The sequence below is a fragment of the Vibrio sp. 1CM24A genome, assembly GCF_023161725.1.
Classification (GTDB): domain Bacteria; phylum Pseudomonadota; class Gammaproteobacteria; order Enterobacterales; family Vibrionaceae; genus Vibrio; species Vibrio coralliirubri.
Genome location: NZ_JALNTS010000009.1, coordinates 115344 through 170564, shown reverse-complemented (window position 1 = coordinate 170564; position 55221 = coordinate 115344). Strand labels below are relative to the sequence as shown.

Genomic DNA, 55221 nt, shown 5'->3' with positions numbered 1-55221 from the left:
TGACGCAATCGCTGCTGGTATCGCAACAGCTCTAGTTGGCGACATGCCAGCTATCGAAGTTGACGAAATCAACAACGCACTACAAGAGCTACACACTCGTGGTGAAGCTGCACGTCAAGAACTAGCTAAAGCTGCTGCTGCTGACGGCGAAGCTTTCCTAGCTGACAACGCTCTTCGTTCAGAAGTAACGGTTCTTGAGTCTGGTCTTCAGTACGAAGTACTAACTGAAGGTACTGGCGAAATCCCAACTGCAGACAAGCAAGTACGTGTTCACTACCACGGCGAACTAACTGACGGTACTGTTTTCGACAGCTCTGTATCTCGCGGTCAACCTGCTGAATTCCCAGTAACTGGCGTAATTCAAGGTTGGGTACAAGCTCTACAAATGATGCCTGTTGGCTCTAAGTGGAAGCTATACATCCCTCAAGATCTAGCATACGGTGAGCGTGGCGCAGGTGCTGCAATCCCACCATTTGCTGCTCTAGTATTTGAAGTTGAACTTCTAGCTATTCTTTAATTTTTATAAAAACCTATAGTAAAACAAAATACTATAGGCAAATAAAATTGAAATAATCCAACGGCGATGTGACTACATCGTCGTTTTTCGTTTATAGTGAAAGAGTAAATTACTTTATTACTTAAGGACGAATAATGAAGAAAGTACTCATCACAGTTTTAAGCAGCCTTGCTGTTGTCTCTTGCGCTAGCACGAGCGACTCAGAACAAACCAGTTCATCATCAGATACCAATTATTCCCAACTATCACAAACTGCACTAATGGCAGCAGTGAATATGTGGTCTCAACAGAATGAAACAACACCTCTTGCAGATACTGTCGCTGACCAAGCTTCTGTTACCAGCGATCAAGCAATTGGCGGTATCGGTTCAATGTTGGCCCTTGCACAAAACTCACTTGGCACAGCCGACAACAAAGAACTCGCGACACTTATTCCTGGCATGTCGACTCTTGAGTCAACTGGACTATCATCACTAATTAACTCGCAAAGTGCGGTTGAAAGTGCCTTCACAAGTCTAGGAATGGACTCATCGATGGTTTCAACATTTGCGCCAATCGTTCTTCAAGCACTGCAGTCCCAAGGCGCAACAAGTGGTCTAATGGATTCACTTGCTGCTGTATGGCAATAATCGCTAGTTATTAATAGCAAGTATGGAAATCTGATAAGAGCACTTCGGTGCTCTTTTTTTATGCGTGAAAGAAAAGATGCTCGTGATACGAGATACGAGATACGAGATACGAGATACGAGATACGAGATACGAGATACGAGATACGAGATACGAGATATTTTTGAAAAAAAGAGCAGATAAGACAAGCAAAAAGTGCCAAACATCATGGTGCAATTTCTATTATCTTTTCCTTGTTCTACAGACACAAAAAAGCCGAGCTAATGCTCGGCTTTTGTATTAAGAATCTAGTATAGATTACTCAGCAGCTTCTTCAGCAGCTGGGCGGTCTACAAGCTCAATGTAAGCCATTGGAGCTTTATCACCAGTACGGAAACCACATTTAAGAATGCGAGTGTAACCACCTTGGCGAGCCGCGAAACGCGGGCCTAGTTCATTAAATAGTTTTGCCACAACTTCGTTATCACGAGTGCGAGCAAATGCAAGACGACGGTTAGCAACACTGTCTGTCTTAGCTAGGGTAATCAATGGCTCAATTACGCGACGTAGTTCTTTTGCTTTAGGCACGGTAGTTTTAATAACTTCGTGACGAACAAGAGAGCTAGCCATGTTGCTGAACATCGCTTTGCGATGACTGCTGTTGCGGTTGAGTTGACGACCACTTTTACGATGGCGCATGACCTAATCCTTCTAACTTTTCGATTAATCTTCAGCGATTGACGCTGGTGGCCAGTTTTCTAGACGCATGCCTAGAGAAAGACCACGTGAAGCAAGCACATCTTTAATCTCTGTAAGAGATTTCTTACCAAGGTTTGGCGTTTTAAGTAGCTCAACCTCAGTGCGCTGTACAAGATCACCGATGTAGTGAATCGCTTCTGCTTTCAAACAGTTAGCAGAGCGAACTGTTAGTTCAAGATCGTCTACAGGACGTAGTAGGATAGGATCGAATTCTGGCTTCTCTTCCTTCTCCTCAGGTACACGTACATCACGAAGATCTACGAACGCATCCAGTTGTTCAGCTAAAATAGTAGCTGCACGACGGATTGCTTCCTCAGGTTCTAGAGTACCGTTCGTTTCCATATCGATAACAAGCTTGTCTAAATCAGTACGTTGTTCTACACGTGCCGCTTCTACAGCGTAAGCGATTTTATCAACCGGGCTGTAAGTAGCGTCAACTAGTAGACGACCGATAGGACGCTCATCTTCTTCAGTATGGATACGAGCTGAAGCTGGAACGTAACCACGACCACGTTCTACTTTGATACGCATAGCGATCTCAGCGTTGTCATCCGTTAGGTGACAAATTACGTGCTCAGGGTTAGCGATCTCTACATCACCATCGTGGGTGATGTCACCTGCAACAACAGGGCCTGAGCCTGATTTGTTCAGTGTAATAAACACTTCATCTTTGCCTTCAGCAACGCGTACAGCCAAACCTTTAAGGTTTAGAAGGATTTCCAGGATATCTTCCTGAACGCCTTCTTTAGTGCTGTATTCGTGTAGCACACCTTCAATTTCAACTTCTGTTACGGCACAACCCGGCATAGAAGATAGAAGAATGCGGCGAAGAGCATTACCTAGAGTGTGGCCGAAACCGCGCTCTAATGGCTCAAGAGTTACTTTCGCGTGTGTCGTATTGATCTGTTCAATGTCAACAAGACGCGGCTTAAGAAATTCTGTTACAGAACCCTGCATTGTGTCCTCTCTTTTTTTAACCTTACTTAGAGTAAAGTTCGACGATCAAGTGTTCATTGATGTCAGCTGATAGGTCAGAACGCTCAGGCATACGCTTGAATGTACCTTCCATTTTGCCAGCATCTACTTCAATCCAAGTTGGCTTTTCACGTTGTTCAGCAACTTCTAGAGCCGCTTTAATACGAGATTGCTGTTTAGCTTTCTCGCGGATAGAAACAACGTCGTTTGCCGCTACTTTGAAAGAAGGAACGTTTACAACTTTACCGTTAACTAGAATAGACTTGTGGCTAACTAGTTGACGAGATTCAGCACGAGTAGCGCCAAAGCCCATACGGTAAACTACGTTATCAAGACGACCTTCAAGAAGCTGAAGCAGGTTTGCACCTGTGTTGCCTTTAAGACGTGCAGCTTCTTTGTAGTAGTTGCGGAATTGTTTTTCTAGAACGCCGTAGATACGACGAACTTTTTGCTTCTCACGAAGCTGAACGCCATACTCAGATAGACGACCGCGACGAGCGCCGTGTACACCTGGTGCGTTATCAATTTTACACTTGGTATCGATCGCACGGACACCAGACTTAAGGAATAAGTCAGTACCTTCGCGACGGCTAAGCTTCAGCTTAGGACCCAAATATCTTGCCATGATCTTTCTCCAATATTCCTAGAAACGAAACTTAAACGCGACGTTTCTTAGGTGGACGACAACCGTTATGAGGGATTGGTGTCGCATCAACAATGTTAGTGATACGGAAACCAGCAGCGTTCAGTGCACGAACAGTAGATTCGCGACCTGGACCTGGACCCTTAACCATAACTTCCAAGTTCTTTAGGCCATATTCTTTAGCCATTTCACCACAACGCTCAGCTGCAACTTGTGCTGCGAACGGAGTAGATTTACGAGAACCACGGAAACCTGAACCACCTGCTGTAGCCCATGCAAGAGCGTTGCCTTGACGGTCAGTGATAGTTACGATTGTGTTGTTGAAAGAAGCATGAATGTGCGCTACGCCATCAGCTACTTGCTTGCGTACGCGCTTACGCGCGCGAGTTGGTTGTTTTGCCATTGTACTCTACCTTATCCGACTATTTCTTGATCGGCTTGCGCGGACCCTTACGGGTGCGAGCGTTGGTTTTAGTACGCTGTCCACGTAGTGGTAGACTGCGACGATGACGAAGACCGCGGTAACAGCCAAGGTCCATAAGACGCTTGATGTTCATCGATACTTCACGACGTAGATCACCTTCTACAGTGTACTTAGCTACACCATCACGCAGTTGATCGATCTGCTCTTCAGTTAGTTCACTGATCTTAGCATCTTCAGCAATACCCACTTCAGCTAGAATAGCTTGAGAGCGAGTTTTACCGATACCGTAGATTGCAGTAAGTGCAATTACAGAATGCTTATGATCAGGAATGTTAATGCCGGCTATACGGGCCATTATTCACTCCTAAGGGGTTCATAAAAGAATTATCCGCAGCAAAGCCCGTTATGGATACGCTGCGGCATACTACTTCTTTTGCACGCAAAAGGTAGGCCGAGGAATATACTCGACTCTACCTTGTATTTCAAGTAAAAATTTCTGCTAATTAGCCTTGGCGTTGCTTATGCTTTGGCTCACTGCAAATCACGCGAACGACACCGTTACGCTTGATAACTTTACAGTTACGGCAGATTTTTTTAACGGAAGCACGAACTTTCATTGCTAAACTCCGTAAATGGAATCGAAATTGTTACCACCGAATTAACGGCCGTAACCCTTCAGATTCGCTTTCTTTAACACAGAATCATACTGTTGTGACATCAGATGAGTCTGTACCTGTGCCATGAAATCCATGATAACTACCACTACGATTAGTAGTGATGTGCCGCCAAAGTAGAAACGAACGTTCCACGCGACCATCATGAACTCAGGAATCAGACATATAAAAGTAATGTATAGAGCGCCCGCAAGGGTTAGTCTAGTCATCACTTTATCGATATATTTCGCTGTCTGCTCACCTGGGCGGATACCGGGTACGAATGCACCAGACTTCTTCAAGTTATCAGCTGTTTCACGCGGGTTAAACACCAACGCTGTATAGAAGAAACAGAAGAAGATTATAGCTGCTGCATAAAGCATTACATACAAAGGTTGACCTGGGCTAAGAGCTAATGACACGTCAGTTAACCAACCGAACGCGCTGCTTTCACCATTTTGACCAAACCACTGCGCTAATGTTCCTGGGAACAAAATAATACTTGATGCGAAAATCGCTGGAATAACACCTGCCATATTAATCTTAAGAGGCAAGTGAGAGCTTTGTGCTGCAAAAACTTTACGACCTTGTTGACGTTTCGCATAGTTAACGACGATACGACGTTGACCACGCTCCATGAAAACTACGAAGTAAATAACAGCAAAAGACAATACAGCAATAAACAGCAGAAGAAGCACATGCAATTCACCTTGACGCGCTTGCTCGATTGTTTGACCGATTGCAGAAGGCAATCCAGCAACAATACCTGCAAAAATCAGAATGGAAATACCATTACCGATTCCTCGCTCAGTGATTTGTTCACCTAACCACATTAAGAACATGGTACCAGTTACTAAACTCACGGTAGCAATAAGCGTAAACATGGTTTGGTTGATAACAACCAGATTGTCGACCATGTTTGGTAAGCCTGTTGCGATACCAATAGCTTGGAATGTTGCAAGTACAAGCGTGCCGTAGCGTGTATATTGGCTTATCTTACGACGGCCTGCTTCACCCTCTTTCTTGAGTTCCGCTAACGCTGGATGAACTACAGTTAGCAATTGGACTACGATCGATGCCGAAATGTACGGCATGATACCCAATGCTAATATAGATGCACGCTCAAGAGCACCACCGGAGAACATGTTAAACATTTCTACGATGGTACCTTTTTGCTGATCGAACAAATCGGCAAGTACAGCTGCGTCAATACCAGGGATCGGCACAAAAGAGCCGGCTCGGAATACTAAAAGTGCACCAATTACGAATAATAAGCGCGACTTTAGTTCACTTAAGCCGCTCTGAGCACTACGAAAATCTTGTCCTGGTTTCTTAGCCATCTGTACCTCGTTCCTCGAGATTATTCCTCGATTTTACCGCCTGCAGCTTCGATTGCAGCTTTAGCGCCTTTAGTCACGCGTAGACCTTTAACAGTCACAGCTTTGCTTAGGTCACCAGAAAGAACGATCTTAACAAACTCGATGTTCTTAGTGATAACGTTAGCAGCTTTAAGGCTGTTAAGATCAACTACGTCACCTGTTACTTTCGCTAGCTCAGCTAGACGAACTTCAGCAGACACTAGGCTCTTACGAGAAGTGAAACCGAATTTAGGTAGACGTTGTTTTAGAGGCATTTGACCGCCTTCAAAACCTGGACGAACAGAGCCGCCAGAACGTGACTTTTGACCTTTGTGACCGCGGCCACCTGTTTTACCAAGGCCAGAACCGATACCACGACCTACACGCTTCTTAGAAGGTTTAGAGCCAGCAGCCGGTGATAGAGTATTCAAACGCATTCTGATTACTCCTCAATCTTAACCATGTAGTAAACCTTGTTGATCATACCGCGTACGCACGGTGTATCTTCAAGTTCTACTGTATGGTTGATGCGACGAAGACCTAGACCTTTAAGACACGCTTTGTGCTTAGGTAGGCGACCAATTGAGCTTTTAGTTTGAGTTACTTTAATAGTTGCCATCGTGTGCTTACTCCGAAATAGATTCAACAGTTAGACCACGTTTAGCAGCAACCATTTCTGGTGACTTAACGTCTACTAGAGCACCAATCGTTGCGCGAACAACGTTGATAGGGTTCGTTGAACCGTATGCTTTAGAAAGTACGTTATGTACGCCTGCAACTTCAAGTACGGCACGCATTGCACCACCGGCAATAACACCTGTACCTTCAGCAGCTGGCTGCATGTAAACTTTAGAGCCCGAATGACGACCTTTCACCGGGTGGTGAAGAGTGCCTTCGTTAAGCGCAACAGTAACCATGTTACGACGCGCTTTTTCCATTGCTTTTTGAATCGCAGCAGGTACTTCACGAGCTTTGCCGTAACCGAAACCTACACGACCATTACCGTCACCAACTACTGTTAGTGCAGTGAAGCTCATGATTCGACCACCTTTAACCGTCTTAGATACACGGTTAACTGCGATCAGCTTTTCTTGCAAATCATTAGCTTGTTGTTGTTCTTTAGCCATCTTCCAACCCTACCTTAGAATTTCAGACCAGCTTCGCGAGCAGAATCTGCTAGCGCCGCTACTCGACCGTGGTATTGGAAACCAGAACGATCGAATGCAACTGAAGCTACGCCTTTTTCAAGAGCGCGCTCAGCAACAGCTTTACCAACTGCTTTAGCTGCATCAACGTTACCAGTGTTCTTAACTTGCTCACGGATCGCTTTTTCTACAGTAGAAGCAGCTGCGATAACCTCAGAGCCGTTTGCCGCGATAACTTGTGCGTAAACATGGCGAGGAGTACGGTGTACTACCAGGCGAGTTGCACCAAGTTCTGCAATCTTACGACGTGCACGTGTAGCACGACGGATGCGAGATGCTTTCTTATCCATAGTGATACCTTACTTCTTCTTAGCTTCTTTAGTACGCACATTTTCATCTGCGTAACGAACACCTTTGCCTTTGTAAGGCTCAGGAGCACGGTAAGAACGAATGTCAGCCGCAACTTGACCTACTACTTGCTTATCGCAACCAGTAATGATGATCTCAGTTTGGCTAGGGCACTCAGCTTTAATACCTTCAGGTAGAGCGTGCTCTACTGGGTGAGAAAAACCAAGTGTTAGAGCTACAGAGTTGCCTTTCATAGCAGCACGGTAACCAACACCCTTAAGAGTTAGCTTCTTAGTGAAGCCCTCAGTAACACCCACAACCATGTTATTAACTAGAGCGCGAGCTGTACCAGCTTGTGCCCATGCGTTAGTAACACCTTCTTTCGGACCGAAAGTAAGGTTGGTTTCTTCCTGTGCAATAACTACGGCGCTGTTAAGAACGCGAGTAAGCTCACCTTTGCTACCTTTTACAGTAACTTCTTGGCCGTTTAGTTTCACCTCTACGCCAGCTGGAATAGCGACAGGTGCTTTAGCAACACGAGACATAATCTACTCCTTAAGCTACGTAACAGATGATTTCACCGCCAAGACCTGCTTTACGAGCAGCACGGTCAGACATCAGACCCTTGGAAGTAGAAACAACTGCAATACCAAGACCACCCATCACTGTAGGTAAAGAGTCTTTATTTTTATAAACTCTTAGACCAGGACGTGATACACGCTTGATTTGCTCGATTACAGGTTTAGCTTGGAAGTACTTAAGAGTAACTTCTAGCTCAGGTTTTGCTTCGCTGTTAACAGCGAAGTCTACGATGTAACCTTCAGCTTTAAGTAATGCAGCAATTGCAACTTTAAGCTTTGAAGAAGGCATTTTTACAGCAACTTTGTTTGCTGCCTGACCGTTACGAACTCGGGTCAGCATATCCGAAATCGGATCTTGCATGCTCATAAGATTTACTCCAAATGATTAAGTGGCAATTACCAGCTAGCCTTACGAAGACCCGGAATCTCGCCTTTCATGCAAGCTTCACGAACCTTAATGCGGCTTAGACCGAATTTACGTAGGTAACCGTGTGGACGACCAGTTTGGTTGCAACGGTTGCGCTGACGTGATGCACTTGAATCACGTGGAAGAGATTGCAGTTTAAGAACCGCATTCCAACGATCTTCTTCAGATGCGTTTACATCGCTAATGATAACTTTTAGCGCAGAACGCTTTTCAGCGAACTTAGCTACTAGTTTTGCACGTTTAGCTTCACGTGCTTTCATTGATTGTTTAGCCATAACAGTAACCCTACCCTTACTTACGGAATGGGAAGTTAAAGGCAGCCAGCAGAGCTCGGCCTTCCTCATCGGAACCCGCAGAAGTCGTGATAGTGATATCAAGACCGCGGACGCGATCGACTTTATCGTAGTCGATTTCCGGAAAGATGATTTGCTCGCGAACGCCCATGCTGTAGTTACCGCGACCGTCAAAAGACTTAGCGCTAACACCACGGAAATCACGTACACGTGGAAGTGCGATAGAGATTAAACGCTCTAAAAATTCCCACATGCGCTCACCACGCAAGGTTACTTTACAACCAATTGGGTAGCCTTCACGAATTTTGAAACCAGCTACAGATTTACGCGCTTTAGTGATAAGTGGCTTTTGACCAGAGATCGTTGCCATATCAGCTGCTGCGTTTTCTAGCAGTTTCTTATCGTTGATTGCTTCACCAACGCCCATGTTTAGGGTGATTTTCTCAATCCTAGGGACTTGCATGACGCTTGTGTAGCTGAACTCTTTGGTAAGCTCAGCGACTACAGACGACTTGTAGTAATCATGCAGTTTCGCCATAGTAGAACTCCAAATTACTTCTAATTAGTTAGAAACAGTTTCGCCGTTAGATTTGAAGAAACGAACTTTCTTGCCATCTTCGATACGGAAACCGATACGGTCTGCTTTACCAGTAGCCGCGTTAAAAACAGCAACGTTAGAAGCATCAATAGCTGCTTCTTGTTCAACGATGCCACCTTGTTGACCTAGAGCCGGAACCGGCTTTTGGTGTTTCTTAACAAGGTTGATGCCTTCAACGATAACTTTACCAGTTGTCAGAACCTTAGTTACTTTACCTTTCTTGCCTTTATCTTTACCAGCAAGAATGATTACTTCGTCATTACGACGGATTTTAGCTGCCATATTGCCGCTCCTTACAGAACTTCAGGTGCTAGTGATACAATCTTCATGAATTTCGCGTTACGAAGTTCACGAGTCACAGGACCAAAGATACGTGTGCCGACTGGTTGCTCAGTAGTGTCATTTAACAATACACAAGCATTACTGTCGAAGCGAATGACAGAACCGTCTGGGCGACGAACGCCTTTACGGGTGCGCACTACTACCGCCTTCAGAACATCACCTTTCTTTACTTTACCGCGAGGAATCGCTTCCTTCACTGTAACCTTGATGACGTCACCGATATGTGCATAACGGCGGTGAGAGCCACCCAGAACCTTAATACACATTACCTTGCGCGCGCCAGAGTTATCTGCTGCGTCAAGTGTACTTTGCATCTGGATCATTGTTAGTGCTCCGCTAAATATTAAAACTAGACCCTCTCGGGTCGGGCTGCCTCTTTAAAAGGGACGCGAATTGTACCACCCTTTTTTTAAATTGGGTAGACAAAAAACAAGCGGCTCCAAAAAATTATTTGGAGCCGCTTATAAGTTATAGAATTACAAAGATTAAATCTTCGCTTTTTCTAGAACTTTAACCAATGTCCAAGACTTAGTCTTAGACAGAGGACGACACTCAGCGATTTCAACTTTGTCGCCTAGGCCACAAGTGTTGTCTTCGTCGTGTGCGTGTACTTTAGTCGTGCGTTTGATGAACTTACCGTAAATTGGGTGTTTTACAGTGCGCTCAATAGCAACAACGATAGACTTGTCCATCTTGTCACTTACTACACGGCCTTGCTGGATGCGGTTAGTTTCGCTCATTATGCGCCTGCCTTTTCAGTCAAAACAGTTTTCACACGTGCGATGTCACGGCGTACAGCTTTTAGAGTATGAGTTTGCTGTAGTTGACCAGTTGCAGCTTGCATGCGCAAGTTGAACTGTTCACGTAGCAAATTCAATAGCTCAGCGTTAAGCTCTTCAACGTTCTTTTCGCGTAGATCTTGTGCTTTCATCACATCACCTGCTTAGTTACAAAAGTAGTTTTAACAGGCAGTTTACGTGCCGCTAGGCGGAACGCTTCACGTGCCAACTCTTCAGGTACGCCATTCATCTCGTACATAACTTTGCCTGGTTGGATTTGAGCAACCCAGTACGCAACTGAACCTTTACCTTTACCTTGACGAACTTCAAGAGGCTTTTCAGTAATCGGCTTGTCTGGGAATACACGGATCCAGATTTGACCTTGACGCTTAATGTGACGTGTCATAGCACGACGTGCCGCTTCGATTTGACGTGCAGTCAGACGACCACGGCCAACAGCTTTAAGACCGAATTCGCCGAAGCTTACTTCAGTACCTTTAGCTAGACCACGGTTACGACCAGTCATAACCTTGCGGAACTTAGTACGTTTTGGTTGTAGCATCGTTCGACTCCTTACTTACGGCCTTTACGCTGCTTCTTAGGCTTATCGCCTTTTGGCTCTACTGCGTTAGCAGCTGGCATACCGCCTAGAATCTCACCTTTGAAGATCCAAACTTTAATGCCGATCACACCGTATTGAGTGTGAGCCGAAGAAGTTGCGTAATCAATGTCTGCACGTAGAGTGTGTAGAGGCACACGGCCTTCACGGTACCACTCAGAACGTGCGATTTCAGCACCGCCAAGACGGCCGCCTACTTGTACTTTGATGCCTTTAGCGCCTAGACGCATAGCATTTTGTACCGCACGCTTCATTGCACGACGGAACATAACACGACGCTCTAGTTGAGACGCGATGCTATCAGCTACAAGCTGACCATCTAGCTCAGGCTTACGTACTTCAGCGATGTTAATTTGCGCTGGTACACCTGCGATTTTAGCTACAGCTGCGCGTAGCTTCTCTACGTCTTCACCTTTCTTACCGATAACAACGCCAGGACGAGCAGTGTGAATAGTCACACGGATGCTCTTAGCTGGACGCTCGATAACGATACGAGATAATGATGCTTTTTGTAGTTCCTTTGTAAGGAACTGACGTACCTTGAAGTCGCCGTCTAGGTTGTCAGCGAATTCGTTGGTATTAGCAAACCATGTAGCATTCCAAGGCTTAACGATGCCAAGACGAATACCATTAGGATGTACTTTCTGACCCATTGCTTACTCTCCTAGTCTTTAGCGATCTGCTACAACAATAGTGATGTGGCTTGAACGCTTCAAGATACGATCCGCACGACCTTTAGCACGAGGCATAATACGCTTCATGATAGGGCCCTCATCTACGAAGATTTTAGCGACATTTAGATCGTCGATATCTGCACCTTCGTTATGTTCCGCGTTAGCGATAGCTGACTCAAGAACCTTCTTAACTAATACAGCAGCTTTTTTGTTGCTGAAAGTTAGAATTTCTAGAGCTTGGTCTACCGACTTACCGCGAATTTGGTCTGCAACTAAGCGAGCTTTCTGTGGAGAAATACGAGCAAAGTTATGTTTAGCTAAAGCTTCCATCATCTACTCCTTATTTCTTCTTAGCTTTCTTATCTGCAGCATGACCGCGATAAGTACGAGTTGGTGCAAATTCGCCCAGTTTGTGACCGATCATTTCTTCGGTAACGAAAACTGGAACGTGCTGACGACCATTATGGACAGCGATGGTCAAACCAATCATTGTTGGGATGATCATTGAGCGACGGGACCAAGTCTTAATAGGCTTTTTGTCTCCGCTTTCCACCGCTTTCTCTACCTTCTTCAGCAAGTGTAGGTCAATAAAAGGACCTTTCTTGAGAGAACGTGGCATGGCGATTCCTCTTTATAAATTATTTAGTGCGACGACGTACGATGTACTTGTCAGTGCGCTTGTTCTTACGAGTCTTGAAGCCCTTAGTAGGAACGCCCCAAGGAGAAACTGGGTGACGACCACCAGATGTGCGGCCTTCACCACCACCATGTGGGTGATCCACCGGGTTCATTACTACACCACGTACGGTTGGACGTACGCCGCGCCAGCGTGAAGCACCAGCTTTACCAAGTTCACGTAGCATATGCTCAGAGTTACCAACTTCACCGATCGTTGCACGACCTTCAGAAAGAACTTTGCGCATCTCACCAGAACGTAGACGGATAGTTACGTATGCACCATCGCGAGCGATGATTTGAGCATAAGCACCAGCCGAACGAGCTAGTTGAGCACCTTTACCAGGCTTAAGTTCAACACAGTGTACAGTAGAACCTACTGGGATGTTGCGCATCGGCAGAGTGTTACCTGCTTTGATTGCAGCATCTACGCCAGATTGAATCTGGTCGCCTGCGTTAACACCTTTAGGTGCAATGATGTAACGACGCTCACCGTCTGCGTACAGAACTAGAGCGATGTTAGCACTACGGTTTGGATCGTATTCTAGACGCTCAACTTTCGCTGGGATGCCATCTTTAGTACGTTTGAAGTCAATCAGACGGTAATGGTGCTTATGACCACCACCGATGTGACGTACTGTAATACGACCGTTGTTGTTACGACCACCGTTCTTAGAGTTTTTCTCTAGAAGTGGTGCGTATGGCTTACCCTTGTGTAGGTCAGCGTTAACAACTTTAACGACGTGACGACGACCAGGGGAAGTCGGCTTACATTTAACAATAGCCATTTTTACTACTCCTGTTATTCCGCGCCGCCAACGAAGTCAAGATCTTGACCTTCTTTCAAAGTAACGTAGGCTTTCTTAACGTCTGAACGACGGCCTTCACGCATACCTTGACGTTTGGTCTTACCCTTTAATACAAGAGTATTTACAGACTTAACTTCAACTTCAAATAGCTTTTCTACAGCTGCTTTGATCTCTTTCTTAGTTGCATCTTTAGCTACTTTGAAAACGATAGTGTTCGCTTTCTCAGCTGCCATAGTTGCTTTTTCAGAGATGTGCGGAGCACGTAGAACTTTTAAGATACGCTCTTCAGTGATCATGCTAGCATCTCCTCAACTTGCTTAACTGCGTCAGCAGTCATTAGAACCTTGTCGAAAGCGATTAGTGATACTGGATCAACACCAGCAACATCACGTGCATCTACTTTGTATAGGTTACGAGCAGCTAAGAATAGATTTTCATCTACTTCGCCAGTCACAATCAGAACGTCGCTTAGCTCAAGCTCTTTAAGCTTAGCTACAAGTTCTTTTGTTTTTGGTGCTTCTACAGAGAAGTTATCAACAACGATTAAACGCTCTTGACGAACTAGCTCAGAAAGAATGCTCTTCATAGCACCGCGGTACATTTTTTTGTTTACTTTTTGGCTGTGATCTTGTGGTTTCGCAGCAAAAGTAACACCACCTGTACGCCAGATTGGGCTACGAATTGTACCAGCACGTGCGCGGCCAGTACCTTTTTGACGCCATGGCTTAGCGCCACCGCCAGATACTTCAGAACGAGTCTTTTGAGCACGAGTACCTTGACGAGCACCTGCTGCATATGCAACAACTACTTGGTGTACAAGAGCTTCGTTGAAGTCACGTCCGAAAGTAGTCTCGGAAACAGTTAGTGCATCAGCACCTTTAACCATCAATTCCATTACTTACTCCTAGACGTTATGCTTTAACAGCAGGTTTTACGATCACGTTTCCGCCTGTTGAGCCCGGTACTGCACCTTTAATAAGGAGTAGATTGCGCTCAGCGTCAACACGTACGATCTCTAGGTTTTGAGTCGTTACACGCTCAGCACCCATGTGACCTGCCATTTTCTTGCCTTTAAACACGCGGCCTGGAGTTTGACATTGGCCAATTGAACCCGGTGCGCGGTGAGACAAAGAGTTACCGTGAGTCATATCTTGAGTAGAGAAGTTCCAACGCTTGATAGCGCCTTGGAAGCCTTTACCTTTAGATGTACCAGTAACGTCTACTTTTTTAATTTCGTTGAAAAGTTCTACGTTTAGCTCAGCGCCAACTTCAAACTCTTCGCCGTTTTCTAAACGGAATTCCCAAAGACCGCGACCTGCTTCTACACCCGCTTTCGCGAAGTGACCAGCTTCAGGTTTAGTTACACGGTTAGCTTTCTTAGCACCAGTAGTTACTTGGATTGCTGCGTAGCCATCAGTCTCAAGAGTTTTAACTTGAGAAATACGGTTCGCTTCAACCTCAACAACAGTTACTGGGATAGAAACGCCTTCTTCAGTAAATACGCGGGTCATACCCACTTTACGTCCGACTAGACCAATCATTATTCTTATCTCCCTTAACCTAGGCTGATTTGAACATCAACGCCAGCTGCAAGATCAAGACGCATTAGAGCATCAACAGTTTTATCTGTTGGCTCAACGATGTCGATCAAACGCTTGTGAGTACGAATTTCGTACTGGTCACGTGCATCTTTGTTGACGTGTGGAGAGGTAAGAACAGTGAAACGCTCTTTACGAGTAGGTAGTGGAATAGGACCACGAACCTGTGCGCCAGTACGTTTTGCTGTTTCAACGATTTCCGCAGTTGAAGCATCGATTAGCTTGTAATCAAACGCTTTAAGGCGGATACGAATACGTTGGTTCTGCATGAGACAGAGCTCCAATTATTAAAAATTACACAAACAATATCGCCACTCAAACCCGATAAAACGAGAGAATGCCGATTGATTTATGTGAAACCGTAGCATCCAAAATTAGGACGCATTGTCAGTTAACTTTTGAAGCAAACAAGAAGTTTACTATTTTTATTAACCGCGAACATAAGCTGAGTATACATTACTAGGTAAGACCTACTCCTCAGTGCTCATTGGTTCACAACCAGCGTTAGCCAGTGCGATGCATTATACAGATCACACTTTAAGTTGCAAGCGGTGTTTGAAAAATAAACGCAGAATCTATTTACGGGGATAACTGGGGAGTTTGTATTGTACGGTAGTGCCCTACCGCTGGAAATTGAAAGCAAGGTAACAGCTCGGTTAAGCCTCAGCTGTTACCTCTTTTATTTATGGTATTTTAACCGTCATCTTCATCCACATATTGAGCTTGTAGATAATTTTGGATCCCAGTCATTTTGATTAAACCAAGTTGGGTTTCTAACCAATCGACGTGATCTTCCTCGTCTTCTAAGATGTCTTGAAATAAATCTCGCGATACATAGTCGTGAATATCTTCTGCGTACGCGATGGCATTTTTCAAATCAGGTATAGCTTCCATCTCAAGAGATAAATCACACTGAAGCATCTCTTCAGTATCTTCACCAATTTTCAACTTACCCAAATCTTGAAGGTTTGGGAGACCTTCTAAAAATAGTATGCGTTCAATTAAATGGTCAGCATGTTTCATTTCGTCGATAGATTCGTGGTATTCCTTATCGGCCAGGTGCTTTAAACCCCAATCTTTGTACATACGAGCATGCAAGAAATATTGGTTTATCGCGACGAGTTCGTTACCAAGAATTTTATTGAGATGTTGAATGATGATTGGATCGCCTTTCATGACATAGCCCTCCTCTTTGGCTCTTCTAACTGTAGAACCAAATCGAGAAGTGTCAAAAAAGCTAATGCCCTTTGGGCAAAACTAGCTTGCCTGTTTGAACAGGTCTTTCGCAGTATCGTTAATGACTTCTTTTGCTGAACGTACACACTTGCCGCATTGACTGCCAAGTGCTGTACATTTTTTAATTCCTTTGATGTCAGTAATGCCCTCTTCTATCACGAGCTTGCGGATTTTTTTATCCGAAACCCCATGGCATAAACAAATGTACATACTAAAACCTAAATCTTTAACTTAGGCTTAAATATAAAAAGGAATCATTCTTATTACCAGTCATATTTACTGTTTGGTTATATCGATTGGTTATAGTGTTTTGCGAGTAATTGGAAAAATTGGCTGTGAAGGTTGTATAACGGAAATGCGTGATCAAGGTGGGTCAGTAAATAACTGTATTTAAATTGGAATATAGTTAGCTGTTCTAAAGTTTGATGAATTTCCCTTATAACCAAAATAAAAAGGGAAGCCGAAGCTCCCCTTTTCAGATGCGTGCTCTTCTAATGAAGAGAGTGCAAAAATCTAAATGCTATTAAGCGAAGATTTTAGCTACAACACCAGCACCAACTGTACGGCCACCTTCGCGGATTGCGAAACGTAGACCTTCGTCCATTGCGATTGGAGCGATTAGCTCAACAGTCATTTGAACGTTGTCACCTGGCATTACCATTTCTACGCCTTCAGGTAGAGTGATATCGCCTGTTACGTCAGTTGTACGGAAGTAGAACTGTGGACGGTAACCTTTGAAGAAAGGAGTGTGACGGCCGCCTTCGTCTTTAGAAAGTACGTATACTTCAGACTCAAACTTAGTGTGTGGGTTGATAGAACCTTTCGCAGAAAGTACTTGACCACGTTCAACGTCATCACGCTTAGTACCACGTAGAAGTGCACCAACGTTCTCACCTGCACGACCTTCGTCAAGCAGTTTACGGAACATTTCAACACCAGTACAAGTAGTAAGAGTAGTCTCTTTAATACCAACGATTTCTACTTCGTCACCTACACGTAGGATACCGCGCTCGATACGACCAGTTACAACAGTACCACGACCTTGGATTGAGAATACATCTTCAATTGGTAGTAGGAACGGTTGGTCAACTGCACGCTCTGGCTCAGGAATGTAAGAATCTAGTGCTTCTGCAAGCTCAACGATCTTGTCTTCCCACTGCTTCTCGCCGTTTAGTGCGCCAAGTGCAGAACCTTGGATAACTGGTAGGTCATCACCTGGGAAGTCGTATTCAGAAAGAAGTTCACGAACTTCCATCTCAACTAGCTCAAGTAGCTCTTCGTCATCTACCATGTCACATTTGTTCATGAATACGATGATGTAAGGGATACCAACTTGACGACCAAGTAGGATGTGCTCACGAGTTTGAGGCATAGGGCCGTCAGTCGCAGCAACAACTAGGATACCGCCGTCCATTTGTGCAGCACCAGTGATCATGTTTTTAACATAATCCGCGTGTCCTGGACAGTCTACGTGTGCGTAGTGACGTGCTGGAGTGTCGTACTCAACGTGAGAAGTTGCGATTGTGATACCGCGCTCACGCTCTTCTGGAGCGTTATCGATAGATGCGAAATCTTTAGCAACACCGCCGTATACTTTTGCAAGAGTAGTACAGATAGCAGCAGTTAGAGTTGTTTTACCGTGGTCAACGTGGCCGATAGTACCAACGTTTACGTGCGGTTTCGTACGTTCAAATTTTTCTTTAGACACAATCGTGTTCCTTCCTAGTTATGATTCGCCACGTTCATTATTGAGCGAGACGCGCCAGAAATTGCTATTTTATGCGCCAACTCTCGTTAGCGCAATATTTGGACGCATTGTTCTTTCAAAAAATGAAAAAAAATGCCTTCCTTTTGTTTAACCACGCTCTGCAATGATTGCTTTTGCAACATTGTTAGGCACTTCAGCGTACTCACTAAACTCCATAGAGTAAGAAGCACGACCTTGTGTCGCAGAACGTAAATCAGTTGCGTAACCGAACATGACAGACAACGGAACTTGTGCACGAATTATCTTCAGGCCAGCTGTCCCCTCGTCCATACCTTCGATGATGCCGCGACGACGGTTAATATCGCCAACAACGTCACCCATCCAGTCTTCTGGAGTAGTTACTTCAACTTTCATCATAGGCTCAAGCAGAACCGGTTGCGCTTCAAGTGCACCCGTTCTGAAAGCCATAGAGGCAGCGATTGTAAACGCCATCTCACTTGAATCTGTTTCATGGTAAGAACCATCATATAGTGTAGCTTTGATATCCAAAACTGGATAGCCAGCAAGCACACCATTGTTCATCTGCTCTTCAACGCCTTTAGCAACTGAAGCGATAAACTCTTTCGGTACGATACCATTGGCAATTTCATCCACAAAGACAAAGCCTTCGCCAGCTTCTGATGGTTCCAGTTTCAGCCATACGTGACCGTACTGACCTTTACCACCATGTTCACGGATAAATTTACCTTCCGCTTTCGCTGTACCACGAATAGTCTCACGGTAAGCCACTTGCGGGTTACCAACGTTGCAGTTCACGCTAAATTCGCGCTTCATACGGTCAACGATGATATCTAAGTGTAGTTCACCCATACCAGAAATCAGAGTCTGGCCAGTTTCCGCATCCATATCAACGCGGAACGATGGGTCTTCCGCTGCTAGTTTACCTAGAGCGATAGTCATTTTATCTTGATCAGCTTGAGAGCTTGGCTCTACAACGATCTGAATAACTGGATCTGGGAACTCCATGCGCTCAAGAACAATCTTATGGTTCTGGTCACAAAGGGTTTCACCAGTAGTTACATCTTTCAGACCAATGATGGCTGCGATGTCACCTGCTCGTACTTCTTTTACTTCTTCACGCTTGTTTGAGTGCATTTGAACAATGCGACCTAAGCGTTCACGTTGTTTCTTCACAGAGTTGTAAGCAGTTTTACCGCTTTCTACAACACCAGAGTAAACACGGATGAAGGTAAGAGTACCAACAAATGGGTCTGTTGCGATCTTAAATGCTAGCGCTGAGAACGGTTCTTTGTCGTCCGCGTGACGCTCTGCTTCATTCTCGTCTTCATCGATACCTTTAATTGCAGGCACATCGACTGGAGAAGGAAGGAAATCAACAACTGCATCTAGAACAGCTTGTACACCTTTGTTTTTGAATGCACTACCACAAGTAGCAAGTACAATTTCATTATTAAGGGTACGAGTACGAAGACCTTGTTTGATTTCAGCTTCTGTTAGTTCACCTTCTTCAAGGTACTTATCCATCAGCTCTTCATTTGCTTCTGCAGCAGCTTCAACAAGTTCTGTACGATATTCTTCAGCCATTTCTTGCATGTCTGCAGGAATATCTTCGTACGTGAAAGTCATGCCTTGGTCAGCTTCGTTCCAGTTAATTGCCTTCATCTTGATAAGATCGACAACGCCTTGGAAGTTTTCTTCAGCACCAATGTTCAGTTGAATTGGAACAGGAGTTGCGCCTAAGCGGTCCTTGATCTGTTCAACTACGCGCAAGAAGTCTGCGCCGGTACGGTCCATTTTATTAACGAAAACCATACGTGGAACTTGGTACTTATCAGCTTGACGCCATACTGTCTCTGACTGAGGTTCAACACCAGATGAGCCACAGAACACAACAACTGCACCATCAAGTACACGCAAAGAACGTTCTACTTCGATTGTGAAGTCAACGTGTCCAGGAGTGTCGATGATGTTGATACGGTGGTCCGAGAACTGAGCTTCCATACCACGCCAAAACGTAGTGGTTGCTGCTGAAGTGATCGTAATACCGCGCTCTTGCTCTTGCTCCATCCAGTCCATGGTTGCTGCACCATCGTGAACTTCGCCGATTTTGTGAGAAAGACCGGTATAGAACAGAATACGTTCACTTGTGGTTGTTTTACCTGCATCTACGTGAGCAACGATACCGATATTACGGTATTGCTCTATAGGAGTTTTACGAGCCACGGTTGAATCCTCTTATTAGAGACTTAGGGACTATTGCTATGTCTAGATTATGCGTTAAAAGCGATGCTTCGCTAAAATTGCTTGCCCTAGAAATAGCAATAGTTCCTAGCATAAGCATAGGAACTAAAGAAGTGCTGCAAGGAACCTTGCAGCACTAAAAAGGTATTACCAACGGTAATGTGCGAACGCTTTGTTTGCGTCAGCCATGCGGTGAACGTCTTCACGTTTCTTAACCGCAGTACCTTTGTTCTCAGACGCGTCTAGCATTTCAGCAGCTAGGCGTTGAGCCATAGATTTTTCACCACGCTTACGCGCAGCTTCAACTACCCAACGCATAGCAAGAGCGTTACGGCGAACCGGACGAACTTCTACAGGTACTTGGTAAGTTGAACCACCTACACGGCGAGATTTAACTTCTACCGCTGGGCGAACATTTTCAAGAGCTTCTTCAAATACAGCTAAGTGGTCTTTACCAGACTTCTCAGCCATTGAATCTAGTGCAGTGTAAACGATTTTTTCTGCAGTAGATTTCTTTCCGTCAACCATAAGGATGTTAACGAATTTTGCCAGCAATTCAGATTTGAACTTAGGATCTGGAAGGATCTTACGCTGACCTATTACGCGACGACGTGGCATGGATATTCTCCGTTGTCTTCTTCAGGTTTTTTCCAAAACTTTTCAGAATAATAAATAAAATAGTGTTTGGCCTTACTTAACGATTTCTTTTTAAAAAGAGAATCAATTAAGACTTAGGACGTTTCACACCGTACTTAGAACGACCTTGTTTACGGTCGTTAACGCCAGCACAGTCAAGTGCGCCGCGAACAGTGTGGTAACGAACACCCGGAAGGTCTTTTACACGACCGCCACGGATTAGTACAACACTGTGCTCTTGTAGGTTGTGGCCTTCACCGCCGATGTACGAAGTTACTTCGAAACCGTTAGTTAGACGTACACGACATACTTTACGTAGTGCCGAGTTAGGTTTTTTAGGTGTAGTAGTGTAAACACGAGTACATACACCACGTTTTTGTGGGCACGCTTCTAGTGCAGGCACGTTGCTTTTAACAACTTGCTTTACACGAGGCTTGCGAACCAACTGGTTAATAGTTGCCATTAACTAGCTCCTGAAATTTACTTGAAAGTAAGCTTTGTGAAAAATCTATCCCTAATCACAAGTCGTAATTAGGGACGCAAAATTCTATTCAGCAGTGGGAGGTGTGTCAAGAAATATACAGATCTTTTTTAGCCGTCTAGAGCTCAGGATGGTCTAATTTTAACCAAACTGATAGAACACGCTTACCAAGTTACTGATTTGTCGTTCAAAACCGTCAGTTTAACGAAGCCATCGAAGTCAACTTGATCAATGGTACTTGAGACAAGTAGTTGTAAACCTCGGCTATCGAGATCTGGTTTTAACACCGACACCTGCTCTACAGCGCAGATTTGAGTGAATAACTCATGATTTGGAAGGCAAACGTACACCGCATCTTCCACCAAAAGATACTGATCTTGTGGCTGAGAATAGGTCAATGCGAGTTTCAGTTTGTCGACTGATTTTACGATATGAAGCATAGCGTCCCCTAGAAAGTCAGTATCTGTTGGCACTGAGTTAACTTCTGCGTTAACTCGTCAGCTTCAACGGTGGTTGCATCGATCAGCAGGTTGTCTGCTGAAAGACCAAACTGACTCAGACTACGCTGACACACATACACCTGTTCGATGTCGTACAGGTCCATAAGTTTGAATGCAGAGATGTAGTCACGCGATAGTGTTTCGTCGGGCTGCTGCGCTTTGAGAAGCTGTGTCACGCCATCGCCAACAAAGAACACGGCAATGTCTTCACTGTAGGCGGACGCAGCAAGTAATGCGTCTAACCCTTCTCTACCCGCAGCAGTTGTATGAGGGAAACTGTTAAATATAAAGGCTAACTTTCTCAAAACTGCACAACCCTATCTTGTGTTAGTAGCGCTTCCGATAAGCTCCCTAATCCGGCCTGAGTAAATCCAGTGGCTAGGTTAGAGGCACTTAGTTGATGTTGCTCTGCTTCTTCAGAGCTAATCACTCCGCGTCTTAGCGCAGCTGCCACACAGGTTTCAAGGCTAACATCGTGTTCATCAGCCAGCTTTTGCCAAGCTGAAGCTAAATCAAATTCATCGTTAGCCGGTACGGTAAGGTCTGAGCCGTTACTGACGCCATCTTGATAGAAGAATACACTGTGAAGTTTGTGGCCCTGTTTAATCAGAGCCACGGCAAACTGGTAGGCACTTCTTGCTGACTGTGAGCCATACACCGGCCCATTAACTAGGAGTGTATAGCTTAGCAACCCTCTTCATCCTCTGTTTTACGTTGGCGGATGTATAGGTACACGGTGTGCTTAGAGATGTTCAGTCGCTCAGCAACGCGGTTAATCGCGTCTTTAATATCGAAAATACCTTTGTCGTACAGCTCCATAACGATCTGACGGTTCTTAGTATTGTTCGATACCGATTTGTCAGCGTTAATTTCTTCAATGGTGCGTTCAACCGTTTGGTCGACAAGTTCTTCAACGTCACTAGCGAAGTTAACCGATGATGCGGCTTCGTCTGCGTCTTGTGTAGGCATGAACGATTGCAGCACTTGTGAGAATGGCGCGTCTAGATTCACGTTAATACACAGTAGGCCAATCACTCGGTCTTCACCGTTGCGGATAGCAACCGTGATCGACTTCATCAACACTCCGCCTTTAGCGCGAGTGAAGTATGAACGTGAGAAGTTACGCTTAGAACCTTCAATATCTTTTAGCATCTTCAGTGCAAGATCGGTGATCGGCGAGCCAACCTGACGACCTGTATTTTCGCCGTTGGCAATTTTAATCGCAGAAGTATTGAGGTCTTCTAAAGAGTGCAAAACGATTTCACAAAACGGACCAATAAGGCTCGCAATACCGTCAACAACGGCCTCATAAGATCTTAGAATGATTTTATCGTGTTCACTGAATGGCATAACGTGGACTGATTCCATTTCAAGTAACACATCTGCATTGACTGTTTCTGTAGTAGTCACTTATTCCTTACCTTCGTGTGAAAAATCAACAAATTTATGTAAGTTTATCAGAAAATTTTAATTGCACACCTAGCTAACATTGCAACTAGTGATTTAGAACAAGTTTAAAAATCAAATACTCATCTTCAAATCATAAAAAAAGCCTAACTCAAAGTTAGGCTTTTTATTCAATCAACGTATTTTAGTACGAGGCTTTTAACCGATATTACTGTGCAGGAGCTGCTTCAGCGTTATCGATGTTTAGTAGTTCTACTTCGAATACTAGCGTTGAGTTAGCAGGGATAGTCGGTGTGTCTTGCTCACCGTATGCTAGCTCTGGCGGGATAACGAACTTGTACTTAGAACCAACTTGCATCAGTTGTACGCCTTCAGTCCAGCCTGGGATTACGCGGTTTAGTGGGAATGTTGCTGGTTCGCCACGATCGTAAGAGCTGTCGAACTGAGTACCATCTGTTAGCGTACCTTTGTAGTGTACTTGAACGGTATCAGTGTCTTTTGGAGAAGCGCCTTCACCAGCCGTCATTACTTGGTAAAGTAGACCAGATTCAGTTTGCTTAACGCCTTCAGTTTTAGCGAACTCAGCGCGGAAGTCATCACCGGCTTTCTTCACTTCTGCAGATTTTTCTGCCGCTTGTGCTTGCATCGTTTCAGCAACACGCTTGTCTAGAGCTTCAAGAGCTGCGCGAGTTTCTTCTTCGTTAAGTGCTGTTTTCTCTGCGAATACGTCTTCGATACCTTGAAGAACCATATCTTTGTCTAGGTTGATACCTAGCTCGCTTGGCTTATCAATGCTTGTGCTTAGGTAGTTAGCGAAAGATACACCGATTGCGTAAGCCGCTTTGTCATCTTCTGTTTTAAAGTTTACTGCTTCAACTTTAACTTCTTCTACCTGTGGAGCTTCTGCCTTTGGTTCTTCTTTCTGACAACCAACTGCTAGCATAACCGTTGCGGCAAGCAGTGATACTTTTAAAACTGATTTCATTGAATTCTCCAATTAATGGCCAAGCCATTGGTTATTGTGCACAAATCTAATGATTAGATTGGTGTGAATACGTTAGTTATAACAATATACTAGTCATATGTCTTTCGACACAAACCGGATTATTAGATGTGATGCGAATATTTTTCCACTCATTGCTATGTACAATTGTCATCACCTTGTTAAATGGTTGCTTTTTCTTCCAAGATGATGAGCAACGTTGGGAAATTGAGCCCAATGGTGCCACCAGCTTTGCACTCAGCAGAGATGGACGCTTCGCCCTGCTCTACTCTCAGCAAAAGCAACTGCTCCTTTGGGACCTCGCCGAAGACCAAGAGTTGGCTCAGCTTGGTCCACAAGATCAGTTAGAAAACCAAGTATCGCGTATCCGTATCTCGGACAATGGCCGTTTTGCCATTACCGCTAGCCAGATGAACTTCGCCGTTTGGGACCTATCTTGGACTCAAGCACAAGGGCTATGGTCTATCTCTGATGGCTTGATTCGCGATGTCGATATCTCTAGCAATGGTGAAAAAGTACTGCTTGGCCTTTCTAATGGCAAAGCCATCTATGTGGACTTAGTCACCGGACGCCGTCTGGAGTTCCTCGCTCACCGAGAAAAAGTGAATTCTGTGTCCCTTTCGTCCAATGGACGCTACGCCTTATCCGGTGGTAACGACTACAAAGCCTACCTTTGGGATACCGAGTCGGGCTTGGTATTGCGCACCTTTGAGCATGAACAAAGAGTAGTACGAGTCGCGCTACAACGCGATGGCGAGCTGGCTTTTACTTCTGACGGCGGCAATCAAGCGATGATTTGGGATCTTGAAACGGGTGAACCTCAAGCACAACTACAAAGCTGGTCTCGACAGTTGATTTTCTCGAGTGCGCGTTTTTCTGATGACGGCAGCATGTTGGTGACGGGCACGCCATCCAGCCAAGTGAGTGTGTGGAATACTCAGGATGGCAAACGAATTTCTCGCCACGATGCTGAGCCACTAAAAGATGCTCGCCCTCCCCGTGCGGTAGTGTATGATGCAGCCTTTGATGATAAGAACCGTGTGATATCGGGCACCTCTGCGGGCATTGCCCAAGCTTGGAATGTGGATTAAGAACGATGACAGAAAAGCGAGTTGAACAACTAGAAAGCCGCGTAAATGACCTAGAGTGTCAGCTAGCTTTCCAAGAACAGACCATTGAAGAACTCAATGAAGCGCTTAGCCAACAACAAATGTTGATCGCGAGAATGCAAGACCAGATGAAGTTCGTGGTTGGCAAGGTAAAAAATATGGATGGCTCTAATCTAGCTGACGCATCAGAAGAGACGCCACCTCCACACTATTAAGTGCGGTTCAAAATAACGAATTGATTCTAGCGACGCATATCGTTAGTTTCTCGTCCTCAATGTGTAAACACATTTCAGAACGAGACATAGAAAACTAAAAGGGCGACAGATACTTATCTGTCGCCCTTTTGTTTATTTCATCTGACCAAATAAGCTAAATAAAGCCAATTAAGCCGATACCAATTTAATCATCGGCATAAATCTTCACTTCAACACGACCTTGAGTATCAACACTTGCACGATACATTCCTGAGCTGTTCATACCAAAATGAATATCGCCTTGGCCATCGATAGCGATCAAGCCGCCTTCTCCACCCATAGTTTTCAATTCACCTTGAATGATCGTTTCACAAGCGGTGTGTACATCTTCTTTCAGATAACGCATTCGTGCTGCGACATCACTGGCGACCATTTTACGTAGGAAGAACTCACCCATTCCGGTTGTTGAGACGGCAACGTTGCCATTTTCAGCGATGGTTCCCGCCCCAATGATCGGAGAGTCACCCACACGGCCGTATTTCTTATTGGTCACGCCACCGGTACTGGTTGCTGCTGCTAAGTTGCCCGCTTGGTCTAATGCGACTGCACCGACCGTGCCGTACTTTTTGTCGTCGGGGTATTTCTCAGCTTGCTGTTCATCATATTTCGCTTCAGACAGAGCAAAGATGCCTTTCTCTTTCATCGACTGAAGTTGATCATAGCGGCGTTCAGTAAAGAAGTAGTCTTGCTCGGTAAAGGTGTACTCATGCTCAAACGCAAACTTCTCGGCACCTTCACCAATCAACAACACATGGTCGCTTTTCAGCATCACATCACGTGCAAGCTCAATTGGGTTTTTGATATGGCGAACGCCTGCAATAGCACCCGCATCCATTTCGCGGCCGTGCATCACAGAAGCGTCCATCTCAACAAATTCATCATGCGTTAAAACAGAGCCCTTACCAGCATTAAAGTGGGGGCTGTCTTCCATCACCTTAACTGATGCCACTACCGCATCCAGAGCATCACCACCCGATTGCAATATTTGATAACCAGCCAAAACCGATTTTTCCAAAGCCTCAGTAATACCCGCTTTTAATTCATCGCTCATTTGCTCTCGCAAGATGGTTCCTGCACCACCATGAATGGCAATTGAAAAAGGCTGTGACATACAAACTCTCCACTGACGTCGTCTTATAATGTTGTGCTATCAATACCACATCCATGGTTCTATGTCTGATAGCGAAAACCAAACTTTTGCGAATGCTTAGATTTGCGGACACTTAGTTTGGTAGAGAAAAGCGAGGTCAAAAAGCTAGACTCCTAAACGCAAAAAGCCTCCACAAGGGAGGCTTTCAAGATTCTTAAACTAAACCGTTAATTCGGTATTAGTGAGAACCACAGCTACCGCCGCCGCAGCAGCCGTCTTTTTTCTCTTCACCGTGGTCATGGCCTTCGCCACCACAGCAACCGCCTTCGTGGTCATGATCGTGGTCGTGACCGCCACAGCCGCCTTCTTGGTGTACGTGACCGTGTTGAACTTCTTCTTCAGTCGCTTCACGAACCGCTACAACTTCAACGTCAAACGTTAGAGTTTGGCCAGCTAGCATGTGGTTACCATCAACAACAACTTCGTCGCCATCTACTTCAGTAACTTCAACTGGGATTGGACCTTGGTCAGTATCCGCTAGGAAACGCATGCCAACTTCGATTTGCTCAACACCTTGGAATACGTCAGCAGGAACACGTTGAACTAGTGCGTCGTTGTGCTCGCCGTATGCGTCTTCTGGAGTAACTGTTGCAGAGAACTTGTCGCCAGCTACTTTGCCTTCAAGCTCTTTTTCAAGACCTGTAATTAGGTTGTTGTGACCGTGAAGGTAATCTAGTGGAGCTTCTGCAGTTGATTGGTCAACTACTACGCCATCTTCAAGTTTCACTTGATATGCAACACTAACTACTACGTTCTTTTCAATTTTCATGAGAGCTCCAAGGAGGTTTGGACTAAGCTCGAACAGTTGAGCTTAGGAAAAATTCTGTACCGGGATATTATGGGGATCAATTAACGAAACTCAATCATTCTGGCTTAAAAATACCGATCATTTCTTGATTCGCGTGTTCAGATTTCTCTACAGTTTTCGGTTTACGCTGTTCTGAGAAGTCACAATCGACACATTCCACCAGCTCGATATTGTTTTCAATCCACCAACGGAGTGTGTCTTGAGTGTTGCAACTTGGGCAGCTTGCCCCTGCGATAAAGCGCTTTTTCTGTTTCACGTTCATATCCTTTACTACTCTGGATTCGCGGTTCTTCCCACTCACTTTATTGAGAAGTTAAGCAGAGACCGCGTTTATTATTAGATTGGTTCTTTAGTCTGTTATTTCTATGCCCAAGCTTAATTTTTAAGCTCAAGCATGAGTTATCACTTCAAGCTACTGCCAATAGTTTCGAGATTGGTGATCGTTTTCCATCTCGTGTCCAAAGATCTCTTCAAGCTCTTTACGAGCCTCTTTCGCTCTTTGGGCTAACTCGGCATCTTCGTTATGCTGAGGCAGTAACTCTTTCAGCATACCATTATCCAACTTTCTAAAGTGTGCTTCTGCTCGCTTCGCTTTATATGGATGCATGCCAAGTTCAGTCAATGTTTGACGACCTAAATCCAGGGCTCCAAGGAAGGTTTCACGAGAGTAGTTACTCACACCGTGGTTAAGTAATTGATACGCTTCAACACGGCTTCGAGCACGCGCTAAGATCTTTAAGCGAGGGAAGTGCTGCTTACATAAATCGACGGTTTTCATGATTTCATCAGGGGAGTCCGTACAAAGCACTATCGCTTCTGCTTTATCAGCACCGGCTGCGCGTAATAGCTCGAGGTGAGTCGAGTCTCCGTAAAATACCTTGTAGCCAAACTTTCTAAGGATATGGATTTGACTGGCATCACTCTCAAGAACGGTGATACGAATCTTATTGGCGTACATCAAGCGGCCAATGATCTGACCGAAACGACCAAAGCCCGCAATGATCACTCGAGGGCTACGATCGACCACATCCGAAGACATCGCACTTTCGCTGATTTGGTTCAGTTGACGAGCAAAGAATCGGTCTTGCAGCTTAAGCATCAATGGCGTGGTCACCATAGACAAACTCACCACTACCAGTAAGAACGACACTTGTTCGCCACTTAAGATGCCTTGAGCGCTCGCTGCGGTAAAAATAACGAAAGCAAACTCACCACCTTGGCTAAGAATCATCGCCATACGGCTACGTGCTTTTGCCTGCGTTCCAAAGATACGAGCCAGCGCGTACAGCACTAAACCTTTCAACACCACGAGGGCCAGTACGGCAATCAGTATCGCGAATGGGCTTTCTGCCAATAGACCTAGGTTTACCGCCATACCAACCGAGATAAAGAACAGGCCGAGCAGCAACCCTTTGAATGGGTCAATCGCGATCTCAAGTTCGTGTCGGTATTCACTTTCAGCCAGAAGTACTCCCGCTAGGAAGGTACCTAATGCCATCGATAAGCCAATCTGTTGCATGATCACGGCAATACCAATCACAAGTAACAGCGCTGCAACGGTGAATAACTCACGCACACCACTCATCACTACGTATCGGAACAGTGGTCTCAACAAGAAGTGACCACCGACAAGCAAGCCAATCACACCGCCTAGCATCCACAGCATGTCAGCCCAGCTGCCGCCCGTATTACCCGCAAGCAGAGGCAGCATCGCCAACATTGGAATAACGGCGATATCTTGGAAAAGTAATACCGCAAAGCCTGACTGCCCGGCTTCTTTTCCACCAAGCTCTCGCTCTTCAATAACACGCAACGCAATAGCGGTCGAAGACAAAGCTAAACCCATGCCGATGACTAAGCTAGTTTGCCAAGTTAAACCAAACATACACGCGATGGCGGTAATAATCAGAGTGGTGATCAGCACTTGCGCGCCACCCAACCCGAGAATAGGGGCTCGCATCTGCCACAGTTTTTTCGGGTTAAGTTCGAGACCAATCAGGAAGAGCAGTAGTACCACCCCGAATTCGGAGAAGTGTAGAATCGCCTCTACATCACTGATTAGGCCAAGTCCCCATGGGCCAATTGCCACGCCCGCTAATAGGTAACCGAGTACTGAACCCAAACCAGCGCGCTGTGCGATAGGAACCGCAACCACAGCAGCCGCTAAAAATATAACGCTACTTTGTAGAAAATCATTAGTCAGAGCCATCATCTGCTCCTATATCTTGTAGCGGGTCTCGCAACCAATTTCGATACGCTTCGGCGTGTTGGTAACGCGTCATATCGGTGACATTTCGTGCCCAGTGTAAAACCAAAGGGGATATCCAGTTCATTTGACACAAAGAAGCGGTGAGCTCAAACGGTTGCAAGATCTCTTGTAATGGATATTTATTATAGCCTGCGGCACCAAACGCCTCTTCTTTACCACCGGTAGTAATCACACTGCGCCAGTGTTTGCCTTTAAGCGCACTTTGCTCACCAAACGCAAAACCCTTGCCTAACACGCGATCAAACCACTCTTTTAACAATGAAGGGCAGGAATACATAAACAGAGGATGCTGAAACACGATCACATCGTACTGAAGGAGCAATTCATGCTCATAAGGCACATCAATAAAGAAGTCAGGGTAGATGGCGTAGAGATCATGAACTTTGACATGACCGAGCGACTCTACCTTCTTAACCATCATCTGATTAGCAATAGAGGTTTGCGGCTCTGGGTGCGCGTAGATGATCAACACCTTTGGCACGACTTTGTCTGTCGAGGGAGTATTACTCATTCCTTTGAAACATTCCTTTGAGGGCTAAACGGTGGCAAGGCCACAAGAATTTAAGCAAAAGTTATTAATATGTTATTGGCATCATAACGCAAATTGCATTGTGATCGACTTTTATCTGGTTTCAGCCTACTATGCAGGCGTCTGTTCACCTCTAATTTCTATGCTATTTCAATTATGATTACTTTCTCTGATATTCAATTGCTACGCGGCGGTAAGCCACTCCTCGACCAAGCATCTGCGACTTTTCACCCTGGCGACAAGATCGGTTTGGTTGGTAAAAACGGCTGTGGTAAATCTACGCTATTCGCCTTAATTAAGGACGAACTGTCGATTGATGCAGGTTCATTCAGTAAACCAGCCCATTGGGAAATGGCTTGGGTTGCTCAAGAAACACCTGCATTAGAAAGAACAGCAATTGAATACGTGATTGATGGCGACCGTGAATACCGCGGCCTTGAAGATCAACTAGAGAAAGCTGAACAAGCCGACAACGGCACATTGGTAGCAGAGATACACGGCAAGATTGAAACCATTGGTGGTTACAGCATCAAGGCACGTGCTGCCGAGTTACTGGACGGCCTAGGCTTTAGCCAAGAACAAATGACATGGAACCTGACTCAATTCTCAGGTGGTTGGCGTATGCGTTTGAACCTAGCGCAAGCCCTACTGTGTCGCAGTGACCTACTGCTACTCGATGAACCGACCAACCACTTGGATTTAGACGCAGTAATGTGGCTAGAGCGTTGGTTACAAAGCTACCCTGGCACACTAGTACTTATCTCGCACGATAGAGACTTCTTGGACCCTATCGTCAACCGCATCGTGCACGTTGAAAATCAGCAGCTCAATGAGTACACGGGTAACTACTCATCGTTCGAAACCCAACGAGCGCAAAAACTGATTCTGCAACAAGCGATGTACCAAAAGCAGCAGAAACAGATGTCTCACATGCAGAGCTATATTGATCGTTTCCGTTACAAAGCGTCAAAGGCTCGCCAAGCGCAAAGCCGTATTAAAGCGCTAGAGAAAATGGAGCAAGTGCTGCCTGCTCAGTTTGATAACCCATTCAGCTTTGAGTTTAGAGAACCAGACGCACTACCAAACCCAATCATGATGATGGATGAAGTCTCTGCCGGTTACGATGACAATCTGATTCTAGAGAAGATTCGCTTGAACCTAGTGCCGGGCAGCCGTATTGGTCTACTTGGTCGAAATGGTGCTGGTAAATCAACACTGATTAAACTGCTTTCTGGCGAACTGAAACAGCAAGGCGGTGAACTGAGTTATTCGCAAGGCGTTAAGATTGGTTACTTTGCACAGCACCAATTAGAGACTCTGCACCCAGAAGAAACACCGCTGCAACATATGATGCAGATTGCCCCTAAGCACACCGAGCAACAACTGCGTGATTACCTAGGTAGCTTCGGTTTCCAAGGTGAAAAAGCACTCGATAAAGTGGCGCCCTTCTCGGGTGGTGAAAAAGCGCGTTTAGTTCTGGCGCTACTGGTATGGCAAAAACCAAACCTGTTGCTACTCGATGAACCAACCAACCACTTGGATCTCGACATGCGTCAAGCGCTGACTTTTGCCCTGCAGACGTTTGAAGGCGCAATGGTTATCGTATCGCACGACCGTTACCTACTGCGTGCGACTACCGATGATTTATACCTTGTACACGACCGCCAAGTAGCACCGTTTGATGGTGACTTAAGCGATTACTACAAGTGGCTAACCGAACAGCAGAAAGTTGAGCGCAAAGAAGCACAAGCATTGGCACCAGCCAAAGACGGCGCCAACAGTGCAGCGGCGAAAAAAGAGCAGAAACGTAAAGAAGCCGAGTTCCGTAAACTGACGGCACCACTTCGTAAAAAGCTGACTCAATTTGAAAAGCAGATGGATAAATTAACGCAGGCTCTTGAAGAAGCTGAGCAAGAATTATCCGACACTTCACTGTATGAAGCTGAAAATAAGGCTAAACTGAATAAAGTACTCGCTCTCCAAGCGAGCAGTAAGTCACAGCTAGAAGAAGTTGAAATGGATTGGATGTCCACTCAAGAAGAGCTTGAGCAGATGGAACAGGATATGGATAGCTTATGAGCCGAGAGCACGCCCCAATATCACTAACACTGGAACGACTATGGCAATTTAGCCTTCAGTATTACAGTGTGCGCGGTGTAAAGGATGCGTGCCTAGCTTTGCAAAACCAGTTTCACGGCAACGTCAATCTACTGCTGCTTCTCAAATGGCTTGATGAGCAGCAATTGTCTTTTGCTGAAGAAGAGTGGCACAAGGTTCAACAGTGCTTGAGCCGCTCTGAAACCCTGCTTCATAGTTATAGAGAGCTGCGTAAACATCTCAAAGCGCACGTTGTCGACTCACTATACCGTGAAGCCTTGCAGTTTGAGTTACAGCTTGAGAAGCAACAACAATCCGATCTTGTCGACTGTATTAACTCCCTACAACTGTACGCTAATCAGCAATCACCGCTCGCTTTTCAGTACTGTCGTTTATTAGGGGCAGAAAACCTCTACGACGCTTTTTCTGAACCAGCACCACAGCCCTAGCTCGTTCTCTTTCCTTTTTATTCCATCAAGATCCAAGCTTAACTTTGATATTATTCAACCGGTTACCCATAGCCTGTTTTTGTATCTCGTATAAGTGAAAGCCTTGCGCTTACGCCGAGAATCAACCAAGCTCAAATAAAAACGTGGGCGTTCCGTTACAAATTCGGCATTTACCAAAGCCCATAAATAAGCATGGACTGTTTTATGACAATATTTACCGCAGCCGCTGGTCTCTCTAATCCGCACTTACAAACCTTGGTGCCACGGTTTATTAGAAAGCAGGCGCTGTTTCATCCTCACTGGCAAACCTTAGAAACACCCGATGGTGACTTTCTTGATCTTGCTTGGAGCGAATCACCAGACGGTGACACCTCAAATAATAATGATCGCAGTAGCAAGCCGATATTCGTTCTATTCCACGGTTTAGAAGGTAGCTTTGAGAGCCCTTACGCCAACGGGCTGATGAATGCGTTTGCTAAAGATGGTTGGTTGTCCGTGATGATGCACTTCAGAGGCTGCAGCGGAAAACCCAATCGCCTGGCTCGCGCTTACCATTCAGGTGAAGTCGAAGATGCGCGTTTTTTTCTAAGACACCTGCACGCCCAGTTTCCGAATAACCCTAAGGTTGCGGTTGGCATATCTTTAGGTGGAAACATGCTGGCGAACTATTTGGCTGAGTACGCAGACGACCCATTGCTGTCGGCGGCGACCATCGTATCTGCTCCTTTTGACTTAGCGTGTTGCTCTAGTCGCATTGAGCGCGGTTTCTCCAAACTCTATAAGAAGTACCTGCTCAACTCTCTAAAATCGAATGCGCTAAAAAAGGTTAACCTACTACAGGAAAAACTTGGCATCACCGCTGAAGCCATCAAGAACATCACCAAACTGTATGAGTTTGATGAACGAATCACTGCGCCTCTGCACGGCTTCAAAAATGCCCAAGATTATTATGCGCAATGTTCTGCGCTGCCTAAGCTCAATAAGATCAAACTGCCGACTCAGATCATTCATGCCAAAGACGACCCTTTCATGACCGATGATGTGATCCCAAAGTTCGTTCTGCCCGATAACATCGATTATCGACTGTTTCAAAAAGGCGGCCATGTGGGGTTTATTACTGGCAGCACACTCAAGCCAAGGTTTTGGTTAGAAGAAGCCTTGCCTGCCTACTATGAAAGTATCCAAGATTCGGCATAATGACCGAGCCTTAGTAAATAGAAGTAAAACAATACTAAGCACACGCATTTCTACATCAATAAACCTATTTATGAACATAAAAGAGAGAAGTATTTATGATCATCCCATGGCAAGACATTGCGCCAGAGACACTGGAAAACCTCATCAAAGAGTTCGTGCTGCGTGAAGGCACAGACTACGGCGACGTAGAGGTTTCACTACAAAACAAGATTGACCAAGTGAAACATCAATTAGCTTCAGGAGAAGTCAGCATCGTGTTTTCTGAGCTCCATGAAACCGTTGATATTCAGGTCACAAAACGCTTCTAAGCTGCGCTCATAAAGGAGCCGTGTTATAGTGGTAAACGATTGCTAACAAGTAAGTTACTCAAAAGACAAGGGTTGTCATGTCCGCTAAACATCCAATTATTGCGGTGACGGGTTCATCTGGAGCCGGCACCACCACCACCTCAGAAGCCTTCCGTAAAATGTTCAATATGATGGACGTGAAGGCAGCTTGGGTTGAAGGGGATAGTTTCCATCGCTTCACTCGCCCAGAGATGGATGTCGAGATCCGTAAAGCGCGCGAGCAAGGTAAGCACATCAGCTACTTTGGCCCACAAGCCAACGACTTTGGTGCGCTAGAAGAGTTCTTCCGTAAATACGGTAACGAAGGCACGGGTAAAGTACGAAGCTACCTGCACACCTTCGATGAAGCCGTGCCTTACAATCAAATGCCGGGCACCTTTACGCCATGGCAAGAGATCCCTGAAAATTCCGATGTGATGTTTTACGAAGGCCTGCACGGCGGTGTAGTTGATGGCGACATTAACGTTTCTCAACACGTCGATTTGCTGATCGGCATGGTACCTATCGTAAACCTAGAATGGATCCAAAAATTCGTTCGTGACACCCGCGATCGTGGCCACTCACGCGAAGCCGTAATGGACTCCATTGTTCGTTCAATGGATGATTACCTTAACTACATTACCCCGCAATTTTCGCGTACTCACATCAACTTTCAGCGTGTTCCAACCGTAGATACATCGAACCCACTCAACGCCAAAGGGATTCCAAGTTTAGACGAAAGCTTCGTAGTTATACGTTTGCGTGGCATCAAAAACGTCGATTTCCCCTACCTTCTGGCTATGATTGATGGCTCGTTTATGTCTCGTCATAACACGCTAGTGGTGCCAGGCGGCAAGATGAGTTTTGCTATGGAGCTCATTGTGAGGCCAATCCTGCAACAACTCATCGAAACCGGAAAAATAGGTTAACAAAACGGCATTCTGGTTGATTACTTTTCATACCGTGATCATGTGCACAATTTTGCGTAAAAAATCGTAGCTTGGTCACGATTAAAATCAAGAAATAGTACCTGAAAAAGGATACTATTCTTAAACGAAACACAAGATAGCTTGCAGCACTCAACGAGTGCTCTTATCCTACAAGTCAATCCAGGCTTAGCTAAAATACGGAAAGCGGCAAGCATACCCTGCAGAGGAAGTGAGATATTATGGTTCTAGGTAAACCTCAAACCGATCCAACATTAGAGTGGTTCCTTTCACACTGTCATATTCATAAGTACCCTTCAAAAAGTACTTTGATTCATGCTGGTGAAAAGGCAGAAACCTTGTACTACATCGTTAAAGGTTCTGTGGCAGTTCTTATCAAAGACGAAGAAGGTAAGGAAATGATTCTTTCTTACCTAAACCAAGGCGACTTCATCGGTGAGCTTGGCTTGTTCGAAGAAGACCAAGAGCGTACAGCTTGGGTTCGTGCTAAATCTCCTTGTGAAGTAGCTGAAATTTCTTTCAAGAAATTCCGTCAACTTATCCAAGTGAACCCAGATATCCTAATGCGCCTTTCAGCGCAAATGGCAAACCGTCTACAAGTAACTAGCCAAAAGGTTGGTGACTTAGCGTTCCTTGACGTAACAGGTCGTATCGCTCAAACGCTACTAAACCTAGCGAAACAGCCAGATGCAATGACTCACCCTGACGGCATGCAAATCAAGATCACTCGTCAAGAGATTGGCCAGATCGTTGGTTGTTCTCGTGAGACAGTTGGTCGTATCTTGAAGATGCTAGAAGAGCAGAACCTAATTTCTGCACACGGTAAAACTATCGTGGTATACGGCACTCGTTAATCTCGATTAACTGAGCCAAAAATTTGAAAGCCACCAAATGCGAATTTGGTGGCTTTTTTGTTTTCTGAAGATCTATAGAGCAGATACGAGATGCGAATAAAACACCTACAGCTTCCAAGCGCAAACTGTCTCGAAACGAAGCCTCACCATATCTCAAGGGTAAAGCCCGTTCTGGTATCTTTCTTTAACCGTTGGTGCTCTCAAAGATCTTATCAGCCGATGCAGCAACAAAACCGGTGTAAAGCTCACCGTTGGCCATCGCATAACGCTTAGCGAACTCATAGAAGCCGCCAGGAATCATCTCATTGCCTTCAACAAATGAAACTGGGACTTTGTCTGCCATTGTTGATGATTGCTCTAATAAGACCTCTGGGGAGCCTTTAACCTGACCGCCAGATGCATTGATCGTGAAGCCCGACTCGCTCAAGTAGTCATTCACGGCCTGCACTTCATCGAAGTTATTTAGCTGATTCACACTCACCGTAAAGTGGTTTGCACCATATCCATGAGCCGCTAGCCAAGACGCGTATTCGCTCTCTTTCGCTAGTACTTGAAAATCAGCGAAGCTCAAATCCCAAAGACGACCGCCAAACAAGAACTCATGACCTTGAAGCTTGCTTGCATCCACTTGCTCAACCAACTTAGCAACGATCTGTTGCAGGTCGCTTGAACACTCTTCAACCTTCAACTCACTAATGAATACTTTTGGTTGTTTTAGATCTGGGTGCTCGTAATGCTTAGCCACTAACTTCTTGCTCTCAAACAAGTAGTCGCCACACGCTTTGTAGCCTAATTCAAGGAAAGGCTTCGCTAGTGTTTCAATACCCAAAGGAGCAACATTGAAAGTACGCAGTGCAATGTGATCATTAATCAGCGCTTCGTCTTCTTTCAGCAAGTGATGCACTTTCTCAGCCGATGGACAAAGCCTGTGAATGTAATCGTCCCAAAGTGATTTAAAGAGTAGATCGGGCGTCATGGTGACTCCTTGTCAGAGGTTCTAGCAAGCTAGTAATTTGGATTAGAAAGGGAGAGGCTGAGACACAGAGTCAGCAGCCATCAGCCTGTGACATACTTTTTCTATTATTATCTACCGCCCAATCTAGGTGTCGGACGTGATGGAAAAGGGAAGCGATAACACCACTTCCCTATTTCAAGCTTAACGTATGAGCCTAAGACTCATTAGCCTAAATTAAAGCTCAATACCCGGGCTAAACGTTGCCGGAAGTTGAGTTTCGCCACCTTCCATTGAAGCCATAGGGTAAGCACAGTAGTCCGCTGCGTAGTAAGCACTTGGGCGTAGGTTGCCCGAAGCACCTGGACCACCAAATGGTGCATCACCACTTGCGCCTGTTAGCTGACGGTTACGGTTAACAATACCCGCACGGATATGGTCAACGAAGTATTCCCATTCAGAATCATCTGTTGATACAAGACCCGCAGACAAACCAAAACGAGTATCGTTAGCTAGCTCAACCGCTTGCTCTAGTGACTGGTAACGAACAACTTGTAGCAATGGACCGAAGTACTCTTCATCCGGCAGTTCAGCAATGTTGGTTGCATCGATAATACCCGGAGAAACAAACGCCGCTTGACCCGCTTTTGCTTCTACTAGGCTGACACCGCCTAACGATTGCAGATTCGCTTGTGCGTCCAGAATAAACTTAGCCGCAGCTTCAGAGATCTGTGGCCCCATGAATGGTGCTGGTTCAGCGAATGGCTGATCAACACGAATCTTTTGCGTCGCTGCGACCAGCTTATCGAGTAGCAGATCACCCTTCTCGCCAACAGGCACATACAGGCGACGAGCACATGTACAACGTTGACCCGCACTGATGAACGCCGATTGGATAATGGTATAAACCGTTGCGTCTGCGTCACCATATTGGTCACTGATCACCATAGGGTTATTGCCACCCATCTCTAGTGCCAGCATCTTGCCCGGTTGGCCCGCGAATTGACGGTGAAGGATATGCCCAGTATTAGCGCTACCTGTGAACAGCACGCCATCAAGACCTTTAGTATCGGCCAGTGCGATACCTGTCTCTTTAGCGCCTTGTACTAGGTTGATGACGCCAGCAGGAAGACCCGCTTCTTGCCATAATTTCATCGCAAACTCACCCGTCCAAGGTGTCTGCTCTGAAGGCTTAAATACCACGGTATTACCCGATAGCAGTGCAGGAACAATATGACCGTTAGGTAGGTGACCTGGGAAGTTATAAGGACCAAATACCGCCATCACGCCTAATGGACGGTGACGCAGTACAATCTGGTTGCCTGCCGCTTCACGAGAAGCTTCACCGGTACGCTCATGGTAAGCACGAATGGAAATAGCAATCTTGCCCGCCATTGCGCCCGCTTCAGTGCGAGTTTCCCAAATCGGTTTGCCCGTCTCTTTCGCGATGATTTGCGCGATTTCTTCGCTGTTCTCTTTAACTTTCTCAGCAAAGTTCAACACGATCGCTTCACGCTCTGCAAAGCTCAGTTTTTTCCAAACCAAGAAGGCTTCACGAGCTGCTGCTACTGCAGATTCAACCTGTGCTGGTGTCGCGCTATCACCCTGCCACACTACTTCATTGTTGTATGGGCTTACTGATGTCATGGCGTCACCTTGACCTGCCACCCACTGTCCTGCTATCCACTGAGTCATACTTCTATCCTTAAAATCTTCGACAGATAATCGCCGCTCTTACTGAGCCAACATGCGAACGAATTCGCCTTCTTTTACTTCAAGAGCGCTTGCTACTTCAGATGATAAAATCACTGTGTCGCTTGCTTGGTCATACGCACCTTTCGCGGCTACTGCGCGGAAGTTCTCAAACGAGGTATTACCAATTAGGAAGTCTTTCGAGCTAGAGTGCTCTGCAATTTGAACCTGTGCTCGAATTGAGTGACGTACAGATTCGATGTTTCTTAGATCACACTCAACCGTTGGCCCCGCATCAAAGATGTCGACGTAACCACGGTTAGTGAAACCTTCACGTTCCAGCAACTTAAGTGCAGGGCGCGTATTGTCATGTACCTCTCCGATCACCGCTTGAGCTTCTTTGCTCAGCAGGTTGACGTAGATAGGTAGCTTAGGCATTAGGTCTGCAATAAAGCCTTTCTTACCAATACCGGTTAGGTAATCGGCAAGCGTAAAATCAATCGAGAAGAAGTGCTCTTGCAACCATTGCCAGAAAGGAGAGTTACCTTCTGCGTCTGATACGCCACGCATCTCAGCAAAAATCGTTTTCGAGAAACGCTCTGGGTGCTCAGACATGATCAAGAAACGACACTTAGACATCAGACGACCATTCAATCCACCACGGAATGCCGGGCGCAAGAACAGTGTGCAGATCTCACTGCATCCGGTGTAGTTATTACCGAAAGTCAGCAGCTTCACGACGTTATTTACGCCAAGCTTCTGCGACGAGTGAACCACCTTACTGATGTGGTAAGAGTAGAACGGGACATCCCAACCGATTGAAGCTTCGATACCCGTGGTACCTGCAACCTCACCAGTTTCAGTATCAAAGCCAACCATTAGGTAGCCTTCATCACCGGGTTCAGTCACGTCTTGTTTGGCAAAGCTGTATTCAGAGTGAGTAATACGGTTAGTTAACAGTTCTTCGTTAACCGGAAGAGATGTGAATCCGTGACCAGATTCAACCGCGCAGGTATGCAGCGCATCGTAATCAGATAATTTTATTGGGCGAACAACTAGCATCAATATTCCCTCCAGATGCAAAATAGGCCCAAAACCAGAAGCTTGGGCCTTTAGCAGAACGTCATGGGATCGCTCTATTGGCGATCATTCCTATGACGCCGCTCAGGCTAAACTAGCGTAGCGATTGCTTTGTCTAGTTTTGATAAGCCTTTTTCAATTTCTTGTGTAGTAATAACCAGTGATGGCGTGAAACGAACCACGTTTGCACCCGCAACCAGTACCATCAAGCCTTGTTCGCCTGCTGCTACTAACACGTCACGTGCACGGCCTTGCCACTCTTCGTTAAGCGCAGCACCTAGTAGTAGGCCTTTACCACGAACTTCACTGAAGATTTGGTACTTATCGTTAATCTTAGTAAGACCATCACGGAACAATGCTTCACGCTCTTTCACGCCAGCTAATGTTTCAGGTTGGCTAACCACATCAACAACCGCTTCTGCAACAGCACACGCCAGTGGGTTACCACCGTAAGTAGAGCCGTGAGTACCAACTTTTAGATGTGTCGCCAGTTCAGAAGTCGTCAGCATTGCACCGATAGGGAAACCACCACCCAGTGATTTCGCCGTGCTCAAAATATCTGGTGTTACACCTAGACCTTGGTAAGCGTAAAAGTTACCAGTTCGACCATTGCCCGTTTGCACTTCATCAAAGATAAGCAGCGCATTGTGTTTATCACACAGTTCACGAACTGTGTTCACGAATTCAGAGGTTGGCGAGATGATACCGCCCTCGCCTTGCAGAGGTTCCATCATGATTGCACAAGTGCGATCAGAGATGTGCGCTTCTAGTGCTGCAATATCGTTGTAAGGCAGGTGAGTAACGTCGCCCGGTTTAGGACCGAAACCATCAGAGTAAGCTTCTTGACCACCTACAGTTACGGTAAAGAAAGTACGACCGTGGAAACCTTGTTTGAATGCAATGATTTCAGATTTCTCAGGACCGTGAACGTCCGCCGCCCAACGACGAGCTAGCTTCAATGCTGCTTCATTCGCTTCTGCGCCAGAGTTGGCAAAGAATACTTTTTCTGCAAAACATACGTCGGTTAGCTTCTTCGCTAGACGCAGTGCAGGTTCGTTGGTCATCACGTTACTTAGATGCCAAATCTTGTTTGCTTGCTCGGTAACAGCATTAACCATTGCTGGGTGACAGTGACCCAAACAGCTCACGGCGATACCACCAGCAAAGTCGATATACTCTCGGCCTTGTTGGTCCCAAACGCGTGCGCCTTCCCCTTTTACTGGGATCATTTCCATTGGGTTATAACAAGGCACCATCACCTCATTAAACAGACTACGTTCTACTTTATTTTCCACTGTCATCGTACATTCCTTCTCGATACCGCAAGCTTCGCAAATAAGCGTAATGGTTCATAAGTGAGACAAAGATATTTTGTCTCGCCATAATCCCGCAGCAGCATTATATTTACATTTAATTAACCTTTTCAATAGTAGATTATTCTTTAGCCATCCCTTACAACCAGCTAAACGTCACTACCTATGACTATTTATGCATCAATTAATCTGTTTTATGAAGCTTTTTTTACCTAAACGTATAACCAGCAACAGCAAAGCCTTACTGACATTGCGGTATATTGGGTTCGAGACGAAATAACGCGAATAATTTTGCATAGGCTAAAAACTTAGCCTGACGAGGGAGAAATGTTATAAAAAGTGATCGGCGTCAGAGGGATGAAGACGCGTAGCGCCCGAATTTAAACGCTTAACGGGTAATGGAATACGTTAAACTGGCTTATTTAGACGGAGAAAGGGGCAAATTTAAACACTCAGCGTGCTAGGAAGTTAGCGAGAAGCTGGTGTCCTTGCTCTGTTTTAATCGATTCAGGGTGAAATTGGACGGCATCAATCGGCAAGGTTTTATGTTGATAACCCATGATCTCATCCATGCTGCCATCTTCAAATTCTGTCCAAGACGTCAGCTCAAAACAGTCTGGTAATGTGCCGTTTTTCACCACTAGGGAATGGTAACGTGTCACAGTCAGAGGGTTATTGAGACCTTGAAAAACGCTCTTACCGTTATGACGGATCGGTGAGGTTTTACCATGCATCACTTGTCTGGCTCTCACCACTTCACCACCAAAGACTTGAGCAATGGCTTGATGACCAAGACACACACCTAAGATCGGCAGCTTACCAACGAAGTGTTCAATCACCTGTAGCGAAATTCCCGCATCATCGGGCGTACATGGACCCGGCGAGATAACAAGATGGCTAGGATTTAGCGCTTCGATGCCCGCTATATCAATCTCATCGTTGCGAACAACTTTTACAGTTACCCCTAACTCACAGAAATACTGATACAAGTTATAGGTAAAAGAGTCGTAGTTATCGATGATAAGTAACATGGGTCGAAATCGTTTGCTAAATACTAAAGGATTGGGGGATATAGGGGCGGTATTGTGCAATACCCATGGCGAAAGGCAAGTGGAAACTGCATTTAGTCAATAATTAAGGCCAACCTAAGTTGACCTTAATTGTTTACAGATAGCGTTAAGTTATCTGAATTGGCTTACTTGTATGGCAAGCCAATCTATTTGTGATTGAGCTATTTGCGACGGCGCCACATTGCTAAGCCAAATAGTGACATCAGAGCACCGAAGCCAAATGAACCGCCCACTCTTAGCTCAAGAACTGCAGGATCATGATCCGATGAACGGAAGTGATCTTGGTATTTAGGTAGATCGCCTTTGTACTCTTCGTTGTAGTCAAATAACGTCGATTCGCCACCGTTAATGTGCCAATCGGTAGCATCGACAACCCTATCTTTCAGGCTGTCACTGATCAACAAGTGGTCCAAAGCGCCCACTTCGTCGTTGTATGAGTAGCTCCAGCTGTCTGGGTACTTTTGAGCCACAGCATTAATGTAACCGTAATTCTTCGTAATCACCGCACCACTATCACCAAACTGCTCAACACCATCAATGAAGGTATTACGAGCTGCTTTGATTTGCTTACCGTATTTCTCTTCCGAGTAATCCGTTAGCACCAGCATTGGATCTTCCATTCCGTACGAGTTCATGTCACCCAGAATCACTTTATGGCCTTTGATGCCGTCTAGCGCTTCACCTAATGCAACTGCCGCAGCAACACGGAAGTTCTCACATGAACCTTGCTTATCGGCATCAACGCCACCTTGGCCGCCCTGCTCAACCGGTGCCGCATCTTCCCAGCACTTTGAACCTTTCGATTTAAAGTGGTTGATCGCTACGGTGAGTTTCTCTTTGGTGCCTTTAACCTTAAAGGTTGGCGCCAATGAATCACGTTGGTAGTTCTTACCGTCTTCAATCACCTTGCCTGAATCGTCTAACACCTCTGGTGCTTGTTGGCTTGGCATCGCGATAACACGGCTGTCTTTAAGCTTAACCACCTTCTTACGGTAGATAACACCCGTTGTAATAACGTCAGTACCAATCGAGTCCATCTCGTCGGTTACGCCATCTTCGTTCGAGTCGACAGCCACAAAGGTATAACGGTCTTTCTTATGTTCAATACGGTCATTCAGTTGATTCACAAGCTGTTGAATTGCCGAGCCTTCACCAAAGCCGTTGTTCTCAATTTCCATCAAACCAATGATGTCTGCATCTAAGCGAAGAATCGCGTTCACAATCTTCTCTTGCTGCATCTCAAACTCAGTGATGGTGTTCGCGCCACGGTTGTTACCGTGCTGATTCGCGTCGCCACCAAATGGGGAATTAAAGTAGTTCAATACGTTGAAGGTCGCGATACGTAGATTGCCTTCATCCATGTCTGGTTTGTCGGTACGCGGATCGTTACGAACGAAGTTTTCAGCAGAAATCTGGTTGGTCGTAATTAAACGATACTCACCGTAGCTGTAGGTCAACACGCCTTCTAGGCCAACAATGGTGTCATCAATGCGGATGTAATCTTCTGTTGAACCGTCTTGGTCGATATCAGTGCGGCCAAAATCTGGATAAAAAGGGACTTGTCCATCAGCCGCTTTTTGATCGGTTTCAACGAAAAGACGGCGGTCGGCGTTGTCTTCCGTTTGCTGCTTCGCTTCGTCAGATCCCGCGGCGAAAAGCTGGTTCGGCTGCATGTTAATACGCTCATGCGCCAGTACCATGTTGTTACGACGACCTGCGTAGTCATAACCAAAAGTACGTGTCACACGCATGTCTAGTGCTTCGGTTGTTTTCACCAACATGCCTTCGTAGCGTTCAAGCGTTGCAGCGAAGTTCTCATCACTGTCTAGCGCTTCTATCGCCGTCGCTTCAGGTGCTTGCTGCTCGCCCTGCTTGATCCATTGGTTGTTTTCAACTTTCAGCTGAGTGTGGCTGTAGTATTCTTGAACCTTGCCTTTCACACACACTACATCACCGGCTACTAGCTCTGAGCTCGACTGGTTGGTATGAATAAATAGACCCTCAGAAGTGCTTGAGTTGAAATCATCCTCAAGTGCTTGCAGGTAGAAGCCTTTGGTTAGGCCTGTTGTCACCGCACTTACCACACCTTTGACGAAGTATTCATCGTCGGTGATGTACGGATAGCCATCAATGAACGGTGATGTTGCGCCTTCACCTTGGATTTCTTGAATGGTGGTGAATACTGGGTCAGAGCCATCTTGTGTACAAGTGAACGCTTCTGGCAGTTCAACACTGTCTAGTGAACCTAGGCCTTCAATACTGTCTTTTGGTAGCGATACCCATTGTGAAGCATCAAACGTCGCAGAAGATGTTTGTGTCGCACGAACCAAAGTAACATCTTTGCCCCAGTCCACATCGCCCATCAAACCAACAACATCATGTACCGACCCATCTGAATTCAAGATAGCCAGCGGGTCGTCACCGTTATGATTGGCGATAGAGGCATTAATAATGTCAGCTTGAGCTTTAATCTCATCACTCGCACTAGAATGTGCGACCACGAGTACTTCACCGGGTGCTAAAACGTGGCCATCTAAAGGTAAAGTGGCACCCCATGATCCGTTGCCATTGGCAGATTTCGCCAATGAGTAACCATCTAAACTAATGCTGCTATCGCCACTATTGGCAATCTCAACCGCTTTGTTATAGCTGCCGCCTTCCACATATTGTGAAATAAACAAATCAGCGTGTGCGCTTGTAGTTAACAAGCTACCAATTGCCACTGCTAGCAATGAAGGTTTGTGTAAAAGAGCCATCCGTTTCACCTGAGTTCATCGAGTTATAGTCACTGCCATCTATGGGCAGTCATGTATTTTGTGGTAACTATCAGGTTTATTTATGAAAGGAATAAGTCAGTTGGCAAGAAAATGAGGAACTTATCACTTTGGAATCATCAATTGTTTGGCACGTTATATATTTCCAACATATATAGAAACGAGTGTGATTTTATAAAGCTTGAGGGTGTCAAATAAGATCATCTGCACAGCATTAAAGCTACGGGTGTGCTAGCTAAATACTGCGTAAATTATCAATTCAAACAAAGGGTTTGTGGGGAAGGCAAATGGAATGGGCATGAAAAAGCCCAAAGTAAACAGCAGCTACTTTGGGCTCAAATTCTCAAGCGAGTTGTGTTAGTTCACCCTATGGGCGAGTAACAAAACCTACTGCTTCGTATGCTTTTTTCAGTGTCACTGCAGCACGCTCAGAGGCTTTTTCAGCACCGGATTTCATTACTGCGTCCATGTAAGCACGGTCAGCACGGATACGGTGGTATTCAGCTTGAATCGGCTCAAGCATCTCAACCAATGCTGCGCCTACATCTTTCTTAAACGGACCGTACATTTCAACGCCTTGGTACTGCGCTTCGATCTCTTCGAACGTTTTACCCGTCGCTGCAGAGTACAGACCCATTAGGTTAGAGATACCCGCTTTGCTTTCCCAATCGTGAGCAATGCGTGGTGGTGTTTCTGCATCGGTTTGCGCTTTGTTGATCTTCTTGATGATCGACTTAGGCTCTTCTAACAGAGTAATCACGTTCTTACGGTTGTCGTCCGACTTAGACATCTTCTTCGTCGCGTCTTGCAGGCTCATTACACGTGCATTCACTGTTGGAATGTAAGGTTCTGGTACTTGGAAGATTGGCGTTTCAGGACCGTAGATGTTGTTGAAGCGAGTTGCGATATCACGCGCTAGCTCTAGGTGTTGTTTCTGGTCGCTACCTACAGGCACTTGGTGAGCACCGTAAAGCAGGATGTCTGCAGCCATCAACACTGGGTAGTCGTATAGGCCTACGTTTACGTCGTTTGAGTGACGTGCAGACTTATCTTTAAACTGAGTCATACGGCTCAGTTCACCCATTTGCGTGTAACAGTTAAGAAGCCAACCAAGTTGAGCATGCTCTGGTACGTGAGACTGAACAAATAGCGTGCTCTTCTTTGGATCAACACCGACAGCAAGACAGATTGCTAGTGCGTCTAGAGTCGCTTCATGCAAGGCTTTCGGATCTTGGCGAACCGTAATTGCGTGAAGGTCTACAACACAGTATTGGCAATCGTAATCATCTTGCATCTGTTGCCATTGACGTAGAGCACCCAAGTAGTTACCGATACTTAGTTCACCAGATGGTTGAACACCACTCAATACGATGGGCTTGCTCATGGTTTTAATTCCTTTGCTTATTCGCTAAGTTTATTGAACGCTTAGCTTCTTAACTTAAATATAGAAAAGCCGCACAGCTCTTCTGTACGGCTCATCCAGTGTACTCATTGATAAGTATTTTGCTAGTAGGTTAGCTAACTTTTGTACGCTTTATGCTGAAACTAGAACGACATCTAGTAATTGCGCGACGTTATCCGCGACATAGTCAGGGTTTGATGCTGAAATCGGCTCGCCGTGGTTATAACCGTAAGTCAGACCAAACGAGTGACAGCCTGCATTCTTAGCCGCTTTAATGTCATTGCTTGAGTCACCAACCATCAGCATCTCTTCCGCTTTAACATTGTGCTTTTCTAGCAACCAGTTCAACGCGACTGGGTTCGGTTTTTTCTCTGGGAAAGAGTCGCCGCCTAAGACATCAACAAAGTACTTATCGATACCGTGTTGCGCCAGAACGTCTGGTACAAACTTCGAAGGCTTGTTGGTGACCAGCGCCATGGTGAAACCCGCCTTATCCAGCTCAGCCAACGTCTCTTTAACCGATGGGTAAAGGTGACTTAGCTTGTGGCCGCCCTGCTCGTAGAAATCATCAAACAAGATGCGCGCTTTTTTTAGTAGTTCAGGTTCAAGGCTTGGGTCAACCGTCAGGTTACGGCTGAGTGAACGTCCGATAAGAACATCAGCACCATTACCTACGTAGTCGCGAACTTGTTCTTCGCTCACTGAAGGGAAGCCCAACTCCTGACAAGCTTGGTCAGCAGCAACGGCCAAATCAGGCACGCTATCTAACAAGGTTCCATCCAAATCAAAGGCGATCAGTTTTATTGAGCTTAATGACATCTTACTTTCCTATTTATTATGTTCGTCTTATGAGTTGAGCTATAAGACGTAAAAAAGGGGCAAATTAGCCCCTTAATATTCAATCTATCTGTAGTTTTACGATTATGCGTTTACTTTTGCAAGCTCTGCACGCATCTCATCAATCACTTCTTTGTAATCCGGTTGATTGAAGATAGCTGAACCCGCAACGAACATATCGGCACCCGCTTCTGCGATTTCACGGATGTTATCAACCTTCACGCCGCCATCAATCTCTAGGCGAATGTCACGGCCTGACTCATCAATCAGCTTACGAACGGCACGCAGTTTATCGAGTGTATGAGGAATGAATGATTGACCGCCGAAGCCTGGGTTCACAGACATCAGTAGAATCATGTCTACTTTGTCCATGATGTAATCTAGGCAAGACAGAGGTGTTGCTGGGTTAAGAACGACACCCGCTTTACAACCGTGCTCTTTGATTAGCTGTAGAGTGCGATCGATGTGCTCTGACGCTTCAACGTGAAAGGTAATCATTGATGCGCCGGCTTTAGCAAACTCAGGCACGATGCTGTCCACTGGCTTAACCATAAGGTGAACATCGATAGGAGCCGTAATACCGTAGTCGCGCAGCGCTTTACAAATAGGCGCGCCAAAAGTCAGGTTAGGTACGTAGTGGTTGTCCATCACATCGAAGTGCACAACATCAGCACCAGCTGCGAGTACTTTTTCTACGTCTTCACCAAGACGAGCAAAATCTGCAGACAAAATCGATGGAGCGATTAGAAAATCTTTCATACCAAACCTCTTAAGAGTGAGTAAATTGCGAATATCACCGCCTTGGTGACATCTCATAAACAAATACAAGACTCAATCCCAAGACTATTTGGTGTGCAATTCTACCTAAGCACCTAAGCAGATCCTAGCAGTTCGAAAGATTAGTTTAAGAAAGTATCCGTTGGTCACTCAATTTAATGAGTTTGGCGGATATTCTGACCATTACTGTTCCGCTGATGCGTGCTGCTGGTTTTTCTCTTTATGGAAAAGCGCCAATAGCTCATCAACTTTATTACGGCCAGCGCCATTGCGGCTGATGGTACGTTTCACCTTAACCACGTTCAACTCCGCACCATGATATAAGCGACGAGTTAATGTCGTATCGTGGTTTGAAATCAAAACAGGAATACCGCGTTCCATCGCTGCTTTTTCAGCAACATCCGCCAGTGCCGCTTGGTCATCTAAGCTAAAGCCATTACCTGCGTAAGAGGTAAAGTTAGCCGTGTTCGACAGTGGTGCGTATGGAGGGTCGCAGTAAACCACACAGCCTTTGCGCGCGCGGCTAAAGGTTTCATGGTATCCCTCACAGACGAAGGTGGCCTTTTTCGCTTTCTCGGCAAAAAACTCCAGCTCAGCTTCTGGGAAGTAAGGTTTTTTATAAGAACCAAATGGAACGTTAAAACCGCCCTTCTTGTTGTAACGACACAGGCCATTGAAGCCAAATCGGTTCATATACAAGAAAGCCAACGAACGATACATGACGTTATCTGTACCATTGAACTCAGCGCGAATATCTAAGAAGGCTTCTTTGCGGTTGTTCTCAGGACAGAACCAGCGCTTCGCTTCCGTGATATAAGTTTCAGGATCGGTTTTAAGTAGGTTGTACAGGTTGATAAGATCGGGATTGATATCTGCAAGCAGGTACTGTTCAAAGTCAGTATTCAGAAATACTGAGCCGGCACCGACAAACGGTTCTACCAATTTACGAGCAGGTGGCAGGTGACGTTGGATGTCTTCAACTAGGCCATATTTACCACCAGCCCATTTTAGAAAGGCACGCTGCTTTTTCATTTACTGCTCTATCTATCAACTCAAAAATAAGGCTGCGGAATGTAACATATTTTGAAGCTAAGCTCAGGGTTATTTCGCACGTTCTATCTCTCGATGTACTTGATTCATCGATTTTGCCCAAGGTTCCAACTGTTGAAGGGGTTTTGATAACGCACTTACCGCGTCTCTCGCCACTTGAATCGTTGGGTAATCTTGATAAGTGATAATAAACCACTTGGTGTCGTTGCGAAGTGTTGGGTAAATACGAACCTTGTTCTCAAGGTCATACTCTTCAATGAAAGATTGGACGTCTTCCAATGAGGTCATCGCACTCAACTGCAAGGTATAAGCTCGCGGCGAGATCGCTTGTAACTCTTCGCGAGAAAATGAGAAGGTAATTTTCTTAGTCGGTGGCGTGGACTGGGTTAGGTCTGCTGCTTCATCGGCTGAAGGTTGTGACTCCACTTTGTCTGCATCTGACTGCGAACTCACCGCGGCACCTGTGTTTTCTTCAACAGCAGCATCAATCGCACTGGTATCGGCACTTTCAGGTTTATCATCAAGCAAGGCATCAACCACATCAGAGGTGATTACGACACGCTGCTGATCTTGTGTTGCCTCACCAACACTGACTGTCTCTTCAACCACAACCGGTGGCAAAGAAGAGCTGTCGTCATCAGCACCCTGGTAACTCATGTCAGCTTCGGCTTCAGAATCGTCCATTCCGTCGATTCCTACTTGCTCGGTACCACTTTCCACTTCAAAAGTTGGGATAGCTGTCTGTTCAATCGGAGCGATAAGAGATTGCGCTTTATCGTCAGGGGTTGGTTGACTGAACATCCACCAATAGCCACCACCAATTAAAATCAACAGCAAGGCCACCACAATCGCGATATTGATGGGTGAGCCAATAATTGAGCGAATAATAATCCTTTTTTCCACTTTCAATTCTCCTAAAGCCATTAACTCACCGGGCAGAGGTTGCGCTTTATTAAACGCACGTCGCACGCGAGTTTCAGACTCATCATCAACATATCGAATCACCAGTGATTCAAAGAAATGTTCAGCTTCTGGTTGCGAAAGGTCATCGATCTCAAGATCGATAGGCTTGTGTTGTTGACCGTAACTCAAACGCGTTAATAACGTATCTAAGTGGCCAGGTTCCGAGAAGAGAACGATATTGATCGTCCATTGAGGGTTTGATTGAGCTTCCAGTACCAACATCCATAATTCGGATACCAATAGCTCAGAAAGTCGTTGGGCATCATCAACGACGATAACCACATTACACGGCTCTCCATCCAGTAACCTTGTTAGGCTATCTGATAAAGAATCATGTTGATTAAACAGGGGATCAGAAACAATTTGGCTAAGAATAAGCGCGCGACGTTGTTGATCGTCTTGGCTTGGGTGACAAAGCAGTAAACACTGATTTTTTTCTGTCGACCATGCTTCAAGATAACGCTGAGCCAACCAAGATCGGCCAGAGCCAGTTTTGCCAGCCACCGTCACAAGGTTTGAACCAAAGTTAGTCAAAAGCTGTAAGCGCTCTAGCAGCTCAACTTGAGATTCTAACTCTAATACTCTTAATTCATGAGCCAAACTCATTGGGGATCCCTACTGATAAGATCGATCAGTAAAACGCTTCAGTTGCCTAGAGTTTAGCTAGGCAACCTCACAACCAAATTTAAAGAGTACGGCAGAAATCGATCGCTTGTTTAATGATGTCTTGAGGCACATCAGCAACCACTTCAGCAGTACCAATACTTGTTGGTAATACCAAACGCAACTGACCAGACAGCACTTTTTTATCGCGCATCATGTGCTTCATAAAGTCTTCAAAAGACATGCTTTCTGGCGTATGGATTGGTAGTTTCGCATTCTTGAGTATAGAAATAATTCGCTCAAGTTGCTGCTGAGAGATCAGTCCCTGTAATTGAGCTGTTTTAGCTGCCATTACAGTGCCTGACGACACAGCTTCACCATGTAGCCAATTACCATAGCCTAGTTCTGCTTCAATCGCATGACCAAATGTATGACCTAGGTTCAATAACGCTCTGATTCCTGACTCTTTTTCATCTAGAGCCACCACTTCAGCCTTAATTGCACAACAACGAGCAATCGCGGTAATCAGTGCCTCTTCATCAAGTTGATAAAGTTTCTCTAGATTCTGCTCCAACCAATCAAAGAAGGCTTCATCGTAAATGATGCCGTATTTGATCACCTCAGCAATGCCCGCTGCAAACTCACGCTCTGGAAGCGTTGATAAACAGTTGGTATCGATGATCACAGATTTCGGTTGGTAAAAAGCGCCGATCATATTCTTACCAAGAGGATGGTTTACTGCGGTTTTACCACCAACAGAAGAGTCCACTTGAGAAAGAAGGGTCGTCGGGATTTGAATGAAATCAATACCGCGCTGGTAACAAGAGGCAGCAAAACCGACCAAGTCACCGATAACACCACCACCTAAAGCAATCACCACCACATCGCGGCTGTAATTTCCTTCAAGCATGTAGCTCATCACTGAATTGAACGTTTCAAGGGTTTTGTACTGTTCACCGTCTGGCAGCTCGAGAAGAGATGTCTGACAGCCGACTTGATCCAATAGCGATAAAATTTTATCAGCATAAAGAGGGGCTACTGTCACATTACTGATAACAACAACTTTCTGCTTACCTGATAAAAAAGAAAGGTACGCCGGGTCTTCAAATAACCCGGCGCCAATAGAGATAGGGTAGCTACGCTCAGCTAGATTGACCGTAATCCGTTCCATGGGTTTGCTCTCCGAAAAAATGAACTTAACGTTCTTCTAGCATTTTTACGATCTGGTTGGCTACCACTTTTGCACTTTGGTCGTCAGTACGAACTGTGTAGTCCGCCACTTCTTCGTATAGTGCGTTGCGAGATACAGCTAGATCTTCTAGCACATCACGCGGGTTGTCTGTTTGAAGTAGAGGGCGTTTCTTGTCGCGGTTAGTGCGAGCAAGTTGCTTTTCAATTGTTGTCTCTAGGTATACAACAATGCCTCGTGCAGATAGACGGTTACGGTTTTCTTTGCTCAACACTGAACCACCACCTGTCGCAAGAACAATACCTTGTTCTTCTGTCAGATCATTGATTACAGATTCTTCGCGCTTACGGAAACCTTCTTCGCCCTCAACATCAAAAACCCATGCGATGTCTGCGCCAGTGCGCTCTTCGATCACAGTGTCAGAGTCTAGAAACTCCATATGAAGTTGGGAAGCTAGGTGTCTACCAATTGTACTTTTGCCGGCGCCCATTGGGCCAACAAGAAAAATATTGCGTTTCTCAGCCATGTTTTTAGCAGTAATTTACAACGTTAATTCAATGACATCGCCACAAGGTAGGTCAGTACAAGTACTGAAATTAAAAGGCCCGTGGCACCGATTCCTCACAGATAATTCGTGATAAGACCCGAAATTATCAAGGTTAGGTGCCACTAATGCAACTTTATTTTTAATCTAATTGTTCATTACTGAATCACAACTTTGGGTGTGACAAAAATAAGTAGTTCACTTTTACCCACATTTTCATAGCTGCGACGGAACAATGCACCCAAAACTGGCAGGTCTCCCAACAGAGGAACTTTATCCACTGTACTGCTCACGCTGTGCTGAAATATACCGCCAAGCACGACAGTTTCACCATTATTAACAAGCACTTGCGTACCTATTCTTTGCGTATCAATTGCGACCGCTTCACCGGTTCCGGTTTTTACCACTTGCCCTGGCCTATCTTGAGTCACGCTCAAATCCAATACCAAACGATTATCGGGCGTGATCTGCGGTGTCACCTTAAGACTCAATACCGCTTTCTTAAACGCAACCGACGTAGCGCCACTTGAAGATGACTCTAAATAAGGAATTTCAGTACCTTGCTCAATATAAGCCGGCTTTTTATTGGTGGTGATTAAGCGTGGGCTGGAAATGATTTCAGCTTTTGACTCTTGTTGCAGTGCCGACAGTTCAAGATCGAGTAAGGTATCTGAGCCCAGCTTGGCCACCTGAAACGCAATACTCGAGGCGTTTGGCGATGTTGCCCCTAAATTGACGTTGAGATAGTCATCAATCACGCTGCTGCCGCTATCGTCGTCATACGGCGTAATCGCTGATGGGTGGTTGCCTTCGATTGAACCACCAACGGTGAAGCTTCCGTTGGTTGATGAAACGCCCCAGCGCACGCCAAGCTCATCTAGGTTACCCTCGGTAACAGTGACAATGCGTGCCTCTATCTGTACCTGCTTCACGGGAATGTCTAACGATTCAATGATGCCTCGTATCACGGCAATGTTTTCTTCCAATTCACGAATGAGCAGTGAGTTGGTGCGCTCATCAATGGTAATTGAGCCACGATCGGACAACATGCTGACCGCACCTTCACCGCCAATCATGTCAGCAATGTCGGTGGCCTTAGCAAAGTTAATCTTGATGATTTCCGATTTTAGCTCCCCTAACTCCTCTTCTAAGCGAGATTTCTCTAACGCTTGTTGCTCTCTAAGATCAAGCTCCGCTTTCGGCGCGACCAAAATAACATTGCCATCCACACGCTTATCCAAGCCTTTAACTTGCAAGATAATGTCGAGAACTTGCTGCCAAGGTACGCCATCTAAGCGTAACGTCAGGTTTCCGGCTACCGAATCAGACACCACGAGATTGAAATCATTGTAGTCGGCAATCAACTGCAGGACATTTCGTACTGGGATATCCTGGAAGTTAATCGATATCAGCTTGCCCTCTTTCTCTAGAACGCTTTTTTCTTTGGTCGCTTCATCGATAACCGGTTTGCTGATCACCACCTCAATAAAGCGCCCCTTTAGGTTATATTCATACTGATAGTCATTGCTAATCGTCGCTAGAAGCCGAGTGCTTGGTGTCTCTTTGTAGACTTCAATGCCTTCAACCAAGGTAGCGAAATCCTTCACATCCAGCAGGTAGAGCTTATCATCATCAACTTGAGTATTGATTAACTCGATACTTAACCCTTCCTGAGCACGTTGAACATCCACCACTGCGGTGCTGGTCGCCAGCTCAATAATGATGACGGCGTCTTTATCCTTGTTCACCCTAAAATCAATATTCTCTAATTTGTTCGGTAAGCTCTCGGCATGGCTGAGCACGCTAACAACCAACATCACAGACACAGCAAAACCTTGTAGAGCCTTGCTCACTAACCCACTTATTCCTTTAATCATATTTACATCTCATATCCACATCATGTGACATTGGTTTACTTCAGAGCCAGCCTAACGTTGCGCTTATGCCAACAACCTAAGCCATCTGGAAGAGTTTCATTAATCTGAACGTACTGGCTCGTCACCTTGGTAACTCGGCCATTGTTTAAGCCGATAAACTGACCTTTTTTGACGTTTACCACGTTGCCTTTGGGAGTTTGCACTAAGCCGAACACGCTTGAGCCACTGCCCATCACGCCTCTTAAACGAAGCTTACTCAGCGGGTACTTCTCTAACTTGCCATTACGAGAACGGGCGCTGGGTTGCCAACAGTCTTTCTTGACCAAGGGTTGGTTTTGCACAATGGCTTCTTTAGGCAGTTCAAAGGGAGGACGAAAGGCACGGCGCTGATAAGTCGCCGCCGTGAATTCAGTTGCTGGGACAAGTTGCTCGACGTCTTTTCTCGCCTTGGCTTCAACCTGCGCCACAAAATTTTGCAGTGAGTCTTGATTAGCTTTGCAGCCTGACAACGCAAGCATCAATACGATTGAGTAAAACACGCTATTGGGTTTCATCATTGACCTCCGATTTAAACTGGTAGGTATAAGCTCGAACCCTAAAGTGCAGCGTGCTGCTTTCTTGGCTGACTCGCTGCCAATTCACATCATCAAAGCTGATGATGCGCGGCAGCTTGGCGATGGCTGCAGAGAAGTCACCAATCTCGTGATAGTCACCTGTCAGCTCAATATTGAGAGGCAATCGATAGAGGAACTCCTTGTTCTGCTTTTGCCCCCAATCAATTCGTGTGAAGGTCAGCGAGTTATCCAAGCCGAGCTCATTCACTGAGGCCAACATGCTCGCCAACTCCTTTTGAACGGGCAGTTGCTCTAACAAGTAATCGTAACGGCTGGTTAACTCATCCAACTGGCTCTGCAACTTAGGCAAGGCTGCAACCTTATTAGCCTTTATTCTCAATGTCGTTTTTAAGGTCTGCTCCTGTTGCTTCATCTGTTGCAGTTCCTCGTCGAGCGGCAGCACATACAGCCAAGTGCCAATACCTTGGATTAACACTAT

Annotated in this window: 70 protein-coding genes (2 of these 70 running past the window's edge); 10 read left to right on the top strand and 60 right to left on the bottom strand. The window is 45.6% G+C overall.

Going from position 1 to position 55221, the window contains the following annotated elements; all coding sequences use genetic code 11:
- Both MSG38_RS19720 and MSG38_RS19715 read left to right on the top strand, forming a co-directional pair.
- Positions 1-517: the 3' portion of an FKBP-type peptidyl-prolyl cis-trans isomerase gene (locus MSG38_RS19720; protein WP_008220519.1), read on the top strand. The gene continues 104 nt to the left of window position 1, outside the view; 517 of the gene's 621 nt are visible here — the last part of the coding sequence; the start codon falls outside the window, past its left edge; its stop codon occupies positions 515-517.
- Positions 518-651: 134 nt separating this feature from the next.
- Positions 652-1146, top strand: a complete 495-nt coding sequence (locus MSG38_RS19715) for a DUF2780 domain-containing protein (protein WP_060983542.1) — start codon at positions 652-654, stop codon at positions 1144-1146.
- Between the two features lie 295 nt (positions 1147-1441).
- Here MSG38_RS19715 and rplQ read toward each other — a convergent pair whose 3' ends face one another.
- From rplQ to fkpA, 39 genes are all read right to left on the bottom strand, one after another.
- Positions 1442-1822 (bottom strand): 50S ribosomal protein L17, encoded by a 381-nt coding sequence (gene rplQ / locus MSG38_RS19710; RefSeq protein WP_004729812.1) that lies wholly within the window; start codon positions 1820-1822, stop codon positions 1442-1444.
- A 24-nt stretch (positions 1823-1846) separates the two neighbouring features.
- A complete protein-coding gene (gene rpoA / locus MSG38_RS19705; protein ID WP_004729813.1) occupies positions 1847-2839 on the bottom strand; it encodes a DNA-directed RNA polymerase subunit alpha in 993 nt (330 codons plus the stop codon).
- A 22-nt stretch (positions 2840-2861) separates the two neighbouring features.
- Positions 2862-3482, bottom strand: a complete 621-nt coding sequence (gene rpsD, locus MSG38_RS19700) for a 30S ribosomal protein S4 (protein WP_004738777.1) — start codon at positions 3480-3482, stop codon at positions 2862-2864.
- 31 nt (positions 3483-3513) lie between these two features.
- On the bottom strand, positions 3514-3903 hold the full coding sequence (rpsK, locus tag MSG38_RS19695) for a 30S ribosomal protein S11 (RefSeq protein WP_004738778.1): 390 nt from the start codon (positions 3901-3903) through the stop codon (positions 3514-3516).
- 19 nt (positions 3904-3922) lie between these two features.
- The gene (gene rpsM / locus MSG38_RS19690; RefSeq protein WP_004738779.1) at positions 3923-4279 is read right to left on the bottom strand and encodes a 30S ribosomal protein S13; all 357 of its coding nucleotides are present in this window, start codon (positions 4277-4279) and stop codon (positions 3923-3925) included.
- A 148-nt stretch (positions 4280-4427) separates the two neighbouring features.
- A complete protein-coding gene (rpmJ, locus tag MSG38_RS19685; protein ID WP_000868186.1) occupies positions 4428-4541 on the bottom strand; it encodes a 50S ribosomal protein L36 in 114 nt (37 codons plus the stop codon).
- 41 nt (positions 4542-4582) lie between these two features.
- Complete coding sequence (secY, locus tag MSG38_RS19680) at positions 4583-5917, bottom strand: preprotein translocase subunit SecY (protein WP_017076302.1); 1335 nt, start codon at positions 5915-5917, stop codon at positions 4583-4585.
- A 20-nt stretch (positions 5918-5937) separates the two neighbouring features.
- Positions 5938-6372: a 50S ribosomal protein L15 gene (rplO, locus tag MSG38_RS19675; RefSeq protein ID WP_004736758.1), complete on the bottom strand. Its 435-nt coding sequence runs from the start codon at positions 6370-6372 to the stop codon at positions 5938-5940.
- Between the two features lie 5 nt (positions 6373-6377).
- Complete coding sequence (rpmD, locus tag MSG38_RS19670) at positions 6378-6554, bottom strand: 50S ribosomal protein L30 (RefSeq protein ID WP_004736756.1); 177 nt, start codon at positions 6552-6554, stop codon at positions 6378-6380.
- Between the two features lie 7 nt (positions 6555-6561).
- Complete coding sequence (rpsE, locus tag MSG38_RS19665) at positions 6562-7062, bottom strand: 30S ribosomal protein S5 (protein ID WP_004736754.1); 501 nt, start codon at positions 7060-7062, stop codon at positions 6562-6564.
- A gap of 14 nt (positions 7063-7076) precedes the next feature.
- Positions 7077-7430 carry a 50S ribosomal protein L18 gene (gene rplR, locus MSG38_RS19660; protein WP_048605977.1) on the bottom strand — a complete coding sequence of 118 codons (354 nt, stop codon included), beginning with the start codon at positions 7428-7430 and terminating at the stop codon, positions 7077-7079.
- A gap of 9 nt (positions 7431-7439) precedes the next feature.
- Positions 7440-7973, bottom strand: a complete 534-nt coding sequence (gene rplF / locus MSG38_RS19655; RefSeq protein ID WP_017063712.1) for a 50S ribosomal protein L6 — start codon at positions 7971-7973, stop codon at positions 7440-7442.
- Positions 7974-7983: 10 nt separating this feature from the next.
- Positions 7984-8376 (bottom strand): 30S ribosomal protein S8, encoded by a 393-nt coding sequence (gene rpsH / locus MSG38_RS19650; RefSeq protein WP_017061309.1) that lies wholly within the window; start codon positions 8374-8376, stop codon positions 7984-7986.
- A 29-nt stretch (positions 8377-8405) separates the two neighbouring features.
- A complete protein-coding gene (gene rpsN / locus MSG38_RS19645) occupies positions 8406-8711 on the bottom strand; it encodes a 30S ribosomal protein S14 (protein ID WP_004738789.1) in 306 nt (101 codons plus the stop codon).
- 16 nt (positions 8712-8727) lie between these two features.
- Entirely contained in the window at positions 8728-9267 is a 540-nt protein-coding gene (gene rplE, locus MSG38_RS19640) for a 50S ribosomal protein L5 (RefSeq protein WP_004738790.1), read from the bottom strand.
- A 24-nt stretch (positions 9268-9291) separates the two neighbouring features.
- Positions 9292-9609 carry a 50S ribosomal protein L24 gene (rplX, locus tag MSG38_RS19635; RefSeq protein ID WP_004738792.1) on the bottom strand — a complete coding sequence of 106 codons (318 nt, stop codon included), beginning with the start codon at positions 9607-9609 and terminating at the stop codon, positions 9292-9294.
- A gap of 11 nt (positions 9610-9620) precedes the next feature.
- Positions 9621-9992: a 50S ribosomal protein L14 gene (gene rplN / locus MSG38_RS19630; protein WP_004736740.1), complete on the bottom strand. Its 372-nt coding sequence runs from the start codon at positions 9990-9992 to the stop codon at positions 9621-9623.
- Positions 9993-10154: 162 nt separating this feature from the next.
- Positions 10155-10409, bottom strand: a complete 255-nt coding sequence (gene rpsQ / locus MSG38_RS19625) for a 30S ribosomal protein S17 (RefSeq protein ID WP_004736739.1) — start codon at positions 10407-10409, stop codon at positions 10155-10157.
- Positions 10409-10600 carry a 50S ribosomal protein L29 gene (gene rpmC / locus MSG38_RS19620; protein WP_004736737.1) on the bottom strand — a complete coding sequence of 64 codons (192 nt, stop codon included), beginning with the start codon at positions 10598-10600 and terminating at the stop codon, positions 10409-10411. The genes rpsQ and rpmC overlap by 1 nt, the downstream gene beginning before the upstream one ends.
- Positions 10600-11010 carry a 50S ribosomal protein L16 gene (gene rplP, locus MSG38_RS19615; protein ID WP_004736736.1) on the bottom strand — a complete coding sequence of 137 codons (411 nt, stop codon included), beginning with the start codon at positions 11008-11010 and terminating at the stop codon, positions 10600-10602. The genes rpmC and rplP overlap by 1 nt, the downstream gene beginning before the upstream one ends.
- Before the next feature lie 11 nt (positions 11011-11021).
- A complete protein-coding gene (gene rpsC / locus MSG38_RS19610; RefSeq protein WP_004736734.1) occupies positions 11022-11720 on the bottom strand; it encodes a 30S ribosomal protein S3 in 699 nt (232 codons plus the stop codon).
- 18 nt (positions 11721-11738) lie between these two features.
- Positions 11739-12071 (bottom strand): 50S ribosomal protein L22, encoded by a 333-nt coding sequence (rplV, locus tag MSG38_RS19605; RefSeq protein WP_004736732.1) that lies wholly within the window; start codon positions 12069-12071, stop codon positions 11739-11741.
- Between the two features lie 10 nt (positions 12072-12081).
- Complete coding sequence (gene rpsS, locus MSG38_RS19600) at positions 12082-12360, bottom strand: 30S ribosomal protein S19 (protein WP_004736729.1); 279 nt, start codon at positions 12358-12360, stop codon at positions 12082-12084.
- A 19-nt stretch (positions 12361-12379) separates the two neighbouring features.
- The gene (gene rplB, locus MSG38_RS19595) at positions 12380-13204 is read right to left on the bottom strand and encodes a 50S ribosomal protein L2 (protein ID WP_017076297.1); all 825 of its coding nucleotides are present in this window, start codon (positions 13202-13204) and stop codon (positions 12380-12382) included.
- 14 nt (positions 13205-13218) lie between these two features.
- Positions 13219-13521: a 50S ribosomal protein L23 gene (rplW, locus tag MSG38_RS19590; protein ID WP_004736765.1), complete on the bottom strand. Its 303-nt coding sequence runs from the start codon at positions 13519-13521 to the stop codon at positions 13219-13221.
- The gene (gene rplD, locus MSG38_RS19585) at positions 13518-14120 is read right to left on the bottom strand and encodes a 50S ribosomal protein L4 (RefSeq protein WP_004738803.1); all 603 of its coding nucleotides are present in this window, start codon (positions 14118-14120) and stop codon (positions 13518-13520) included. Before rplD ends, rplW begins: the two co-directional genes overlap by 4 nt.
- 16 nt (positions 14121-14136) lie before the next feature.
- A complete protein-coding gene (gene rplC, locus MSG38_RS19580; protein ID WP_004736763.1) occupies positions 14137-14766 on the bottom strand; it encodes a 50S ribosomal protein L3 in 630 nt (209 codons plus the stop codon).
- Between the two features lie 14 nt (positions 14767-14780).
- Positions 14781-15092 carry a 30S ribosomal protein S10 gene (rpsJ, locus tag MSG38_RS19575; RefSeq protein WP_004736761.1) on the bottom strand — a complete coding sequence of 104 codons (312 nt, stop codon included), beginning with the start codon at positions 15090-15092 and terminating at the stop codon, positions 14781-14783.
- 424 nt (positions 15093-15516) lie between these two features.
- Complete coding sequence (bfr, locus tag MSG38_RS19570; RefSeq protein WP_048605981.1) at positions 15517-15999, bottom strand: bacterioferritin; 483 nt, start codon at positions 15997-15999, stop codon at positions 15517-15519.
- Between the two features lie 81 nt (positions 16000-16080).
- Positions 16081-16269, bottom strand: a complete 189-nt coding sequence (locus MSG38_RS19565; RefSeq protein WP_017629804.1) for a bacterioferritin-associated ferredoxin — start codon at positions 16267-16269, stop codon at positions 16081-16083.
- Positions 16270-16582: 313 nt separating this feature from the next.
- A complete protein-coding gene (gene tuf / locus MSG38_RS19560; protein ID WP_010435158.1) occupies positions 16583-17767 on the bottom strand; it encodes an elongation factor Tu in 1185 nt (394 codons plus the stop codon).
- Between the two features lie 147 nt (positions 17768-17914).
- Entirely contained in the window at positions 17915-20011 is a 2097-nt protein-coding gene (gene fusA / locus MSG38_RS19555) for an elongation factor G (RefSeq protein ID WP_017061101.1), read from the bottom strand.
- Positions 20012-20176: 165 nt separating this feature from the next.
- Positions 20177-20647, bottom strand: a complete 471-nt coding sequence (gene rpsG, locus MSG38_RS19550; RefSeq protein WP_010435163.1) for a 30S ribosomal protein S7 — start codon at positions 20645-20647, stop codon at positions 20177-20179.
- Between the two features lie 106 nt (positions 20648-20753).
- Positions 20754-21128: a 30S ribosomal protein S12 gene (rpsL, locus tag MSG38_RS19545; protein WP_004737194.1), complete on the bottom strand. Its 375-nt coding sequence runs from the start codon at positions 21126-21128 to the stop codon at positions 20754-20756.
- Positions 21129-21310: 182 nt separating this feature from the next.
- Complete coding sequence (gene tusB / locus MSG38_RS19540; RefSeq protein WP_017063711.1) at positions 21311-21586, bottom strand: sulfurtransferase complex subunit TusB; 276 nt, start codon at positions 21584-21586, stop codon at positions 21311-21313.
- 8 nt (positions 21587-21594) lie between these two features.
- Positions 21595-21951, bottom strand: a complete 357-nt coding sequence (gene tusC, locus MSG38_RS19535; RefSeq protein ID WP_248402437.1) for a sulfurtransferase complex subunit TusC — start codon at positions 21949-21951, stop codon at positions 21595-21597.
- Entirely contained in the window at positions 21948-22337 is a 390-nt protein-coding gene (gene tusD, locus MSG38_RS19530; RefSeq protein WP_017063709.1) for a sulfurtransferase complex subunit TusD, read from the bottom strand. Before tusD ends, tusC begins: the two co-directional genes overlap by 4 nt.
- On the bottom strand, positions 22331-23056 hold the full coding sequence (locus tag MSG38_RS19525) for a transcriptional regulator (RefSeq protein ID WP_004729851.1): 726 nt from the start codon (positions 23054-23056) through the stop codon (positions 22331-22333). The genes tusD and MSG38_RS19525 overlap by 7 nt, the downstream gene beginning before the upstream one ends.
- 205 nt (positions 23057-23261) lie before the next feature.
- A complete protein-coding gene (gene fkpA, locus MSG38_RS19520) occupies positions 23262-24038 on the bottom strand; it encodes an FKBP-type peptidyl-prolyl cis-trans isomerase (RefSeq protein ID WP_017061105.1) in 777 nt (258 codons plus the stop codon).
- Between the two features lie 131 nt (positions 24039-24169).
- Between fkpA and MSG38_RS19515 the strand changes: the two genes are divergently transcribed.
- Entirely contained in the window at positions 24170-25147 is a 978-nt protein-coding gene (locus MSG38_RS19515; protein ID WP_017063707.1) for a PQQ-binding-like beta-propeller repeat protein, read from the top strand.
- A gap of 5 nt (positions 25148-25152) precedes the next feature.
- Positions 25153-25380: a SlyX family protein gene (locus MSG38_RS19510; RefSeq protein ID WP_248402436.1), complete on the top strand. Its 228-nt coding sequence runs from the start codon at positions 25153-25155 to the stop codon at positions 25378-25380.
- Between the two features lie 184 nt (positions 25381-25564).
- Here the strand turns inward: MSG38_RS19510 and MSG38_RS19505 are convergent, their stop codons facing one another.
- The 5 genes from MSG38_RS19505 to kefG all read right to left on the bottom strand — a co-directional run bounded on the left by MSG38_RS19505 (position 25565) and on the right by kefG (position 30157).
- Entirely contained in the window at positions 25565-26530 is a 966-nt protein-coding gene (locus tag MSG38_RS19505) for an isoaspartyl peptidase/L-asparaginase (protein ID WP_050052680.1), read from the bottom strand.
- A 217-nt stretch (positions 26531-26747) separates the two neighbouring features.
- A complete protein-coding gene (gene slyD / locus MSG38_RS19500) occupies positions 26748-27338 on the bottom strand; it encodes a peptidylprolyl isomerase (protein ID WP_017061108.1) in 591 nt (196 codons plus the stop codon).
- Between the two features lie 94 nt (positions 27339-27432).
- A complete protein-coding gene (locus tag MSG38_RS19495) occupies positions 27433-27633 on the bottom strand; it encodes a YheV family putative zinc ribbon protein (RefSeq protein WP_004737184.1) in 201 nt (66 codons plus the stop codon).
- 156 nt (positions 27634-27789) lie between these two features.
- Positions 27790-29586, bottom strand: coding sequence for a glutathione-regulated potassium-efflux system protein KefB (gene kefB / locus MSG38_RS19490; RefSeq protein ID WP_248402435.1), 1797 nt, complete (start codon positions 29584-29586; stop codon positions 27790-27792).
- On the bottom strand, positions 29573-30157 hold the full coding sequence (gene kefG / locus MSG38_RS19485) for a glutathione-regulated potassium-efflux system ancillary protein KefG (RefSeq protein ID WP_019825343.1): 585 nt from the start codon (positions 30155-30157) through the stop codon (positions 29573-29575). Before kefG ends, kefB begins: the two co-directional genes overlap by 14 nt.
- Before the next feature lie 174 nt (positions 30158-30331).
- Between kefG and MSG38_RS19480 the strand changes: the two genes are divergently transcribed.
- The 6 genes from MSG38_RS19480 to crp all read left to right on the top strand — a co-directional run bounded on the left by MSG38_RS19480 (position 30332) and on the right by crp (position 36045).
- Positions 30332-32254: an ABC transporter ATP-binding protein gene (locus MSG38_RS19480; RefSeq protein WP_017061112.1), complete on the top strand. Its 1923-nt coding sequence runs from the start codon at positions 30332-30334 to the stop codon at positions 32252-32254.
- Positions 32251-32721, top strand: a complete 471-nt coding sequence (locus tag MSG38_RS19475; protein ID WP_248402434.1) for a TIGR02444 family protein — start codon at positions 32251-32253, stop codon at positions 32719-32721. Before MSG38_RS19480 ends, MSG38_RS19475 begins: the two co-directional genes overlap by 4 nt.
- 204 nt (positions 32722-32925) lie before the next feature.
- Positions 32926-33918: a hydrolase gene (locus tag MSG38_RS19470; RefSeq protein ID WP_048605370.1), complete on the top strand. Its 993-nt coding sequence runs from the start codon at positions 32926-32928 to the stop codon at positions 33916-33918.
- A gap of 95 nt (positions 33919-34013) precedes the next feature.
- The gene (locus MSG38_RS19465; RefSeq protein ID WP_010435208.1) at positions 34014-34226 is read left to right on the top strand and encodes a YheU family protein; all 213 of its coding nucleotides are present in this window, start codon (positions 34014-34016) and stop codon (positions 34224-34226) included.
- Between the two features lie 77 nt (positions 34227-34303).
- Positions 34304-35173 carry a phosphoribulokinase gene (locus tag MSG38_RS19460; RefSeq protein ID WP_010435210.1) on the top strand — a complete coding sequence of 290 codons (870 nt, stop codon included), beginning with the start codon at positions 34304-34306 and terminating at the stop codon, positions 35171-35173.
- Positions 35174-35412: 239 nt separating this feature from the next.
- Positions 35413-36045, top strand: a complete 633-nt coding sequence (gene crp / locus MSG38_RS19455; RefSeq protein WP_004729651.1) for a cAMP-activated global transcriptional regulator CRP — start codon at positions 35413-35415, stop codon at positions 36043-36045.
- Between the two features lie 184 nt (positions 36046-36229).
- Here crp and MSG38_RS19450 read toward each other — a convergent pair whose 3' ends face one another.
- The 16 genes from MSG38_RS19450 to pilO all read right to left on the bottom strand — a co-directional run.
- Positions 36230-37021 carry a DUF1338 domain-containing protein gene (locus tag MSG38_RS19450; RefSeq protein ID WP_061039600.1) on the bottom strand — a complete coding sequence of 264 codons (792 nt, stop codon included), beginning with the start codon at positions 37019-37021 and terminating at the stop codon, positions 36230-36232.
- 213 nt (positions 37022-37234) lie between these two features.
- Positions 37235-38692, bottom strand: a complete 1458-nt coding sequence (astD, locus tag MSG38_RS19445; RefSeq protein WP_248402433.1) for a succinylglutamate-semialdehyde dehydrogenase — start codon at positions 38690-38692, stop codon at positions 37235-37237.
- Between the two features lie 39 nt (positions 38693-38731).
- A complete protein-coding gene (gene astA, locus MSG38_RS19440) occupies positions 38732-39751 on the bottom strand; it encodes an arginine N-succinyltransferase (protein ID WP_048605373.1) in 1020 nt (339 codons plus the stop codon).
- 107 nt (positions 39752-39858) lie between these two features.
- Positions 39859-41070, bottom strand: a complete 1212-nt coding sequence (locus MSG38_RS19435) for an aspartate aminotransferase family protein (RefSeq protein ID WP_248402432.1) — start codon at positions 41068-41070, stop codon at positions 39859-39861.
- 464 nt (positions 41071-41534) lie between these two features.
- The gene (locus tag MSG38_RS19430; RefSeq protein ID WP_009848915.1) at positions 41535-42113 is read right to left on the bottom strand and encodes an aminodeoxychorismate/anthranilate synthase component II; all 579 of its coding nucleotides are present in this window, start codon (positions 42111-42113) and stop codon (positions 41535-41537) included.
- Between the two features lie 200 nt (positions 42114-42313).
- Positions 42314-44908, bottom strand: coding sequence for an ExeM/NucH family extracellular endonuclease (locus MSG38_RS19425; protein WP_248402431.1), 2595 nt, complete (start codon positions 44906-44908; stop codon positions 42314-42316).
- A gap of 385 nt (positions 44909-45293) precedes the next feature.
- A complete protein-coding gene (trpS, locus tag MSG38_RS19420) occupies positions 45294-46310 on the bottom strand; it encodes a tryptophan--tRNA ligase (protein ID WP_248402430.1) in 1017 nt (338 codons plus the stop codon).
- A 150-nt stretch (positions 46311-46460) separates the two neighbouring features.
- On the bottom strand, positions 46461-47147 hold the full coding sequence (locus MSG38_RS19415) for a phosphoglycolate phosphatase (RefSeq protein WP_017061120.1): 687 nt from the start codon (positions 47145-47147) through the stop codon (positions 46461-46463).
- 102 nt (positions 47148-47249) lie between these two features.
- A complete protein-coding gene (gene rpe / locus MSG38_RS19410) occupies positions 47250-47924 on the bottom strand; it encodes a ribulose-phosphate 3-epimerase (protein WP_017068835.1) in 675 nt (224 codons plus the stop codon).
- Positions 47925-48125: 201 nt separating this feature from the next.
- The gene (locus MSG38_RS19405) at positions 48126-48974 is read right to left on the bottom strand and encodes a Dam family site-specific DNA-(adenine-N6)-methyltransferase (RefSeq protein ID WP_048605377.1); all 849 of its coding nucleotides are present in this window, start codon (positions 48972-48974) and stop codon (positions 48126-48128) included.
- 69 nt (positions 48975-49043) lie between these two features.
- Positions 49044-50561 (bottom strand): AAA family ATPase, encoded by a 1518-nt coding sequence (locus MSG38_RS19400; RefSeq protein ID WP_248402429.1) that lies wholly within the window; start codon positions 50559-50561, stop codon positions 49044-49046.
- Between the two features lie 79 nt (positions 50562-50640).
- Positions 50641-51729 (bottom strand): 3-dehydroquinate synthase, encoded by a 1089-nt coding sequence (aroB, locus tag MSG38_RS19395; RefSeq protein WP_017061124.1) that lies wholly within the window; start codon positions 51727-51729, stop codon positions 50641-50643.
- Positions 51730-51754: 25 nt separating this feature from the next.
- Positions 51755-52273 carry a shikimate kinase AroK gene (aroK, locus tag MSG38_RS19390; RefSeq protein WP_017061125.1) on the bottom strand — a complete coding sequence of 173 codons (519 nt, stop codon included), beginning with the start codon at positions 52271-52273 and terminating at the stop codon, positions 51755-51757.
- A 176-nt stretch (positions 52274-52449) separates the two neighbouring features.
- Complete coding sequence (locus MSG38_RS19385) at positions 52450-54168, bottom strand: type IV pilus secretin PilQ family protein (protein WP_086774522.1); 1719 nt, start codon at positions 54166-54168, stop codon at positions 52450-52452.
- A 35-nt stretch (positions 54169-54203) separates the two neighbouring features.
- On the bottom strand, positions 54204-54722 hold the full coding sequence (locus tag MSG38_RS19380; protein WP_248402466.1) for a pilus assembly protein PilP: 519 nt from the start codon (positions 54720-54722) through the stop codon (positions 54204-54206).
- A protein-coding gene (gene pilO, locus MSG38_RS19375; RefSeq protein ID WP_248402428.1) for a type 4a pilus biogenesis protein PilO crosses the window boundary here: on the bottom strand, positions 54709-55221 show its 3' portion. 117 nt of this gene lie beyond the right edge of the window; the window shows 513 of its 630 coding nt (coding positions 118-630); its start codon lies off the right edge, out of view; it ends in the stop codon at positions 54709-54711. The genes MSG38_RS19380 and pilO overlap by 14 nt, the downstream gene beginning before the upstream one ends.

Excerpts from the sequence above, each read along its gene's own strand:
- MSG38_RS19715 (WP_060983542.1), top strand. The coding sequence starts at position 652 with ATGAAGAAAGTACTCATCACAGTTTTAAGCAGCCTTGCTGTTGTCTCT.
- rplQ (WP_004729812.1), bottom strand. The coding sequence starts at position 1,822 with ATGCGCCATCGTAAAAGTGGTCGTCAACTCAACCGCAACAGCAGTCAT.
- rpoA (WP_004729813.1), bottom strand. The coding sequence starts at position 2,839 with ATGCAGGGTTCTGTAACAGAATTTCTTAAGCCGCGTCTTGTTGACATT.
- rpsD (WP_004738777.1), bottom strand. The coding sequence starts at position 3,482 with ATGGCAAGATATTTGGGTCCTAAGCTGAAGCTTAGCCGTCGCGAAGGT.
- rpsK (WP_004738778.1), bottom strand. The coding sequence starts at position 3,903 with ATGGCAAAACAACCAACTCGCGCGCGTAAGCGCGTACGCAAGCAAGTA.
- rpsM (WP_004738779.1), bottom strand. The coding sequence starts at position 4,279 with ATGGCCCGTATAGCCGGCATTAACATTCCTGATCATAAGCATTCTGTA.
- rpmJ (WP_000868186.1), bottom strand. The coding sequence starts at position 4,541 with ATGAAAGTTCGTGCTTCCGTTAAAAAAATCTGCCGTAACTGTAAAGTT.
- secY (WP_017076302.1), bottom strand. The coding sequence starts at position 5,917 with ATGGCTAAGAAACCAGGACAAGATTTTCGTAGTGCTCAGAGCGGCTTA.
- rplO (WP_004736758.1), bottom strand. The coding sequence starts at position 6,372 with ATGCGTTTGAATACTCTATCACCGGCTGCTGGCTCTAAACCTTCTAAG.
- rpmD (WP_004736756.1), bottom strand. The coding sequence starts at position 6,554 with ATGGCAACTATTAAAGTAACTCAAACTAAAAGCTCAATTGGTCGCCTA.
- rpsE (WP_004736754.1), bottom strand. The coding sequence starts at position 7,062 with ATGGCTAAAGAACAACAACAAGCTAATGATTTGCAAGAAAAGCTGATC.
- rplR (WP_048605977.1), bottom strand. The coding sequence starts at position 7,430 with ATGGATAAGAAAGCATCTCGCATCCGTCGTGCTACACGTGCACGTCGT.
- rplF (WP_017063712.1), bottom strand. The coding sequence starts at position 7,973 with ATGTCTCGTGTTGCTAAAGCACCTGTCGCTATTCCAGCTGGCGTAGAG.
- rpsH (WP_017061309.1), bottom strand. The coding sequence starts at position 8,376 with ATGAGCATGCAAGATCCGATTTCGGATATGCTGACCCGAGTTCGTAAC.
- rpsN (WP_004738789.1), bottom strand. The coding sequence starts at position 8,711 with ATGGCTAAACAATCAATGAAAGCACGTGAAGCTAAACGTGCAAAACTA.
- rplE (WP_004738790.1), bottom strand. The coding sequence starts at position 9,267 with ATGGCGAAACTGCATGATTACTACAAGTCGTCTGTAGTCGCTGAGCTT.
- rplX (WP_004738792.1), bottom strand. The coding sequence starts at position 9,609 with ATGGCAGCTAAAATCCGTCGTAATGACGAAGTAATCATTCTTGCTGGT.
- rplN (WP_004736740.1), bottom strand. The coding sequence starts at position 9,992 with ATGATCCAGATGCAAAGTACACTTGACGCAGCAGATAACTCTGGCGCG.
- rpsQ (WP_004736739.1), bottom strand. The coding sequence starts at position 10,409 with ATGAGCGAAACTAACCGCATCCAGCAAGGCCGTGTAGTAAGTGACAAG.
- rpmC (WP_004736737.1), bottom strand. The coding sequence starts at position 10,600 with ATGAAAGCACAAGATCTACGCGAAAAGAACGTTGAAGAGCTTAACGCT.
- rplP (WP_004736736.1), bottom strand. The coding sequence starts at position 11,010 with ATGCTACAACCAAAACGTACTAAGTTCCGCAAGGTTATGACTGGTCGT.
- rpsC (WP_004736734.1), bottom strand. The coding sequence starts at position 11,720 with ATGGGTCAGAAAGTACATCCTAATGGTATTCGTCTTGGCATCGTTAAG.
- rplV (WP_004736732.1), bottom strand. The coding sequence starts at position 12,071 with ATGGAAGCTTTAGCTAAACATAACTTTGCTCGTATTTCTCCACAGAAA.
- rpsS (WP_004736729.1), bottom strand. The coding sequence starts at position 12,360 with ATGCCACGTTCTCTCAAGAAAGGTCCTTTTATTGACCTACACTTGCTG.
- rplB (WP_017076297.1), bottom strand. The coding sequence starts at position 13,204 with ATGGCTATTGTTAAATGTAAGCCGACTTCCCCTGGTCGTCGTCACGTC.
- rplW (WP_004736765.1), bottom strand. The coding sequence starts at position 13,521 with ATGATCACTGAAGAGCGTATCTTAAAAGTTCTACGTGCTCCGCACATC.
- rplD (WP_004738803.1), bottom strand. The coding sequence starts at position 14,120 with ATGGAATTGATGGTTAAAGGTGCTGATGCACTAACTGTTTCCGAGACT.
- rplC (WP_004736763.1), bottom strand. The coding sequence starts at position 14,766 with ATGATTGGTCTAGTCGGACGTAAAGTGGGTATGACCCGCGTATTTACT.
- rpsJ (WP_004736761.1), bottom strand. The coding sequence starts at position 15,092 with ATGCAGAACCAACGTATTCGTATCCGCCTTAAAGCGTTTGATTACAAG.
- bfr (WP_048605981.1), bottom strand. The coding sequence starts at position 15,999 with ATGAAAGGCGATCCAATCATCATTCAACATCTCAATAAAATTCTTGGT.
- MSG38_RS19565 (WP_017629804.1), bottom strand. The coding sequence starts at position 16,269 with ATGTACATTTGTTTATGCCATGGGGTTTCGGATAAAAAAATCCGCAAG.
- rpsG (WP_010435163.1), bottom strand. The coding sequence starts at position 20,647 with ATGCCACGTCGTCGCGTAATAGGTCAGCGTAAGATCCTTCCAGATCCT.
- rpsL (WP_004737194.1), bottom strand. The coding sequence starts at position 21,128 with ATGGCAACTATTAACCAGTTGGTTCGCAAGCCTCGTGTAAAGCAAGTT.
- tusB (WP_017063711.1), bottom strand. The coding sequence starts at position 21,586 with ATGCTTCATATCGTAAAATCAGTCGACAAACTGAAACTCGCATTGACC.
- fkpA (WP_017061105.1), bottom strand. The coding sequence starts at position 24,038 with ATGAAATCAGTTTTAAAAGTATCACTGCTTGCCGCAACGGTTATGCTA.
- MSG38_RS19515 (WP_017063707.1), top strand. The coding sequence starts at position 24,170 with ATGCGAATATTTTTCCACTCATTGCTATGTACAATTGTCATCACCTTG.
- MSG38_RS19510 (WP_248402436.1), top strand. The coding sequence starts at position 25,153 with ATGACAGAAAAGCGAGTTGAACAACTAGAAAGCCGCGTAAATGACCTA.
- MSG38_RS19505 (WP_050052680.1), bottom strand. The coding sequence starts at position 26,530 with ATGTCACAGCCTTTTTCAATTGCCATTCATGGTGGTGCAGGAACCATC.
- slyD (WP_017061108.1), bottom strand. The coding sequence starts at position 27,338 with ATGAAAATTGAAAAGAACGTAGTAGTTAGTGTTGCATATCAAGTGAAA.
- kefB (WP_248402435.1), bottom strand. The coding sequence starts at position 29,586 with ATGGCTCTGACTAATGATTTTCTACAAAGTAGCGTTATATTTTTAGCG.
- kefG (WP_019825343.1), bottom strand. The coding sequence starts at position 30,157 with ATGAGTAATACTCCCTCGACAGACAAAGTCGTGCCAAAGGTGTTGATC.
- MSG38_RS19480 (WP_017061112.1), top strand. The coding sequence starts at position 30,332 with ATGATTACTTTCTCTGATATTCAATTGCTACGCGGCGGTAAGCCACTC.
- MSG38_RS19475 (WP_248402434.1), top strand. The coding sequence starts at position 32,251 with ATGAGCCGAGAGCACGCCCCAATATCACTAACACTGGAACGACTATGG.
- MSG38_RS19470 (WP_048605370.1), top strand. The coding sequence starts at position 32,926 with ATGACAATATTTACCGCAGCCGCTGGTCTCTCTAATCCGCACTTACAA.
- MSG38_RS19465 (WP_010435208.1), top strand. The coding sequence starts at position 34,014 with ATGATCATCCCATGGCAAGACATTGCGCCAGAGACACTGGAAAACCTC.
- MSG38_RS19460 (WP_010435210.1), top strand. The coding sequence starts at position 34,304 with ATGTCCGCTAAACATCCAATTATTGCGGTGACGGGTTCATCTGGAGCC.
- crp (WP_004729651.1), top strand. The coding sequence starts at position 35,413 with ATGGTTCTAGGTAAACCTCAAACCGATCCAACATTAGAGTGGTTCCTT.
- MSG38_RS19450 (WP_061039600.1), bottom strand. The coding sequence starts at position 37,021 with ATGACGCCCGATCTACTCTTTAAATCACTTTGGGACGATTACATTCAC.
- astD (WP_248402433.1), bottom strand. The coding sequence starts at position 38,692 with ATGACTCAGTGGATAGCAGGACAGTGGGTGGCAGGTCAAGGTGACGCC.
- astA (WP_048605373.1), bottom strand. The coding sequence starts at position 39,751 with ATGCTAGTTGTTCGCCCAATAAAATTATCTGATTACGATGCGCTGCAT.
- MSG38_RS19435 (WP_248402432.1), bottom strand. The coding sequence starts at position 41,070 with ATGACAGTGGAAAATAAAGTAGAACGTAGTCTGTTTAATGAGGTGATG.
- MSG38_RS19430 (WP_009848915.1), bottom strand. The coding sequence starts at position 42,113 with ATGTTACTTATCATCGATAACTACGACTCTTTTACCTATAACTTGTAT.
- MSG38_RS19425 (WP_248402431.1), bottom strand. The coding sequence starts at position 44,908 with ATGGCTCTTTTACACAAACCTTCATTGCTAGCAGTGGCAATTGGTAGC.
- trpS (WP_248402430.1), bottom strand. The coding sequence starts at position 46,310 with ATGAGCAAGCCCATCGTATTGAGTGGTGTTCAACCATCTGGTGAACTA.
- MSG38_RS19415 (WP_017061120.1), bottom strand. The coding sequence starts at position 47,147 with ATGTCATTAAGCTCAATAAAACTGATCGCCTTTGATTTGGATGGAACC.
- rpe (WP_017068835.1), bottom strand. The coding sequence starts at position 47,924 with ATGAAAGATTTTCTAATCGCTCCATCGATTTTGTCTGCAGATTTTGCT.
- MSG38_RS19405 (WP_048605377.1), bottom strand. The coding sequence starts at position 48,974 with ATGAAAAAGCAGCGTGCCTTTCTAAAATGGGCTGGTGGTAAATATGGC.
- MSG38_RS19400 (WP_248402429.1), bottom strand. The coding sequence starts at position 50,561 with ATGAGTTTGGCTCATGAATTAAGAGTATTAGAGTTAGAATCTCAAGTT.
- aroB (WP_017061124.1), bottom strand. The coding sequence starts at position 51,729 with ATGGAACGGATTACGGTCAATCTAGCTGAGCGTAGCTACCCTATCTCT.
- aroK (WP_017061125.1), bottom strand. The coding sequence starts at position 52,273 with ATGGCTGAGAAACGCAATATTTTTCTTGTTGGCCCAATGGGCGCCGGC.
- MSG38_RS19385 (WP_086774522.1), bottom strand. The coding sequence starts at position 54,168 with ATGATTAAAGGAATAAGTGGGTTAGTGAGCAAGGCTCTACAAGGTTTT.
- MSG38_RS19380 (WP_248402466.1), bottom strand. The coding sequence starts at position 54,722 with ATGAAACCCAATAGCGTGTTTTACTCAATCGTATTGATGCTTGCGTTG.